This window comes from Pseudarthrobacter sp. RHLT3-21, assembly GCF_059383495.1.
The window spans coordinates 1-56,594 of the sequence record NZ_JBWZCI010000009.1; the positions used below are offsets into that span (position 1 = coordinate 1).

Below are 56,594 nucleotides of genomic sequence, written 5' to 3' on the forward strand. Positions count from 1 at the left end.
CAGGCGCCTGACCAGTGTTCAAAACTACTTGCCGCCACCGGTCAGTCCATTGCAGCCACCGGTCAACACAAACTGCAGCCACTGGTCAGTTCAAAGTTGCAGTTGACAACCGGGCGCCGGCGATCCTGACCAGCTCGGCCAGCACGTTTGGGGCCGTGGCAGATGTAGTAGGCCAGGTCTGTGGGGTCCTTCAGGGAGCGGCGGGCGAGCAGCCAGTGTTCTCCGGTTTCGGCGGGTCCGTTGATGCGGGTCCGTGCCCAGGAATAGCGGCGGTCGCCCTTGGTCCCGGCCCCGGCGGTCCGGGACCGCCAGGCAGCGCCGCGCAGCGAAGCGATGAGTTTATCCGCGCGCCATTGCTCGCCGATTCCGGCACCAGCCGACGGAAGTGGACGGGAGGGGTTTCGCCGCCATTGCACATACCTCCGCTTTACCCTGCCTGCCAACCATATCCAGAGTCGAGGCGCCTGTAATCGTTCGGGACGTTCGCCCCTACCCGCGTATGGAGGCCGGCTGCACACTGGATATTGACGTCGGACTCATGCGTCCAATGCACGTTCAGGAGGGTACAAATGTCGCTTTCCCGGCGCGAGCGTGGCCAGCTCAACGAGATTGGGCGCCAGTTGCTCGAGGATGACCCGCAGCTCGCCGCACGCTTGGGGCAGCCGCCGCGGCCAGCGTCCAATGGCTGGATCCTGGCCGGCGCGGTTCTGCTCACTTCAACCGGCTTTGTCATCTTGATGATCGGAGCTGTGCTGATGTCCACGGCACTTGGCGCCGCTGGCTTCATCGCCATGGCAGCCGGTGGATCAATCGCATCGCGCCGTATCGGCCCTCCGCGACTCCGGTGGGTGAAGCGGCCGCCCAATCCTGAGGTTCGACACAACACCTCGGTCGAATAGATGCTGGAGAAAAGTATTTCGCGGCCGGACTGGCTGAGCTTGGTCTTCTTCTCCTGCTGATGCTCGTTTCCCCGGGGCACGCCGGAAACTTGTGAGCCTGCTGAACCAGGGCCAGAAGACACATGCAAAGGGGCTACTAGTGCGCGATACTGAGGCATGCACGCTGCGGCGGGAAAGCCGGACCGGATCCTTATCGCCATCATTTCGGCTATTGCATTGTTGGTTGTGGTCGCGCTGGCAGTCGTTTTCACCCGCGGAGAACCAGAGGTGCTGGATGAGTCCACACCTGCGGGCGTTGTCCAGCGGTACAGCACGGCGGTCATCGACGGCGACACGGCCACTGCCAATTCCTACCTCACGGAGGCTGCCCGCTCCTCCTGCAGCGGGTTCCGCGAAAGCGGCCCGCTGCCCACCCGGATTGTCTTGATCGCAACCACCGAGCGGGACAGCACGGCCCTGGTGAAGGTCTCTATCGTCAGTTCAGGCTCGGGTGGCCCATTCGGACCCTCCGAATACGAGATGGAGGACCGCTTCTCCCTAGTGAAGACCGATGGCAAATGGCTGGTCGACCAGGCTCCGTACCAGCTTCTGTCCTGCACCGGATCGACCTTGAAGCAATGACTTCCCGAGTCTCCACAACAGCTTCAACGGCAGGGTCCGCCCAACTCACCCTCCGCCGCCTGATCCTCTACGCACTGCTGTTTGCCTTGGTGGTGATCGCGGCTGTCGGGCTCAGCGGCCTTTTGGAGCGCCTGTTCAGCACGGGCGCGCTGCTGGCCTCCAGTGATGTGGCCGGACTTGCCCGCTCCCTTGCCTTCACATTGATCGGCGGACCGCTCGCCGCGCTCCTGTGGTGGGTTGTCTGGAAAAGGCTCGACGACGGCGCGGAACGCATCTCAGCGGGGTGGGGTCTCTACTTGGCCGCCGCCTACGCGGTGTCGCTGATCGTGTCCGTGACGGCCCTCCTGGGGTTTGCGGCGTCCTTCATCGGCCAGCAAGAACCCCGGTGGTATTCGCCATTGTCCGTTGGCCTTGTCTGGGCCGGAATATGGATCTGGCACCGTTGGATGTGGCGGCACCCCGTCAAACATCCCGTCAATCTTGACGACGTCCCGGCCGTTATCGGCACGGCCTTCGGACTGCTCACGGGCGCGTTCGCCGCCATCACGGCCCTGGGCGGCTTGCTTGACGTCGCAATCCGGGGCTTCACCAGCCTCACGCCGGGGACGGAAGCGTGGTGGCAGTCTGTGCTGCGGGCGCTGGTTTGGGCCGCTGGCGGAAGTATCGTGTGGTGGTGGCACTGGTTCAAGGGTGGCGGCCGCAAACTGGAGACCACGCTGATGGACGTAGCACTGATTGCCGTCGGGATCTTCGCTGCGGGCATCACGGCGCTCGGCGGGGCCGGCGTCGTGGTTTTTGTGCTGCTGAGAACGGCATTCGACCCGGGTGACCCCATGAGCGAGCTGCTGGCTCCGCTGGGCTCGGCTATCGCCGCTGCCGCCGTCGGCGCCTTGGTGTGGCGTTATCACCGCGTCAGTGTGGCGCGTCGTTCCGTTGCCGCCACGCGGCGTGCAGGGCGGCTCGTGACATCGGGCGTTGCACTGGCGGCGGCTGCGTCCGGCATTGGCGTCGTTATCAATGCAACGCTGGCCATTACGGTTTCTCAACTTGCGGGGAGCGGCACGCGCACCCTGCTGCTGGGTGGCATCAGTTCCTTCCTAGTGGGCGGTCCAGCCTGGTGGCAGGCGTGGAAGCCGGGGAGCCAACGGCAAAGCGCGGACGCCATTCCTCCCGGCAGGCGCGTATACCTCATCGTGTTCTTCGGCATCAGTGCCGTGGTGGGGCTCATTGCCCTCCTGGTGATCGGGTACCGGACCTTCGAGTTCCTCCTTGGCGATGTGACCGGAGGCAGCTTCCTGGACCGCATCCGGGCGCCGTTCGGCCTCCTGGTGGCAGCGGGCCTCGTTGCCGCGTATCACTTTGCCCTGTGGCGGCGCGAGCGCGTGCTCCTGGCAGCCGCTTCCCTGACCAGCGCGCATACCATCGACCGGGTCACGTTGGTGACAGCGTTCGATCCGGCGGCATTGTCCAAGGCGATCACCGCCGCGAACGGCGCCAGGGTAATTGTGTGGAGACGGGCCGATGCCGGCGGCGAAACGCTGCCGGCGGGAGTCGTCCTTCCACCGGAGCCAGGGCTGGTCGACCGGGTGGTCACTGCACTTGCCGGCATCACCGCCCAGCACGTTCTACTGGTGATCGGTCCGGCGACCGGTCAGCTAGCCTCCATCGAGGTAATTCCCTTGGAAAACAGAAATATCGTCCCAATGATGGGCCGGTAAGCGGCGTTATCCCTTCTGGAAACTAGGTGACTGCAATGGGTGGACTAGGGCATTTTGAAGGAAACGTGATCGGACTCTGGCAGAACGCAGAGCCGGCTGCCCAACCTGAGGGATAGCGAGTCGTGCCTTTGGCCATGCCAACGCTTTTCAAGCTCAGGCAGTTCCTCCGGTTTCTAGGTGACTTTTGGCCCTACAAGTCCACTAGCTCACGTTTCAGGCTGGAGGGGAGCAATCGTGTAATGAAGGGAAGCGGTCATAGTGGAGTCAGCGTTGCAGGATGCCAGGTTCGTGGTGGGGGTGGACGGGTCGGAGGCCTCGGTGGAGGCGCTCCGGCAGGCCCAGCGACTGGCCGTCCCGGTAGGGGCCAAAGTGCTGGCCACCGCCTGCTGGGACGATCCACAGGTTTACGCCGGCTACGTCGCAATGGGCATAGACCGCTTCGAGGAACGTGTGGAGCTGATCCTCAACGAAGCGATGGAAAAGGCGTTCGGTCCGGAGACGCCCACGAACGTCATTCCTCGTGTCGTCAGGGGCCACCCCAGAGATGCGCTCATTGACGCCAGCCGCCACGCTGACATGATCGTCGTCGGCAGGCGCGGCCATGGCGGATTCGGTGGCCTGCTCCTGGGATCCGTCAGCTCGGCCTGCGTTGCCCACGCGCACTGCCCGGTCCTCGTCGTCCACAGTCCCGAACAAAAGTCACAGGAAGGCCAGCCGTGAGATCCTCCAACCCAATCGCCGTCGCCACCAATGATTCTGCCCAGAGCCAGGCGGCCGTACGGTGGGCTGCGCAGCGGGCCGCGCGCGCCCACGTAGCCCTGGTGATCCTCCACGTAGTGGACGATCGCTGGGTGGCGGAGCCCATGCCCTGGACTGGAATGCTGCTGGAGAAGGCCGACGAACTGTTGGAAACCGCCGCCGGGCGCGTTCGGGGAACCGTTCCGGTTGAGATCACCACCAAAGTCCTGGAAGGAGGCGTCGCCGGCTCGCTGGGTAAGTACTCGACCAAGGTGTCAATGCTTGTGGTAGGTTCCGGCGCCCCCCATTTGGGTGGTTCGCTGACCGACCGGGCCCTGCAGGTCGCCGCCGCAGCGAAGTGTCCAGTCGCAGTCATCGGAGACCACGAGATCGAAGGCCGGCAGGGCGTGGTCGTAGGCGTTGATGGGTCGGAAGAAGCCACCCAGGCCGTTGCGTTCGCTGCCGCGGAGGCAGACCGGGAAGGCCAGGAGTTGACAGTGGTCCACGCTTTCCGGGGGCCCGACCGATGGATCGACAGTGCCGCCCTCACCGAGCATCTGGCCCAACGGATTCAGGATGAGGAGCAGGTCGTGCTGTCCGAAACAATCTCCGGCCTCGGCGAGGATTATCCGGACCTTGTGGTGCACAAAGTCCTCGAAACCGAAATGGAACCGGCCGTGGCGCTGGTACAGGCCGCAGCGTCCGCCCGGATGCTCGTGGTGGGAAGCCGCGGCCGGGGCGGCTTCAAACGGCTGCTGCTCGGTTCCACAGCCCACGCGGTTCTTACTCATCCGCCATGCCCTACAGTGATCACCCCTATCCAACGCAGGAAGCACAAGAAGTAGGGGCCCGGCAGCATGCAAGGCAACGGCTCAGGACCGGAAACAGAAGTCCTCGACATTCATGACTGCTGGAAATACCTCCGTTCGGCTTCGGTCTGCCGGGTCGCCGTAACAACAGCTGGCGGGCCCGAAGTTTTCCCCGTGAACTACGTCCCCGACTATGGGACAGTCGTCTTCCGTACAGGCCCGGGTACCAAACTGGATGCGGTGCTTGCTGAAAGTCCGGTCGCACTGGAAGCCGACGGCCTGAATAGCTACGGCACCATCGCATGGAGCGTCATCATCAAGGGGACTGCCACGGTTGTGGGCACGCAGGAGGATTTCCGGGAAGCAGCCGACGCCGGGCTGTCACCCTGGGAGGCGGGTAGCAAGGACCACCTGGTGCGTGTAACGCCCACGGAGGTCAGCGGCCGTCGGTTTGTCATCAATCCCCCATCCGGCTGGTGGCCACCGCTGGACTCAGCGGGGAAATAAACGTCCCGGCGACAGGGGAAGTCACGCCAGGTTTAGGCACGACGTCGGCCGTTACCTCACTGCCGCAACGCTCACCGGCGGGCCGCCCACCGCCGTCGCGGTTGGATGGCGGCCATCGCGCAGGGCACGAAGCGCGTTCAGGATCGTGGCCAGATCGACAAGCTCCTGGAGGAGGGCGCCGGCCACAGCTGGAATGTATCCGAATACCGCTGCTACCATCAGGCCGATGCTCAGCAGGATGCCTATCCAAATGCTCGCCAGCGCTATCCGGACCGTGCGCTGCCCGATGTCGACTGCCAGCGCCGCCTTGGATAGGTCGTCAAGCATGATGACGACGTCGGCAGACTCGCTCGCCGCGGTTGACCCTTTGGCGCCCATGGCGACACCAACATCGGCGGCAGCCAGGACCGGAGCGTCGTTGACGCCGTCGCCCACCATCATGACCGGGCGTTCCCACAGTCCCGCGACGATGGAAACCTTGTCCCCGGGCAAACAACTTGCCTGGAACCGTGAAATCCCGGCCTTGGACGCAATTTGTTCGGCAGTGGCCCGCGCGTCGCCGGTGAGCAGCAGCGTTTCCCGAACGCCCAGCCGGCGCAGGTCAGCCAGCGTACTCACCGCATTGTCCCGGAGCGGGTCACTCATGATCAGCGCTCCCCCGAAACGGCCGTCAACGCCCACATAGACCGCCAGTTGTCCACCGGCCACCTCGGCCTCCTCGAACCCCGAGGTGACGGAACGGACAAAGTCAGGTTTACCCACCACCACCGTTTGGTCGCCGCAGGTGGCCGTGACCCCCTGGGTGGCGTGTTCAAACGCGTTGCTGCCCTCCAGCAGGTCAAGCCCGCGGTGCCGTGCGGCATCAATCACAGAGGAGGCCAGGACATGGGAAGAGTACTGCTCTGCCGAAGCGGCCAGTTGCAGCAGCCGGTCCTCGGTGAGCAGCCCCGATGCCGCCCGGGAGACCCTGATCCTGTGCAGGCTGGGCCGGCCGTGGGTGAGCGTGCCTGTCTTGTCGAACACAACCGTGCGCACCCGGGCCAGCTGTTCGAGGGTACCGCCGTTCTTGATGATGATTCCGGCGTGGGCCGCCCGGCTGGTGCCGGCGAGGAATGCCACGGGGGCTGCGATGAGCAGCGGGCAGGGTGTGGCGACAACGAGGACCTGTGCGAACCGGACCGGGTCCTGGCTGAAATACCAGCCGATCCCGGCCAAGGCGAAGGCGAGGATCGTGAACGGAATGGCGTACTTGTCAGCGAGCCGGACCACTGGGGGCCGGCTCGACGCCGCCTCCTGGACCAAGGCCACGATCTGGCTGTACTGAGAGTCTTTCGCCGTGGAGGTCGCCTTCATGTGGACGGCGTTGTCGCCGTTGACGGATCCGCTGAGCAGCGTATCGCCCTTTGCGTGTTCAACGGGCAAGCTCTCACCAGTCAAAGTGGATTCGTCGAAACTGCCGGCCGCCGTAAGAAGCAGCCCGTCCACGGGAACCACCTCCGATGGCTTGATCAGGAGGATGTCGCCTCGGCGGACGTCCCCGGCCGGGATGTCTTCCGGGGGCAAACCCGGCAATTCACGGTGGGCCGTTTGCGGGACTCGCTCGAGCAGGGACCTCAGTTCCCGGGTAGCACGCCCCTGGGCGATCTCTTCCAGGGCTTCACCCCCGGCCAGCATCAGCACGATGATCAGGGCTGCCACGTACTCCCCTACGGCCACGGTCGCAGCAATGGCAGTCACCGCCAGGAGGTCAATCCCCCATCGGCCGTTGCGCAGTGCCTTAACCATGGAGCCGGACCGAAAGATCGCAACCAGGAGGGCGTAGGCGCTTGCCATCCATTGGGCTGCCGATTCCTGCCCTGCGGCCAGGAGCACCGCAACGGCCGCCCCCGCCACGACCGTGCCGGCCACCAATGGAAAACGAATCATCGCGGTCCGCAAGGCAGTCAGAGTCATGATGTCGACCCTACGGCCGTCCGGCGGTCACATCCAGGGGCCTTCGGACCCATTGGGTCGGTGCCGGAAACTCAGTTCCAGGACCGATGAGGTACTGGAACTCATCGGCTTGGGCGGCCGCGCAGGCGGTGGAAGGATTGGCCACTGAAGGTATGGCGGAGTTGCTGGCACTGGGGGTGCCCTCCTGCTGCAACGGAGCCTCAACTGCGCGCTGTAGGACCAACCGGCGGGATAGGACCGTCCGGCGGCAGGGGTCCATCCGGCGGGGCTGCCGGGCGCACCGCATTGGCGTCGGCTGCTACTGGATAACGCTCGTGGACTTCCCGGGCGCCCTGGTCCAGGCGGAATGGCGGATATTCATCACGCATCAGGGCGACGTAGGTGATGACCCGGTAAATCCAGCGGTTGAAGCCCAAAAGCAGGTCGAACAGCGGGCGCTGGTAGCGGCCGCTGAACAGCAGGATCACCGCAGCGACAAGAACCAGGAAGCCGACCAGCGAAAACCCGGTACCGGTCTCGTACCTGATGCCGGAAGGCTGGGGGTCGCTCCAGCGAACGGTGCTGGTGCCGGTCAGCGCCGCAATGATTATCAGGTGGGGCAGCGCCAGGAGCCACCATTTAACCAGCACCAGCCCACGGGAAAGCCGCTCCGGGTAATCAACCTCGAAATCGGCCGGGTAGTCCGTCCTCGCCAGTGTAAATGGCGGGTACTTGTCCGTTCCCAGCGCGGAGTAGGCATAGAAAGCCACTCGCCAGTTCCAACGCAGCACGCCTACGTTGAAATCGAAAAGGGAACGGGGAAAGCGTCCTGTAAACAGGATGGCGAAACCCGCGATGACAGTCACTACGACAAAGGCGAACCAGAGGAAAGACAGCACAATGAAGTGCGGTATGGCGAGGAACCACTTCACCAGCCACAGCCACCTGGACAGGACCGGGTCGAGTTCTCCCCGAAGCCGCGCCGGGTACGGCGCCCACTCCGCAGCGGAATAGGTCGGGGGCGGCTGGACTGCGGGGCCGGCAAATGCCGCGGGCGCTGCGGTCCCTGCCATTGAAGCCCCTACGGGCGCTGGCACTGGGGCTCCAGGGTGGGCCGCCCCCGGCGCATGCCTGCCCAGTCCTTGGGCGCCAAAGATCAGCAGCGGAACCCCGATAACTAGCAGAATGGCTCCTGCTGCCAGTAGGCCGGCGGCTATCGGGCCAAAAAGCTCAGACCGGAACCCTGCCTTCAGGTCGGCGCGAATGTCAGGGCTGGCATCGGCATTCATTACCACCACTGACCAGTTCCCCGACTGGATATTCCAGTCCAGTTCCTGTTCACCGGCTCCCGAAGCGGATGCCACCCAAAAGTCTTGCCCGGACGGAAGAGGCGGTTGTTGTGTTCCCTGGGTTTCCCGATACTCAACATGGAAGGGCCGGAAACTGACGTCCAGCAGTTCGGAGTAGTTGGCCCCGGACAGGTAGCGCTCCACGTCAGACCGGGGGGCTATGCCGACAAAGATCTCCTTGCCGGGATTAGCGGATTCCGCCCAGATCCGGATGCTGCCCACATCAAAGGGCAAAGGCCCAGGGTAGGCGTCATCACGCATGTTGTCCGGCCGCGCGGAAATGATCGCTGAGGAATCAACGTCGAATCGCTCACTCGGTGAGGTGAGGTAGCCGCCGTCGTCCTGGAGTGCATTGACCCACGAGGCACCTATGCCGCCGAAGAGCAACCCGATACCCAGCATCGAGAACAAAATGCCGAGAATGAGCATGATGATTGAGCGAGCTTTCATGGGTGTACTCCGTCATCGAAACATCGTCTTTGGCCCAGCACACTAACGCTTGAGTCTCCTCCAGCGTTACGCGTCGGTGCGCCCGTCTGTAGGGCCAAAGGTCATGCCTGGCAACTGCAACTGCCGGCTGGAATCACGGGGCCGGTTGAGATGCAGACCGCGTGATGATGGTGGGACAAGGCAACCGCATCAGAACCTTCTCGGCGATGGAACCGACGGGTTTTCGAAGTCCGCCCCGTCCCCAGCAGCCAATCACCAATAGGCTGGCCTGTGCTGCAGAACGTACGAGCACATCGGCAGGTGAGTCATCGGATTCCAGTGCTCCGCGAACAGGAAGCCCCGGAAACATGTCCCGGATGCTGCCTACTGCTTCTGAGATGAGTGCGTGGGGATCAGGCGTACGGCTGGCCGGGGGCGGCGTCTTCGACACCGCATGCAGCACTGTCAGTCCCTCTCCGGTCCGGCTCGCCTCCTCCGCCGCCACCTTCAGGGCGATTTCGGAGTCTGCCGATCCGTCGATGCCAACCACTACCCCTGTTCGGTTGGCCACCCTGGGAGCCGGAATGACTGCGACGGGACTTCGACACAGGACCGCGGCCTGGAAGCTTACTGACCCGAATCCCTCGCCTCGCCTGTCTGCTGACCGGTCCGAACCCATAACTACAATCTCGGCGCCAACGGACAACCGGCTCAGCACCGGTGCCGGCTCACCCGGCTGCCAGCTGGTGATGATTTGCAGCGTCGGATTCCGAGCGGCCACCCTGCCACGCTCAAGGCCCAGCAGCGCCTGCGCCTCGGCCACCGCCTCCCCATATTGCACCGGCAGTCTGAAGTACGAGGGTTCGGGCACCGCCCGCACCAAATGCAGACGGAGGCCTAGCCGGCCCGCCCTCTGCGCAGCCCAGTCCGCCGCCATTTGGCCCGTGCTGGAGCCGTCAGCCCCGGCCAGGACTTCATGCGCCTTCAACTCCTGCCCCCTTCATCACACCAGTCTCTCGCTGAGGCACTGAACTGCCAGTGCCTTAAGCCCCCGCCACGGGTTCCGGGGCTTTCGTCCCTGTTGCCGGACCCGAGTGACAATGTCTACTGGATGGACACGCAGTCCGCGGCGTTTCCAGTAAAGGAAGATCATGACCAACATCAGCATTCTCGGCAGCGGGCACATGGCCCGCGCGCTCGCCACGGCGATGCTGCGAGGGAACAACCCCGTACAGATTCTTGGCCGTGACGGCTCCAAAACTCGGGCGCTGGTCGAGAGCCTCGGACCCGGCGCCACAGGAGGCGTGACGGGGGCAGCCATCACGGGAGCAATAATCTTCCTGGCCATCCCGCACAAGGAAGTGCATAACGCCATCCTGGAAATTGGTGACTCTCTTGACGGACGAGTCGTCGTAGATATCAGCAACACCGTGGACGTCTCGAATTTCGATCGGCTGACCACGGAGCCTGGCATGTCCGCGGCCGAAGAAACAGCCCGCCTGTTGAACGGACGTGCGGAGGTGGTTAAAGCGTTCAACACTACGTTCCCCAGCACCTTGGAGGCTGGAAAGGTCGGCGGGCAACATCTGGACGTTTTCATTGCCGGCGACTCGGAGCAAGCCAAGGAGAAAGTCAGCGCCGTGGCAGCGGCCGCGGGGCTCAGGCCCATCGACGTCGGTCCACTTCGGCGTTCGCGCGAACTTGAAGCCTTCATGCTGGTTGTCATGGGCCTGCAGGTCAGCCCTGAGCATGAACACTTAAACTGGGACACCGCGCTCAGGATTTTTCCATAGGGAAAGGGTGCCTGATGATCCCACCTTCAGGCACTCTAGCGCGGGTTTTTCAGCGATACGGCTTCAAGATGCTCAGGAACCCGGACATTCCAACCCAGTTCACGTCTGACGCGAACCCGCAAAGCGTCTGACGCGTCCGGCTCCCCGTGGGTGACATAGGTCATACGAGGAGCTTGTGGGGCTGCGCGCATCCACTCGAGGATTTCGTTGGAATCCGCATGCGCCGAAAGGCTGTCCAACATAACGACTTCGGCTTTGATGGGAATGTCCTGACCGAAGATCCGTAACTGCTTCGCACCGCCCGCCAGGGCGGCACCACGCGTCCCCGCGGCCTGGTATCCGCTGAGCACCACCACGTTTTTTGGGTCGGGTCCGTAGGCCTGCAGATGGTGCAGGATCCGGCCCCCCGTGAGCATGCCGCTCGCCGAGATGATCACCATGGGGCCGCCGCGCAGGTTCAGCAGTTTGGAATCATCCACGCTTCGGGTCATGGTGGCCACCCGATACATCTCTTTGTACTCGCGTTCATGCAGCCGGTGTTCTTCGGGGTGCCTCTGGTACATTCCCGACGCGTCGATGGCCATCGGGCTGTTGAGGTAAATGGGGATGTCCGGGATCGCCCCGCGCCGCCGGAGGCGCGAGAGATGCAGCATCAGGGTCTCTGCCCTTCCCACCGCAAAGGCGGCGACGAGGACAACCCCTCCCCGCTTGGCTGCCCTGTCTATGACTTCGCCAAGTTCGTCCTCCGGATTTGTCTCCGGGTGGGTCCGGTTGCCGTACGTGGACTCGGTCACCAGGACATCGGTGGCTTCGAGTGCCCGCGGGCGGTGCATCAGTGGATCATGGGGCCGGCCGAGGTCCCCGGTGAAGTGCACGTGCGTGCCCTGGACAGTCAGCCGTATCTGCGAGGCGCCCAGGATGTGCCCTGCCGGAACAAAAGTGGCCTGGATGCCTCCCCCAAGGTCGAGGGGTGAGTCAAAATTGTGCGGCTCGAAGCTGTTCAAGGACCGCACGGCATCGGCGGCTGTGTAAACCGGGACGGCGGGGTGATGGGATGAATATTCGTGCAGGTCCGCGTAGCGCGCTTCCTCCTCCTGGAGGTGTCCGCTGTCAGGCAGGAGGAGCGTGCACAGTTCCGTAGTGGCCGCAGTAGCGTGGACTCGCCCCCGGAATCCGTCCCTGACCAGTGCCGGGACGTAGCCTGTGTGGTCCAGGTGGGCGTGGGTCAGCAGGACTGCGTCAATGGATGCCGGGGGTACCGGAAAGGGTGCCCGGTTGCGGACACGGATGCTTTTGAATCCCTGGAACAACCCACAGTCGATAAGAATCCGCTGTCCACCCCAATCCACGAGGTACCGGGATCCCGTCACGGTGTCAGTTGCCCCCAGGAAGCGGAGAGTGGCCTCGTTCTTATCCTTCATTCCTGCTCTTTTCCGAGAAAAACGGGTGGGCCGCGGACCCGAAACGGCCGGTGGCATAATGTTCTCCCGGTTCCAGCGGCAGGGGTAGGGCCATTGGTCACAGCGTCCGGGCGCCAGCGGTTCGGGTCATTGGACCCTTGTGGCATCTTGGCTGTTCCTAAAGAATGAGTCAGGCGCAGGCGGGGCACCTTTGTTGCCCTTGGAACGGCGGCGCGGAAGGGCTAGGAATGAACGCCACTGCAGCATCGGAGCACGAGGTTGCCAACACCGGCATCGGCATTAGGGTGTTCATCCTGGACGATCATGAACTGGTCCGCCGGGGACTCCAGGACCTCCTGGAAAGCGAAGGATTCGTGGTCGTCGGCATGTCCGGCTCCGCCGCCGAAGCGGCACGCCGAATTCCAGCGCTGCAGCCGGACGTGGCAATCCTTGATGCGCGGTTGCCGGACGGGACAGGCATCGAGGTCTGCCGCGATGTCCATTCAGTTGACGAAACGATCAATTGCCTGATCCTTACAAGCTATGACGACGAGCAGGCGCTCCGCGGTGCGGTCCTGGCCGGGGCCTCAGGGTACGTTCTCAAGGAAATAGGTGGTTCGGACCTGATCGGTGCCCTGCGTCGCGCTGCCAGGGGTGAGTCTCTGTTTGATGCCGACCTGAAAGCCAGGATCATTCAGGGACTGGCAGAACCTAAGCGCGTGGACCCAAGGGTCGCGTCGTTGACCCGGCAGGAGCGCAGGGTGCTGGAACTGGTCGGGGAAGGCCTGACGAACCGCCAGATCGGCGAACGCATGCTGCTGGCGGAAAAGACAGTGAAGAACTACGTCTCGTCCCTGCTTGCGAAGCTGGGTTTCGAGCGGCGGACGCAGGCCGCGGTCCACATGGCGCAGCATTCCTCCCCGGACCAGTAGCAGTCAAAATACCGGAGCCCTCCAGGTCAGGGCTGTTCCGGTTTCCGGGGAGCTGGAGACCTCGAAAGAGCCACCCAACGTCAGGGCCCTGTGCTGCATGTTCGACAGTCCGTTGCCCGGCGAAGGCACCGTGAATCCTGCGCCATTGTCCTGAATTACGACGCAGACGAATCCGTCCTCCACGGAAACTGAAACGCGGATCATGTCCGCTCCCGAGTGGCGAACAGCGTTGCTCAGCCCTTCGGTGATGACAGCCAAAATGTTCAGGGCAGTTTCCTCGTCCCGGATCGCGTCGATTGGCCCCGTCAGCGTCAGGAGCGGAACGAAAGGCAGGGACTGCGTGCCGGTGCGGACGGCTTGAAGGACACGGCTGCTGAGAAGTTCCTTCCCGGTCTCGGAGTCGCTCAGTGAATAGATGGTGTTGCGAAGCTCCCGGATGGTCTCGTCCAGTTCCGCAGTCACAGTCCGGATGGTACTGGCTGCCGAGTCACCGGTCATGTAACGCCGGAGGCTTTGGATGCTGAGTCCCGCCGCGAAAAGGCGCTGGATGACGAGGTCGTGGAGGTCGCGGGCGATCCGGTCCCTGTCACTGAATACGGCAATCTGTTCGCGCATCCGGTGCGCCCGGGCCAGTTCGAGCGCCAGTGCCACGTGCGAGCCGAACACGGGACCCATTTCCATGTCCGTCCTGCTGAATGTCCCGGAAGCCCGTTCACGCTGAAGGACCAGGAGCCCGTGGTGGGTGCCGCGGGCGCTGAGATCGATGACCAGCAGCCGACCCGCAACCACCCCCTCGCCGTCGCCGTCGCCGTCGCCAAGAGCGGACGATGCGTCTTCAATCACAGCTGCCTTGCCCGTAGCGAGGACGCTGTCGATTTCGACAGAGTCAAACGACAAAAGCCGTCCAACCCACTGCGGAGCGAGGTTTCCCGCACCTCCCGCGATGCGGTACAAGTTGGAAGTTTCCTCCTGGACCAGGACGAGGGCAAGGGCGGAACTGGACTCCCGGAGTGCTCTGGCGGCGATCATGTCCAGTCCCCCGTTCTGGCCCTCCGGCGATTCCTCGTCGCCCATCATCTTGCCTGTCACATCCATGCACGCCTGCAGCCATGCGGTTCTGCGCCGGGCATCGTCATAGAGCCTGGCGTTTTCAATGGCGACGCCGGCGGCTGCAGCAAGTGCCTCGGCCAGCTCCTCGTCTTCGTCCGTGAAGTCGCCGCCGCCCCTTTTCTGGGTCAGGTAAAGGTTGCCGAACACAACGTCCCTCACGCGGACCGGCACGCCGAGGAATGATTTCATCGGCGGATGATTCTTGGGAAACCCATGGGCATCCGGATGCTGGCTAAGATCATGCAACCGCAGCGGCTTCGGATCGCGGATCAACAGGCCCAGAACCCCATGTCCTGTGGGGAGGGGACCAATCTTACGGGCGAGTTCCTCATCTATCCCCACAGTGATGAAATGGCTCAGGGCACTGTCGTGTCCAATCACTCCCAAGGCTCCATATTCAGCCTGGAGGAGGTGGCAGGCTGAACTAACCACCCGGTGCAGCATGGCCTCCAGACTCAGGTCCTCAGCCAGGGCAACAACGGCACTCAGAAGCCCCTGCATCCGCTGTTGGGCGCTTACCAGCTCCCCGGCACGGTCAACAAAGTCGGTAAGAAGTTCGTCGGTCCGCGAGCCCGCAACAGGTTGCCGGGAACCCGTCCCGGTCGGTTGGGTGGGCTGGTTCAATGAAACCGCCTTGTTCGATGGAGACATCCATGTGGCCCGATCTGCCGGTGCACACAGACTACTCCCCACAAGGAAGGATCATCTAGGCTCCGCGTGGGATTGATTAGGGGTCTTTGTGCCCTACATAGGGGGCCAACTGCTCCGTATGATCTTGGCCATGACCACAGATGCATCGATACCGGAGACCGCCGTGCTGCCAGCTGAGGAGTGCTGGCGGTTACTGAAAGGCGATTCGGTGGGCCGCCTTGCCGTGTGGGTGAACGACCACCCCGAGATCTTTCCCATCAACTACAAGGTCCACCATGACTCACTGGTCTTCCGGACGGGTGCGGGCACCAAGCTTGCATCCGCCCTGGGCAAGCAGGTTGCACTTGAAGCCGACGGTGCCGACATGGACGGCGGGGTGGCCTGGAGCGTCGTCGTGAAAGGTCCGGCTACAGCACTTGACCGGACCCCCGAGGTCCTGGACTCCATCGGACACTTACTGTTCCCCTGGGAAACAGGCCGTAAAGACCATTTCCTCCGTATTGTCCCGGAGAGTGTCAGCGGAAGGCGGTTCAGGATTTCCGCGCCGCTGACCTGGGGCGGTCCCCTGGATGAAGCCACCCGCGCCGGATTGGAATAACCGGTTCATGCGGGCATGGTGGGTTGAGGATCCCGGTCCCATCGGGTCAGGCCCATTGCGGATGGGCGAGCGCTCCGATCCGCCCCGGGGCTGGGCGAGGTCCTGCTCTCTGAACTCGCGAGTGGAGTCTGCCGCACAGATCTCCACCTGGCTGAAGGAGATCTGCCGCCCCATGGCGCCCGCCGGATCCCGGTCACGAAGTGGTCGCCGAGGTGGTGGGGCTGGGAGCAGGCAGCTCCAGGTTCCGGCCCGGCGAGCGTGTGGGAGCAGCCTGGCTGGCCCGCACCTGCGGCTCCTGCCGTTTCTGCTGTCGCGGGTCCGAGAACCTTTGCCTGGCACCGACATTTACAGGATGGGACACCGACGGCGGCTACGTGGAGCTGATGACCGTCCACGAGGAATACGCGTACCGGATACCCGAAGTATTTACCGATGAGCAAGCGGCGCCCTTGCTGTGCGCAGGAATCATCGGCTACCGGGCGCTTCGTTCGGCCTTCCGCAGGGAGGCAAACTCGGCATTTATGGCTTGGCGGGTCGGCCCACCTGACAGCGCAGAGGGCCACCTACGAGGGTGCAAGCGTCTATGTCATGAGACGGTCGGCGGCGGCGCAGAGGCTGGCCCTTGAACTGGGGGCAGAGTTCGCCGGGCCCGATTCTGCCGACCCGCCTGAGCTGTTGGACGCGGCCATCCTCTTCGCTCCTGCGGGCCGACTGGTACCGGTTGCGCTTCGCGCTCTGGACCGCGGAGGTACCCTCGCCGTCGCCGGCATCCACTTGAGCGACATCCCGGTCCTGGACCATCAAAACGACCTCTTTCAGGAGCGCCCTCTGCGCAGTGTTACGGCCAACACCAGAGCCGACGGGCGGGAATTCCTGGCGCTGGCAGAGCAAATGCCCCTCCACCCCACCACTGTCCCCTACCCGTGGACAGAGGCAGACCAGGCATTGCTGGACCTGTCCCGAAACCAGTTCACGGGAGCCGCGGTCTTGCTTCGGACTGCCTGACGCGCCCCAGGAAACCGCGTGCCCTTTGGTGACCTTCGGCCCTACGCCACCGCCGGATCCTGGGGGAAGGTACTGCCATGAGTGATAACGATCGCATCCTTGTCGGAATCGACGGTTCCGAATACTCCCCCGCGGCGCTGCGCCTCGCCGGGCGCCTGGCGTCCGCATTGGCCGCCCCGTTGCACGTCGTCACGTGCCTGGGCTTCTCCGACTTCTACCTGCCCGCGCACCTGCCTCCCGGGTACATCGATAGCACGGCCGAGCTCGAGGCGATCGCCAAACGCCTCATGGAACAGGCCATCGACAGGGCCTATGGCTCGGAGCGCCCGGAACATCTCACGACAGCTGTGAAAGTGGGATCGCCGGCGAAGGTTCTGGTGGAAGAAAGCCGGAGCGCACAACTGTTAGTTGTCGGGCGGCGCGGCCACGGCGGCCTGTTCGGCCAGCTCATGGGCTCCGTGAGCGCAGCGTGTGCAGCCCATGCGCATTGCCCTGTGCTGGTAGTCAGCCAGGATGCCGAGGAAGAGCATGGAACAAACCCCTGACCTGCCGGCAATAGTGGTGGGCGTGGACGGAAGCGCTCCGTCCATACTCGCCCTACGCTGGGCCCGAGCGCTGGCCCCGCTGCTCAAGGCCCATATCCGGGCCGTGTCCTCCTGGCAGTTCCAGATCGCTTTCGGCACTTTCACACCGGTTATCTGGAACCCCGAAGAGGACGCCCGGAAAATCTGTGCGGAGGCAGTGGACAAGGCCTTCGTCGGCGTTCCTCCTGCGGGGCTCGAAATGGTGGTGTCCCAGGGGCCGGCGGCCAAGGTCCTGGTGGAAGAAAGCAGGACCGCGCAAATCGTCATAGTGGGCAGCCGCGGCTACGGAAGATTCGAAGGACTGCTGCTGGGGGCGGTGAGCGCAACCGTGGCTGAACACGCAAAATGCCCTGTCCTTGTCGCGCACGGCACGGCCCTGCCGGCAGGGCTCGCAGATGTTCCCGGGCAGTCTTCCGCGGAAGTGGGCCGCCAGGCCGGGTCCAGCCATGCCCTCCCCTGACCGCGTGGTCGTTGGCTACGACGGGTCGGTTGAGGCAGCTCTGGCTGTGTGCTGGGCTGCACGGCACGCAGCGCTTTTGGATTGTGAACTGCAGGTGGTTCATTGCTCACTGTGGCCGCTGCTGACCAAAGACCTCGGACCCGTCAAGGGCATAGCCGGCAGCGGCCTGCAACATCAGGCACAGGCCGTCCTTGAAAAGGGCAACGCTGAGGCGTTGTCCGCGGCGCCGCGAGTCAGGATCCGGAGCAGCCTCCTGTACGGACTCCCTGCAGACCATCTCCGCCGGATCGCGGAAGATGCGCGGATGCTGGTTCTTGGCAGCCGCGGGATCGGCGGCTTTATGGGGCTCCTGGTGGGATCAGTAGGCCTGGAACTCGCGGCGACGGCGTCCTGTCCCGTTGCGGTCATCCGGTTCGATCAGAACCCGGAAGGGCGCATCGTGGTGGGAATTGACTCTTCCGGGTCGGCGGGCGCCCTGAATATTGCCTGTGCCCTGGCAAGCGCTACGGGAGCGGACCTGACGATCATCCACGTCATCCGGCCCCATGACGGCACATCCAACGAGGCCGGAGGCGGCCAAGGAGCGGCCCGTCGCCTCCTCCAGACGGCCGCTCACGACGCCAGCGGCCTGGCTCCGGACGTGGCTATCAGGCAGAACGTTGCCCAGGATACTTCGGTCCCGCGGGCGCTCCTCAATGCCTCCCGCGGCGCCGCCCTCATCGTTGTCGGCAGCAAGGGCCGGGGGCTCCTCAGAGGAACTATCGGGTCAAATGCCCATGCAGTCCTTCACCACGCCACGGGCCCCGTTTTAATCTCCCGGCAACTGGAGCCCGGCGGGACCGCGGACTAATCAATGACCTGAGCCGCCGCCGTCGAACTTCCGGGACCTTGGTCCCTTACCGCTAAGGCAACCGGGCGTCATCGTTGAGGTGGAGCAGCATTCCGCGCGCGCCCTGGACCCCATCATCAGCAACAGGCAGGAACGGTCATGAAAGCTATCGTTTACGGCGGCCCCGGGAAAAAGTCCTGGACAGAAGTGCCCGATCCGGCCATCCGGAATCCCACAGATGCCATTGTCAAGGTCGACACCACCACCATCTGCGGAACGGATCTGCACATCCTCAAAGGCGACGTTCCCGCCGTGACGGAAGGAAGAATCCTCGGCCACGAAGGAGTGGGCACCATCACCGAGGTCGGTTCATCCGTTACCAGCCTGAAACCGGGCGACCGCGTAATCATCTCCTGCATCAAGTCCTGTGGCCACTGCGCCAACTGCAAAAGCGGGCTCTATTCGCACTGCATGGGTGACGAGGGTGCCCCGGGCATCGGCTGGGTCTTCGGCCATCTGATCGACGGCACGCAGGCCGAATACGTGCGGGTCCCCTACGCCGAAAACTCCCTGCACCTGCTGCCCGCCGGGGTGAGCGACGAGCAGGCCGTCATGCTGTCGGACATCCTCCCCACGGGTTTCGAAATCGGCGTGCAGTACGGCCGGGTGAAGCCCGGCGACACGGTGGCGGTGGTCGGAGCTGGTCCGGTCGGGCTGGCAGCAATCGCCACCGCCGGACTCTATGGAGCGGCGACCATCATCGCCATCGACATTGACGGGAACCGTCTGGAGAAGTCCCGCGAGTTTGGCGCCACCGATGTCGTCCTTTCAGGCGACGCCGACTGGAAGGAACAGGTGCTGGGCCTGACCGATGGCCAGGGCGTGGACGTGGCCATCGAGGCAGTGGGCATTCCCGCGACCTTCAGCATGTGCACGGAGATCGTCCGGCCGGGCGGGAACGTCGCCAACGTCGGGGTACACGGCAAGTCCGTGGAACTCCATGTGGAAAGCCTCTGGATCCAGAACATCAACATCAGCATGGGACTCGTGAACGCCAACACCACTCCGATGCTGCTGAAACTCGTCGCCCAGAAAAAGCTCCCGGCGGAAAAGTTCGCAACGCACCACTTCGGCTTTGACCAGTTCATGGACGCCTACGACACCTTCGCCCGGGCCGCGCAGACAAACGCCCTGAAAGTAGTGATCACCGCATGAAAGGCTACGTTGTTTACGACTCCGCATACGGGAACACCAAGGCCGTTGCAGAGGCCATCGCACAAGGCCTCAAACCTATCGGCGCTGCAGCGGTTTCCGTGACGGACTTCAACCCCGGGAACCTGTCAGGCGGCGATCTCCTCATCGTCGGCTCCCCCATCAACGGCTGGCGGCCCACCCCCAAAATCACAGAACTGCTGGCGCAGGTGGGCAACGGCAAGCTCAAGGGCATCAAGGCAGCAGCATTCGACACCCGCGTCCGCTTCTTCATCCATGGCGACGCCGCCAAGAAGATGACCAAACTGCTCACGGAAGGCGGCGCCCACATCATCGCCCGCCCCGCCCCGTTCTTCGTCCGGGGCACCGAAGGGCCCCTGCGCGGCGGAGAACTGGAAAAAGCCGCGAGCTGGGCCAAGAGCCTGGCCTCGACACTCGAGCAGAAGGCAACACCATGAAAGCAGCCATCGTTTACGAATCCCTGTACGGCAACACACACGCGATCGCCGACGCGATAGCGCAAGGGCTGGAAGGAGTGGCCGAACCCCGCGTGATGTCCGTCGAAGAGGCAGGCCAGACCAGGCCCGCCGCCACCGATCTCTTGGTCGTGGGAGGACCGACCCACATCCACGGCATGAGCAGGAAGCCGATGTGGGAACTGGCAGTCAAAGACGCCCTCGAACACCCGGAGAAGGGAATCGTCCCGGACGCCGCGGCGGGAGGACCGGGCTTACGGGCATGGTTCGCTTCCCTGGACAAGGCAACCGGGAAGGCGGCCGCCTTCGATACCCGGCTGGAGGGCAACAAGCTACTGACCGGGCACGCGTCCAAAGGCATCGCGAAGCGACTCAAGCAACATGGCCTTGAGCTCCTAGCCGAGCCTGCAAGCTTCCTCGTCGATGACACCAACCAGCTCTTGCCAGGCGAACTCGAACGGGCACGGGAGTGGGGAAAGACGCTCGGCACAGCCCTCTCTCCAGCACATTGAGGGCTCCGTATGAGCAAGGCAGCGGTGCCCTGCCCGTCCGGAGCTGACGCGCCGGCAGGATCCGGCCTCTCCGCCGCGGAAGTGAGGGAACGAACGCTGGCGGGCCTGGCCAACGGAGTACCTGACAATTCGAGCCGAAGCCCGTGGCAGATTATCCGGGCAAACGTGCTGACACTGCTCAACGGCATTGTTGGCGGCTGCTTCCTGCTGCTGCTGTTGCTGGGGCAGTGGAGGGACGCGCTCTTCGGCCTCGCCGCAATCAGCAACGCCGTCATCGGCGTGGTCCAGGAGTACAGGGCCAAACGGCTGCTTGACCGGCTGGCCGTCCTTGACGCCCCACAGGCCCGGGTGCTCCGTGAAGGCCAGGTCCAGGAAATTGCCGTTGCGGACGTGGTCCTGGACGACATCACCGTGCTGCAGGCCGGCGACCAGGTCGTGGCGGACGCCGTCATCATCGGCGGAAACGGTCTGGAAATTGACGAGTCCCTCCTTACCGGTGAATCAAAACCGGTGGTCAAGGGCAGGGGCTCGACCGTGTGGTCGGGTTCCACCATTACGGCGGGGCAGGGCGAAGCGCGGGTGGTCGGCGTAGGGGCCCGCTCGTACGCCAGCCGGCTCGCGGCTGAAGCCAAACGATTTTCACTGGTCAATTCGGAGATCCGCAACGGGATCGACCGCGTCCTTCGGTGGATCAGTTGGGCCCTCTTCCCCGTCGTCGTGATCGTCACCAACGGCCAGATGCAGGCGAAGGGCGGCTGGGATGTGGCTTTCACCACCGGGGCCTGGGTGGAGGCGCTTGTCGGAGCAGTGGCGGGCGCCATCGCCATGATTCCCTTGGGCCTCGTGCTCATGACCAGTGTTGCGTTCGCCGTCGGGGGTGTGCGGCTGGCCCGCCAAAATGTGCTGGTGCAGGAACTGGCGGCTGTGGAGGGTCTGGCCCGTGTAGACGTTCTCTGCATCGATAAGACCGGCACCCTGACGGAGGGCAGTGTGGTCTTCGACGGTGTGCACGCTAACGGCAGGTCCTCTCCGCCAGGCTGGAGGGAGGCGCTGGGATGGTTCGGTGCCGACCCTCACGCCAACGCCACCGCCCGCAGCTTGGCGGGCACCTTCGCCTTTGATGGCAACCGGGGCCCTTCCGCCGTCGTTCCTTTCTCTTCCGCCAGGAAGTGGAGCGCAGCGAGTTTCGATCCGCCACATGCTGCTGCGGGAACGTGGGTGCTTGGTGCACCCGAAATGGTGTTGCAGGGGAACAGCGCATCCACCCGTGAAGTCCTGATCCAGGCCCGCCGCCTCGCGTCGGCGGGTTTGCGCACCCTGGTACTGGCTTACACTCAGGACATCGTGCCCGAAGGGGATCCCGACGATGTGCAACTGCCCAAAGGGCTTACAGCCGCCACAGTGGTGACATTCCGGGAAAAGATCCGCCCGGATGCAGCGCAGACCCTGTCCTATTTCCGCCAGCAGGGCGTTGCCGTCAAAATCCTCTCCGGCGATGACCACCGGACGGTCACGGCGGTGGCGCGTGAGGTGGGGCTCGACGTCGGCGACAGCTACGATGCACGGCAACTGCCCTCAGACCCGCATCTGCTGGAGGAAACGCTGGACGGCTTTTCCGTGTTCGGCCGCGTCACGCCCGCCCAGAAGAAGGACATGGTCCTGGCGCTGCAGAGAATGGGGCATACCGTCGCCATGACGGGCGACGGCGTCAATGACGCTTTGGCCTTGAAGGAGGCGGATATCGGCATCGCCATGGACACTGCGGCACCCGCCACCAAAGCCGTGGCCCGATTAGTGCTTTTGGACGGGCGCTTTGACAGGCTTCCTGCAGTCGTGGCCGAAGGCCGCCAGGTCATCGCCAACATTGAGCGGGTCTCGGTGCTGTTCCTAAGCAAAACAACCTACGCGGTGGTCCTCTCGATAGTGTTCGGAGCGCTGATGTGGAGCTTTCCGTTCCTGCCCCGGCAGCTCTCCGCCACTGACGGTCTCACCATCGGCATCCCCGCGTTCTTTTTGGCCCTGATGAGCAACAGCCGCCGCTACAAGCCCGGATTTTTGAAACGGTCACTGGCCATGGCGGTCCCGGCCGGAATCATCGTCGCGACGGCGGTACTGGCTGTGCAGGTGTATTCCGTGGCTGCGGGCGGCTTCAGTGCCGGAGCGAACCGCACGGCCTCGGTGGTTACCCTGTCACTGGTTGCCTTGAGCGTGCTGGCGGCTGTCAGCCGCCCCGTCAGCACCCTGCGCTTAGCCATCATCGCTGCCATGTGCCTGGGTCTGGTCCTGCTGATGACCGTCCCCATCCTGCAGGAATTCTTTATGCTCGAATGGCCTCCGCCTGAACTCTCAGCTGCCTCCTTCGCCGCCGCCGCTGTCGCCATCCTTGCGGTCCTGGCACTGACCCAGGTCCACGCACGGCGGTACCCGGTAGATCGGCCGGCGAAGGTGACGCGACCCTCAGTGACGCGGCCCTAGAGCCAGTCCGCCGAGAAATCCTGCGGCGGCCACCAGCGCGTGCGCGGCGAAACCGCAAACCTTCGCCCGGAGACCTCCGTAGGGGTGATCTGCACCAGATGCTCTTTGAGTCCGGGCTGCCAAGGTTCGCGGTCAGGACCGGCTTCCTGGAGGCTTGCCGGGTCCCCGTCAAACGGCCGCGGCATTCCCTTGACCACAACGCTCCACACTTCGGTGGCGTATGCATTCAGTCCGTCTGCCTCAAAGGCCACGGCGGCGCCGCTGAGGAGGGCACGAAGTTTCGTGCCGGGCGCCGTGCGGAAAACCACCGTTTCGCCGACAGTCATGAAGTTCAGGGGAAAGATCTCGGGGACCGCACCGTTGATCACGGCCAGCCGCCCGATATAGGAAGACTGGAGATACTTCCAGCAGTCAGCCGGGGCGAGAACTTCCGTGTGAGACTCTGAGGGGGAGCTGCTCATGCAACTGATCCTAGCCCTCCAATCCCGGCTCTCATTGAACCGCACCATCAGCGCAACCTTCCCGGCAGTCAGGACCAAAGCCTCTGGGTCCTCCCGGCCCTTTGCCCGACCCTTAAGGAGTCGGGCACGTCATGCCCCGACGGTCATCCAAGCAAGGAGGCAGGCATGGCTGATTTGATGAAATGGTTTGATACCCGGCGCTCCCCCGTCGAGATGATTGAAAGACTTTTCGAAGGTGATACAGCGGCGTCGGGGATCCGCGTCGAAGAATCGGTTGAAAGCAACACACTTGTGGTCCGGGCCGAACTGCCAGGGATCGATCCGGATAAGGACGTCAGCGTCACCATCGTTGACGGCGCCCTTGAGATCAAGGCCGAGCGCAGGGAGAAGTCCGAGCAGAAGGAAAAGGACAGTTACCGCTCGGAGTTCCGCTATGGTTCATTCGTCCGGAGGCTCGCTCTTCCCGACGGCGTTCAACAGGAGGACATCACGGCCTCCTACAAGGATGGGGTGCTGGAGGTCCGGACACCGGTGCCAACGGCCGCACAGCAGCCCCCGGCGAGGAAGATCGAGATAACACGCGGTTAGAACGCGGTTAGCAGCAGGGTCCGGCCCGGGATCAGCCGAACAGGACCGCCGCCTCCCGGTAACGGTCCTCGGGAACGGTCTTGAGCCGGCCCAGCGCAGCGGCAAATCCGACGTTCACGATGCTGGTACCGCGCAGGGAGACCATGGTACCCCAACGGCCGGTGGCGGTGGATTCAACGGCTGCCATGCCCAGCCGGGTAGCCAGCACCCTGTCAAAGGCGGTGGGGGCGCCGCCGCGCTGGATATGGCCCAAAACTGTGGCCCGGGTTTCGATTCCGGTCTGCCCCTGCAGCTCGTGCTCCAGGAGTGCGCTGATGCCGCCCAGCCGAGGCCTGCCGAAGGTGTCCAGGCCCCTGGGCGAGTACGGCGCGTCCTGGCCCTCAAGGGTGAAAGCCTCGGCGACAACCACCAACGGTGCCCTTCCGCGTTCGCGCGCCGACTGCACCCACTCGGCAACCTGCCCCAACGAAACTCTGTGCTCCGGAATGAGGATGGCGTGGGCGCCCGAAGCCATCCCCGCATGAAGGGCTATCCAGCCGGCGTTACGGCCCATGACTTCGGCGATCATGCAGCGGTGATGCGACTCTCCCGTGGTGCGAAGCCGGTCGATGGCCTCTGTCGCCGTCTGGACCGCGGTGTCGAATCCGAAGGTGAAATCGGTGGCGTCCAGGTCGTTGTCGATGGTCTTGGGGACTCCAACAACCCTAATTCCCTGGCTTGACAGCTCCTGCGCAGCCGCCAAGGTGCCCTCTCCGCCGATGGCGAGCAGTCCGTCGATGCCGAGACGGCGAAGGCTTTCGCGGACCGCCCCCACTCCGCCTGACTTAAGGGGATTGGTCCGCGATGTGCCAAGGATGGTCCCGCCGAGACGGGCAATTCCCCGCACGGCATGCCTTGGCAAGGGAACCAAGTCCCCTTCAAGCACCCCTCTCCACCCGTCGCGGAAACCGACAAAGTCATACCCGTGGGAAATGACGCCACTCAGCACTGCACCGCGGATCACGGCATTCAGTCCGGGGCAGTCCCCGCCGCTGGTCAGGATGCCAAGCCTGGTCATCATTCCTGGTTCTCGGACGCAGCGATCACCGGAACCGTCTTGAGGTACGTGTCGGGGTTGAGCGAAATTGAATCGATGCCCTCCTTCACCAGGAATTCCGCGAAGTCCGGGTGGTTGCTCGGGCCCTGGCCGCAGATACCGATCTTGATCCCGGCTGCATGCGCCTTGCCGATAACCTCTGCGATCATCGACGTGACCGCTTCGTCCCTCTCGTCAAAAAGCCCGGCCAGCTGTTCAGAATCGCGGTCAACCCCCAGGACAAGCTGTGTCAGGTCATTCGACCCTATGGAGAATCCGTCGAAGCGCCGGGCGAATTCCGACGCGAGGATGACGTTCGAAGGGATCTCGCACATCATGTAGATCTGCAGTCCCTCCTCACCACGGACCAGGCCGTTTTTTGCCATCACCTTGATCACCCGGTCTGCCTCGTGGAGGGTGCGGCAGAACGGCACCATGACAATGACGTTGGAGAATCCGAGTTTCTCGCGTACCCGTTTCAGCGCCCGGCATTCCAGGGCGAATCCTTCCCGGTAACGCTTGTCGTAGTAACGCGAGGCCCCGCGGAATCCCAGCATGGGATTCTCTTCGGCAACTTCGAAGGAGCCGCCTCCGATCAGGTGTGCGTATTCGTTGCTTTTGAAGTCGCTGAGCCTGACGATCACGGGGTGCGGGTGATAGGGCGCCGCGATCTTGGCGATGCCCGTGGCGAGGACGTCAACGAAGTATTCCTGCAGGTCGGTGTAGCCGTACGTGAGCTCCCTGATGCGTGCAGCCTCGCCGGCGTCTGTGACGCGTTCGGGATGGACCAGCGCCATGGGATGGATCCGGATGAGGTTGCTGATGATGAATTCCATCCGTGCCAGGCCCACGCCGGCCGCGGGCAGGCGCCACCACTGGAAGGCGGCTGACGGGCTGGCGATGTTGACCATGACGGCGGTCCGGGTCGCAGGCAGGGCCCCGAGGTCAACCTCTTCGACATCGAAAGCGAGGGTGCCCTCGTAGACCTCCCCGTCCTCACCGCCCGCGCAGGAAAGCGTGATGGGCGTTCCTTCCTCAAGGACCGAGGTGCCGTTTCCTGTCCCCACCACGGCGGGCACGCCCAGCTCCCTGCTCACAATCGCGGCATGGCTTGTCGGGCCGCCGTGGTCGGTAACGATGCCGGCGGCGCGCTGCATGATGGGAACCCAGTCAGGGTCGGTCATTTGGGTCACCAGGATGGCGCCGTCCCGGAATCTGTCGATGTCCCGGGCGTCCCGGACCACACAGGCGGAGCCGTGCGCGATCGATTCACCGATCGCCGCACCGGAGACAAGCATGGGGCCCGATTCGCGAAGGTGGTAGACGCTGAAAACGGACCCGCTGCGCCGCGCCTGGACAGTCTCCGGCCGTGCCTGGACCATGAAGAGTTCGCCGGTGGACCCGTCTTTGGCCCACTCCATGTCCATGGGACACCCGTAGTGGTCCTCCACCGCCACAGCCCAGCGCGCTAGGGTCAAAATCTCGGACTCGGTGAGTACAAAGGAGCGCCGCTCCTGGTCTGTCGTGTCAACTGTCCTGGTTCGCGCGTGCCCGCCCCGGCTGTAAACCATCTTCCGTTCTTTCGAGCCCATTGTTTTCTCGATGATCGGTGCAAATTGTGTGGTGGACAGCAGTGGCTTGAATACCTGGTACTTATCGGGGTTGATGGTGCCCTGGACCACCGTTTCGCCCAGACCCCACGCGGCGCTGATCAGCACGCTGCGCGGGAATCCTGATTCTGTGTCGATGGAAAACATCACTCCGGATGCCCCAAGGTCTGAACGCACCATCCTCTGCACGCCGATGGACAAGGCCACATCCAGATGGTCGAACCCCTTGATTTCCCGGTAGCTGATGGCCCGGTCGGTGAACAGTGAGGCATAACACCGCCTGCAGGCCTCCATCAGCTCCCGCTCGCCGGCAACGTTAAGGAAGGTTTCCTGCTGGCCGGCGAAACTCGCGTCCGGAAGGTCCTCTGCCGTGGCGCTGCTGCGCACGGCAACCGAGGCCCGGGCCTGTCCTGTCCGTTGGGACAAGGCTCTGTAGTGTTCCCTGATGTCGGCGGCGATGTCCGGCGGAAACTTCCCTTCAAGGATGAGTTCCCGGATGGATTCGCCGGCTTCCCGCAGGCTTGTCCGGCCCGCCCGGTATTCATCGATCGAGGCACGCATCGCCGGTTCGATGCCGTTGGCTGCGACGAACGCCCGGTAGGCGGAGGCCGTGGTGGCAAAGCCCTCCGGTACCCGGACGCCCGAACTTATCAGGGAGCGTGTCAGCTCACCCAGCGATGCGTTCTTGCCGCCCACGGAGGGCACATCGCCCATCCCTACGTCTTCCAGCCACACCACGTGAACGTCGGTCATCGTCGTCCTTGCATTCATGGCTCGATCCTCCCGGGTCAGCCGCGGCAGCAGCAGAGGCTTTGGTCCTGCGGACTCCGGCGTGAGAAGGGTGCTATCCGGCTTTTGTTCCGTGCCGTCTTAGCCTCTTGTAAGCCCAGTCGGCTGCCAGCACCGCGGGAACAGCCAAAGCCGCAACGGCGAACCCGAGGAGCGGCGGCGGGAGGTGTCCAAGTACGGCGGAAACAGGCACTGCGTAAAGGCACACTGCCAAAGCGCCGATTTCTGCCGGCACCGCCCAGAGCAGCAGGCGATTAGTGAGCCAGCCCTGCTTCCAGGGCGGCAGGGTGGCGCTGCGGCAGGCGAAAGCATTGGCCAGCTGGCCAAGCACGACGGCGGTGAAGGCGGCTCCGGACGCCGCCATCACCAGATCGGCATCCTGCGGGTCTCCGCGCGTCCACCCGCCGCCGAACAGCACCACGGAAAACGCCGTCATTTCCATGGCCGCTTCCACGGGACCCAGCACGCAGAACACCCGGAACATCAGCCGGCGGTCCATGAGGTGCCGCTTTTCCGGTGGCCGCTTCAGCACTCCCTTTCCTGGCGGTTCGCCGCCCAGGGCGAGGGCGGGAAGGAGGTCGGTGCCGATGTCGAGGGCGAGGATCTGCAGTACACCGAGGGCGAGCGGGAACTGGCCGCCGGACAGTGCCCAGATGACGAAGGGCGTCAGTTCGGCAACGTTGTCTGTCAGGTGGTAGGTCAGGAAGCGGTGAATGTTGGAGTACGTGGTCCGGCCCTGTTCGATGGCTGAGACGATCGTGGCGAAGTGGTCATCCAGGAGCACCAGATCGGCAGCTTCACGGGCAACGTCAGTTCCGCTGAGTCCCATGGCCACCCCGATATCAGCCTCCTGCAGCGCGGGACCGTCGTTGACGCCGTCGCCTGTCATGGCCACGACGTGGCCGCGGCTCTGCAGCGCCTTGGCCACCCGCAGCTTCTGTTCCGGCGAGACCCGGCTCACCACAATGCCATCCCGGTCCAGCAAGGCGCCAAGAACCTGTTCGTCCTCAGGAAACTGCGATCCTTCCAGAACCAGTTCCGGGGAACCCATCAGACCGATTTCCCGGGCAATCGCCGCAGCCGTGGCGGGATGGTCGCCTGTGATCATCCCGACCCTGATCCCGGCTTCGCGGGCAGTCTGGATCACCTCCCCCACGTCCGGCCGGGGCGGGTCGTGGAGGGCGATCAGCCCCAGCAGGGTGAGCTCCACTTCAGCCTCCTCGGGAGGGCGCCCCAGCCAATCCTGCACCGGACCGGGCAGCTCACGCATCGCGACCGCCATGACCCGCAGCCCCCGCGAAGCCATCGCTTCAACTTCTTCCGCCGCAGCGCCTACGGACCCTCCGCAGAGCGCCAGGACCGATTCGGGCGCCCCTTTAACAAAGAGGGTGGCGCCGACAATGACCGATTCACGCCGACGGCGGGGATCAAACGCGAACCGCCGCGCAGGCATCGCATCTACGGGAGCGGACCCGGAAAGACGGCGCGCCAGAACGTCAATGGCAGCCTCCATCGGATCCCCCGCCGTCCTCCACTCAACTCCGTGGAGGACAGCCCTGCCCTGGGAGGCGGCCCGTGCCGCGAGCGCGGTTCTGGTGGCCGCGGAGATCCCGGTTCCCTCTATGTCGGCCTCCGGCTGGTAACCCTCCCCCGTCACCTTCGCACGGCCGTCGGCTGTAAAGACTTCGACGGCGTTCATCCTGTTCTGCGTCAGGGTTCCCGTCTTGTCGGAACAGATGAAAGTGGTGGATCCCAGAGTTTCCACGGCCTCCAGATTGCGGACCAAGGCGTTCCGCGCCGCCATCCGTTGGGCCCCCATCGCCAGCGAGAGAGTGACGGTCGGCAGGAGCCCCTCGGGGACCAAGGCAACGGCGACGCCGATGGCGAAGAGGAAGGCGCCCTGCCAAGGGATGCCTACCAACAAGGACACAAGGAAGAAGAACCCGGCGACGGCCAGTGCGACCGTCGCGATGATGTGGACGATCCGGCGCAGCTCACGGGCCAGCGGTGTCGGCGGAGATACTGTTCCACTGGTCAGCGCGGAGATTCCGGCAAGCCGCGTGTGTCCACCTGTGTGGGACACTACCGCGTCTGCGTCTCCGTTGACGAGGAACGTCCCGCCCCAGGCGCTGTCGCCACTGGCCTTAGCTACCGCTTCACTTTCGCCCGTCAGCATTGACTCGTCCACGGCACAGCCGGAGGCAACAGTCAGGACGACGTCGGCGGGCACCCTGTCACCCGCTGTCAGGACCACGGCGTCACCCGGGACCAGCTCACTGGTGTGAACCCTCAGGATGTGTCCGTCCCGGCGGACGGAGACGTCAGCGGGCAGCAGCGCGCGCAGTTTTGCGGCCGCGTGCTGGGCACGTTCCTGCTGGATGTGGGCGAAAATCCCGTTGACGACGACCACTACGATGATGGCGACGCCAAGCTCCGGGAGGCCTCCGACGAAGGCAAGTGCAGCGGCGCACCACAGCATCAGTGCAAAAAAATGCGTCAACTCGCCCAGGAGCTTCCGCCACTGCCGTACCGGCTTCGCGGTGGGAAGAACGTTTGGCCCCGACTCCCTGAGCAATGCTGCGGCGCGTTCAGAACTCAGACCGGTTGCATCCAGTCCGAATCGGGGCGGACCCCCTCGTTGCGTCACTGCTACTCCAAATTCGCCGAAGCCTGGTTCGTTGACAGGCTTCACCAGGTGGGCCGTAGCGTCTAGGGCCAAAGGTCATGGTGGGGTCCGGGACGTTGATGCGGACGCTGTGCCGGCGTCGTGACCTTGGACCCTGTTCGTCCTTAACCGCCGGGTACATGCTTTGAGGAAGCCTGTGCACGTAGGGTCCGCGAGGAGAAGTTATGGCCAAGGCCGCTGAGGAGAAGGTCATCGTCGGCGTGGACGGTTCTGACGCATCCATCGAAGCACTGCGCCAGGGGTCTCGCTTGGCGCTGGCCCTTGGGACCCGCCTGGAAGCATGGGGGTGCTGGGAGTATCCGGCGGGTTATGAAGGTTACCTGGCCATGGGAGTGGAAGGTTTCGCCCGCGAAGCGGAGGAGAACGTGGAGCATGCACTCGGGGAAGCCTTTGGCCCCGAACGTCCCCACCATGTCAGTGCCAGGCTCGTCCACGGATCGGCACGGACGTCGTTGGTTGATGGAAGCAGGCGCGCCTCTCTGCTTGTGGTCGGACGCCGCGGGCATGGCGGTTTTGCCGGCCTGCTGCTCGGGTCGGTCAGCGCCGCCTGCGTCGCCCACGCGCACTGTCCTGTCCTGGTGGTGCACTCCCCCCGGGCGGAAGAACCCGCTTCGTAGGTGATTCCCGCCGTCGTCCTGACTTTTTCTTAGCCTGCATCAAGCGGGAATTGCCGTGTTTCGCCGGCGCCCAGAAGGACCTGTTCGGAGCCGACCTGCAGGCGGATGGCGGGAGCGTCCCCGGGAGCTGCTGAGACAGTCAATTTACCGTGCTCGAGGTTGATTGCGAGCAAATGGTCCCGGTAGCGGACATGGAATGACACCTTTCTTATCCCTTTGGGCATCTTCGGAGAGAATAGGAGCGCGTCACTGGTCATCCTGAGGCCGGCAAAGCTTCGCTGCACAACGTCGATGGTTCCTGCCATCGCGCCAAGGTGGATACCTGTCCGTGTGGTGCCTCCCTGAGTGTCGTCAAGATCAGCTGCGAGGGCTTCACGGAAGGTACTCCAGGCCCGGTCCGGGTCCCTTGACGCCAACACTGAGGCGTGGGCCACCCGGCTGGTGGTGGAGCCGTGCGCCGTGCGTGCCAGATAATAATCGATCGTCTCTTCGAGCTGCGCGGCGGACACTTCATAACCCAGCCCGGCCAGGAAGAGCGTCAATTCCTTCTCGCCAAGGACGTAGAGCAGCATGAGGACGTCAGCCTGTTTGGCCAGCCTGTACCGGTTCGTGCTGTCTCCCTCGGCGTCGAGGATCAGGTCCAGGCGTTCGATGTTTGTGTAGGCGTTCCGGTAGTGCTCCCAGTCCAGTTCCTGGAGTTCTTCGTATCCGGCGAACTGGCTGATGATGCCTTCGTGGAACGGTACGAACATCCGTTTGCTGACGTGCCGCCAACTTGCGATTTCCGAGGGCTCTATCGTGAGGCGTGCCTGGAGGTCCTCAAGGTCGTGACCGTGGAGCAGTGTCATGATCCCACAGGCTTGGGCGCATACCCATGCGGCCATGACGTTCGTGTACGCGTTATCGTCAAGCCCTGCGCCGAGGTTGTCCGGGTAGCCGGTGTGATATTCATCCGGACCCATGATGCCCCGAAGATGGAACCTGTCCGCTGCCTGGTCGTATTCGGCCATGGAGGTCACGAGCCGTGCCACCTCCAGGATCAGTAACGGTCAGGGTGTCGGGGACCTCCTGCACAACGCGGGGACGAAAGCCAGCATCAACGCACGCTTCGATCGCTTCGTCCCGCAACTGCAGCCCGGACTCCCGATCCGTGAGAATGAACGGCGCGTCGGAAAATCCGCCCAGCCGCGCTGATGCCCTCTTGGCCAGGGGATGGTCAGAAGCAACCACAACGCCGAGCCGCTGCGAGCTGATCAGCCGGGTGGCGATTCCCGGCACGCTTCGCCGCATCCCGGTGAAGCCGACATCCAGGCTGTCGGCCTGCAGGAGCTCCATGATGCCGGAGCTTGAGTGTGATGCGGTGATCCGCAGCTCGATCCCGGGGTGGAGATCCCGCACCGCTCTGGCAAGGGTGGCCACCGACGCCGTCGAGCGGGCCCCAGCAAATCCGATGCGCACCGCACCCCGGTCAGCGCTTCCTGAATTCAGCGCCGCGCGGACGGCGTTGTCCGCCGTCGTCTCAGTCTCAATGCAGAGCGGCAGGAAGCCCTCCCCGGACGGGGTCAGTCTGACCGCGCGGCCGGACCGGTCCACGAGCTCAACCCAACGTCCTTCTCCAACTGAAAGATCTGCTGGCTCACTGCCGACTGGGTCAGGTGCAGCCGTTGGGCGGCCCGGCCGTAGTTGAGTTCAGTTGCCACCGCAACAAAGGTACGCATCCATCGAAGTTCCACCGGCACAGCCTAATCCCGCGATACCTTGGCACGGGTACCAAGACGCCCTCGCTCAGCCGTTGGGGACCGTGAGCTCTACCGGCGACGCTTCCGACGGCCCGCCGCATTGGGCTGAGCCGCCCACCCGTTTCCAGTCCAGATCGGTTTCCTTCACGGCAAGGACCTCGCCTGTGGCAGACAGCGCTTTGGCCGTCACGTGGTCAGGGGAGCTCATATTGACCGTGAACCGCCACGTATCGGCGTCGACCCTTTCAGCGTAAAACGGGGCCATCGTCGGCTGGGGTTCAGGGGTGAACGGAGCCGACGCATCCAGCGGCGTTGTCACGACAATACGCGGCGCTGCTGTCCCGGGCTCCGGGCGCAGTTCCGAACATGCGCCCTCGGCGCACAGCTGCACGGTATCCACACGCGAGACATCGCCAGCCAATTCAACGGTGACCGAATTGACCCAACCGATAGCGGGACAGGCGGTCGAGCAGCCGGCAACTGGAATACAGACAGCCAACATCAGCACCGCTGGACGGACAATGAGCCCCCACACTCTTCTCATGCGGCCAGTCTAGGCTGTAAGGCTTCACTGCCACGCCCAGCCTATCCCCCTATGATGGCGTGCATGGATGACAAGGCACTGGCGGCTATCGCGGTCGAGCTGTATGCCCTGCCTTTCGAGGAATTTGTGGCTGCCCGGACGGCCGCAGCCAAGGCCGCCGCCGCCGGTTCCGGGAAAGAGCTCCCGGCCGCCGTCAATGCCTTACAGAAGCCGTCAGTGGCGGCCTGGGCCGTCAACATGATGGCCATCCATGAGCCGGGAATGCTCGCGCAGCTTGCCGGGCTTGGCCAACGGATGCGGCGGGCCCAGGCATCCCTCGACGCCGCCGCGCTAAGGGAACTGGCGCGGGAGCGCCGCACCCTGCTGGGGGCCGCCGTCGGCACCGCCCGCTCCGTAGCCGAACGCCAGGGGCGGAGCATCAGCGCAACGATCGCCGCCGACGTCGAGCGGACCCTGCAGGCGATGACAGCCGACGAAGGTGCCACCGCCGCCGTCCAAAGCGGGCTGCTGGTCCAGGCATTGTCCGCCGACGGCGTGGACACCGTGGATCTCGAGGGGGCTGTGGCTGTTCCGGGCGCTGTACCCGCGCCGCGGGCCGCACACCAGCTCACTCCCAAAGAGCCACCTGCCGCCGCACCAGGGCAGGAAGAACGGACGACGGCGGAACAACACGCCCGCAAGCCTGCGGACCAGCCGCGCCTCAAGGCCGTCCGGGAGACTCCGCGGCCGGCGTCCCCCACGGCCCGGGAGAAAGCCAGCGCCGCCGTGGGCGAGGCCAAGGCAGCCGAGGAGGAATCCGCCCGGCTGGCTGCGGACCGGCAAAGGCAGCTGGCGGACACGGAGGCTGAAGTCGCGGACCTGACCCGCGAAACACGTGAGCTCCGCGACCGGCTCAAAGCCGCGGAGGAGCAGCTGGAAAGCGCCAGGAAAAGCCTGGGAACGGCGGCCGCCGAGGCCAAGCAGGCGGCGCGGGCAGCTGATAAGGCCAAGCGCTCAGCGATGCTCGCGCAGGAGCGGGTGCTCCGCCTGGGCAACACGCGGGACTGATGAACGGTTATTGTCAGACCCCGGTTGCAGACTGGATTTATGGAAAACCAACTTGCACAGGAATTTCACGTCACGTACTTCGACGCCGATTGCGGCCGGATCTTCAGTGAAAGCTTCGACTCCCTGAAGGAAGCCGAACGTTTCGCCAGCCGGAACTGCGGCAGCGAGGAATCGTGGGCCGTCATCGACGCTGTTGCCGTGGGGCAGGCCCGGATCGCCGCCTGACGTTTAGCCGGAAAGGCTTTCGGGCTGGCCGCCGGCGGCGGCATCCTCGGCGAGCCGGCGTTCGGCGTCGGCCACCTGCTCAAACACCGATTCCGCGCGGCGGCGCACTGAGGCCGCGCCCACCGGGATGGGACCGACGGCGAGCCGCAGCATGGCGGCAGCCTCGGCAGTGGTGGCCAGCGAATTGCCCGCCTTCGACAGCGAGCGGTGCACACCTGCCAAGTCCCCGGGAATGTCCAGACCCTCGCTGGGCGACCGCCGCTGGGCCTCGACGCAAACAACTCGGACGCGCTCCATGAGCCCCGCCAGCTCGTTGGCTACTTCCACCAGTTCGGCATAAAGCTGCTCGTCTTCAACACCTTCGAGGACCTGGTGATAGCGGTCCAGGCCCCGGTGGAAACGACCGTGGGCGCGGCGCCAAAGGCCCTTCCCCAGCTCAGCATCGTCCTTGCGCCCTTGGCGGGCGGCAGTAAAGAATCCCACGCAGGAACCTAGAGGTACTGGCCGGGGCCGTGGTCCGGGTCCTCCGGCTGGCCGGACGGCACCGGACCGGAACGCTGCCCGGCGGTTGCCCTCTGCGGCTCGCCGTTCTCCCCGATAACCACACCAGGGGCGATCATGGTGCCCGGCGGAAGCTGCCTCAGGTGCATCTGCGCGGCGGCCTGCTCCCGTGCCGCGTGCTGGGCGGCGATAGCCGTCTGAATGCCGTGGAAGAGGCCTTCCAGCCACCCCACCAGCTGCGCCTGGGCGATCCGAAGCTCGGCGTCGGACGGCGTGGCGTTCTCCGGGAAGGGCAGGCTGATCCGTTCCAGCTCTTCAACGAGCTCCGGGGCCAGCCCGTCCTCCAGCTCCTTGATGGAACGCTCGTGGATCTCGGCGAGGCGTTCGCGCGCGGCGTCGTCCAGCGGAGCTGACTTAACCTCCGCCAGGAGCTGCCGGATCATGGTGCCGATCCGCATGACTTTCGCAGGCTCGTCCACAAGGTCCTGCAGGTTGCTGCCTTTCGTCTTGCCCCCGGGTGACGTGCTTGTAGCCGCCGGGCCGGTACTGACCGGGCCAGCAGCTCCGGCGACGGTGCCAGCCGGGCTGGCCGCAGCCGGCATGGCCGGTTCGCCGTTGTCGAGGGTCCTGCCCTCAACGGGGACATCATCAGGCTGAGTGTCTGTCGGATCGCTCATGCGTTCATACTCTCACGAGCGGAGGACGCACAGCCCAATGGATGACGCCGCCAGTAGAGGACGCACAGCGCAGCCGATGAAGGCTGGCCGGCCGGTGAAGGCTCGCCGGCCGTCAGCATCAGCAGCACCGGCCCTGCGGGTTGGAGTCCTGGCGGTCCGTCCGGTCCCGCCAGAACTCGCGTTCCGTCAGCGGGGGCTCCCCGTGTCCGGCCGCTAGGTGGTGCGCCAGGTACTTGGCGTACGCATCAGCACCGAGCACGCCGCCGAGGTACCGGGCGAAACCCCGGAACCCTGTTGCGACAGCGGCCAGGCCGGAGCTCATTTGTGGTGACCTGCCCTTTCGAACCGCAGGTCGGCGGGCAGCTTGTTCCACTCGGCCAGCAGCTCACGTTCCGCGGCTGTGGGGATCAGACCTGCGGGCGCGAAGACCTTTGACGGCCGGGCCTCGTCCTCGTTGTCGATGTTCGGGATCCCCGCGGAATGGTTGCGGAAGGCCTTGATGGTGGACACGATCGCCATGGCGATGACGATGATGCTCAGCACCACAAAGATGACGGACAGCCAGCCCTGGATCGCGGTGTTGCGCACCACGGCTTCCATGGCGGCCACGCTCTTGGCTGAGCCGAATTCCGTCTTGCCGTCCGCGAGTGCCTTGCTGAAGGCTGCGTTGTTGGCGAAGTAGCCGACGGCGGGTGTCGAGGAGAAGATCTTCTGGTAACTGGCGGTGATGGTCACTACCGCCGCGAAGGCCAGCGGCACGGCCACGATCCAGAGGTACTTGAAGCTCCCCCGCTTGGCGACGATGGCCAGGCACACGGACAGCGCGATCGCGGCCAGCAGCTGGTTGGCGATGCCGAAGAGCGGGAACAGGGTGTTGATGCCGCCCAGCGGATCAGTCACGCCCATAAGCAGCACCGCACCCCAGGCACCCACCATCACGGCCGTGCACAGCCATGCTCCCGGCCGCCAGGAGGCTTCCTTGAACTTCGGGACGAAGTTGCCGATGGAGTCCTGCAGCATAAAGCGCGCAACGCGGGTACCGGCGTCGACTGCGGTGAGGATAAACAGCGCCTCGAACATGATGGCGAAGTGGTACCAGAACGCCATCAGCGCCGTGCCGCCGATGAACTGCTGCATGATGTGCGCGAGGCCGACGGCGAGCGTGGGCGCGCCGCCGGTCCGGGAGACAATGCTGTGCTCGCCCACGTTGGCTGCCGTCTCCGCGAGCAGGGCCGGGCTGATGTTGACCCCGGACAGGCCCAAGCCATTAACCCAGGCCGCCGCGGTTTCCACCGTGCCGCCGGTCAGGGCCGCCGGCGCGTTCATGGCGAAGTAGAGCCCGCGGTCAATGGAGATGGCCGCGACCAGCGCCATGATGGCCACAAACGATTCCATCAGCATGCCGCCGTAGCCGATGAAGCGGGTCTGGCGTTCCTTCTCGATCAGCTTCGGGGTTGTGCCCGAGGAGATCAGGGCGTGGAAGCCGGATAGCGCCCCGCAGGCAATGGTGACAAACAGGAACGGGAACAGGGCACCCGGGAAAACCGGTCCGTTGTCCCGGCTGGCGAACTCGCTGAAGGCCGGGACAGTGATCTCAGGGCGGACCACGATGATGGCGAGCGCGAGCATCACGATCACGCCGATCTTCATAAACGTGGAGAGGTAGTCGCGGGGAGCCAGGAGCAGCCAGACCGGAAGGATGGCCGCGATGAAGCCGTAGACAATGAGGCCCCAGGCAATGGTCACCTTGTCCAGGGTGAAGAACGCGGAGCCCCATTCGGTGTCCGCTACCAGGCCGCCGCCGATGATGGCGGCCATCAGGAGCACAAAGCCGATCAGGGAGACTTCCATGATCTTGCCCGGCCGGATGTAGCGCAGGTAGACGCCCATAAACAGCGCAATCGGGATGGTCATGCCCACCGAGAACACGCCCCACGGACTTTCGCCCAGTGCATTGACGACGACGAGCGCGAGGATCGCCACAATGATCACCATGATGAGCAGCGTGGCGATCAGTGCAGCCGTGCCGCCGATGACGCCCAGTTCTTCGCGGGCCATCTGGCCGAGGGAACGGCCGCCACGGCGCATGGAGAAGAACATCACCAGGTAGTCCTGGACCGCGCCGGCGAGCACAACGCCGATGATGATCCAGATCGTGCCGGGCAGGTAGCCCATCTGGGCCGCGATGATCGGCCCGACCAGCGGGCCGGCGCCGGCGATGGCGGCGAAATGGTGGCCGAACAGCACGTTGCGGTCCGTGCGGACATAGTCCTTGCCGTCAGCCTTGTATTCCGCCGGCGTGGCGCGGCGGTCATCCGGCTTGGTGATGAGGCGTTCGATCACCTTGGAGTAGAAGCGGTAACCGATCAGGTACGTACAGACCGAGGCAAAAACGAACCAGATCGCGTTGACGGTTTCGCCACGGACGATCGCCAGCATGAACCAGGCGACGCCGCCGAGCAGTGCGATGGCTGCCCAGAGGGCGATCTTGGCCGGGGTCCATTTCTTGTCTTCGGCCTCGCGGACGGCCGCATCCACGGCCGTTGGCGGAAGCTTCGGATCGGCGGTCAATGGGCCGCTTCCTTTCGCTGCACTTACCGGTTCGTCAGGCCTGCTGGCCATGTCTCCTCCTTGAGAATTGGTGCTTCTGTGAGTTGCTCAAAGGCACCCTACCAATGCCGCGCCAACGAGGAAGCGGCATTGTCCCCGCGCCGCGTGTCATTGCGGTGAACGGCAGGCGGGAGTCGCCGAGCGCACAAAAGCCCCCGTCCACGGTTTCCCGGACGGAGGCCGTCGTGTTTGATCCACAGTGGGAGACGTAGCTACCCGTGCCGTGATTACGCGTGTGCGTAAGTGAGGCAGTCCGCGTTGTCAGCGCCGGGGCCCACATGGACTTCACTGGCATTGCACATGAGGTGGTCGTTGTGCACGCACTCGGCGCGCTGGCATGCTCCGACATCTGCCAGGACCTTGGGCAGCCCGCCATGCATGCCGGTGTCGATGAACGTGGTGCAGCTGGCGTGGTCTTCACTCCCACCCACAGTGATGGCATGGGCTGTGCAGCCTTCATGGTCGTTGAAGGAGCAACGGGTAACACTGCAGTCGGCAACATGTGTTGTCATGAGAGGTTCCTCCGCACTTCGGCTGTCCGGGACGGACAGCGCCCTGAATCCCACGGTAGGCCTGTTCGGCCCAATCAAAAAGACCCAACTGTGTGACCTAATTCCCGGCCCTGCCCACCTCCCTTGCCCAACTCCCAAGCCAACTCAGCCGCCGCGGAAGACAGCTCAGGTCCCCACCTCCCGGCGGGACACCGGAAGCCTCGCCCGGGTAAACAGCCAGGCCAGGGCAGCACCCGTCAGCGGCACGGCGATCAGCAGCGCCACGAGTTGGAGCCAGGGCACGACCGCGGTCCGCGCCATCCCGGTTGCCGTCACCAGCAGCACGGCGGGCACTATCCCGGCAACACTTCCCAACACCGTTCCGAGCCCCGCCGTCATCAGCGCCTGCGAACCCGCGAGCGCCTTCCGCAAGCCTGGGGCCGCACCCACCCCGGCAAGGGTCACGTGGTCTTTCCGCGAGTCCGCCATGGACAGTCCCGTGGTGATGCCTGCCGCGCTGAGCGTGATCAGCGCTCCCAGCCCCACGATGGACCAGAGGATCAGCGATGCGTCCCGCTCGGCTCCGCGCTCGACATACATCGACCCGAACCTGTCCGCATAGATGCCGGCGAGGGCGGCGGACACCTTGTCCGCCTGGGCGGCATCAGGGTAGGCGCTGAGCTGGACCAGCAGGGCGCCGTTATCCACCCGCATACCGGCCGCCGCTGCAGCTTCCGGGGACACTACTCCGTAGTAGGGCACATTGACCTCCGGCTCCAGCACCGCCGCAGCCACTTCCGTCCGCCCCGTCTCCTGGTACCCCTGGAATTCGGACGAGCCGGGGACCAAAGGCGCGGGCTTGCGCACATCGTGCGCCACCAAGGACGCATGCCCGTCGCGGACAAACACGGGGTTGGCCACCACCATTCCACCGGCTGCCAGCACGTCGCGTGCTTCGGCCGTGGGCGCCTTGCCAAACAGCCTTTCGACGTCCTCCGCCGTTCCGACGACGATCGAGTCGGTACGTCCCCAGGACTCGTACGGACGCATCGCTCCCTGGCAGCGCCAGTCCTCCGGGTCGAGGACACGCTGGCCGGCGGTCACGGGGCACGCGTTGCCTTCCGGCGTGGCCAGCGAATACTGCAGGCAGCTCGACGTCGGCGTCTGCGCGGGCGACGCGTCAACCAGTTCGGGCCGCATTTCACAGTTCCGGGTGGCGGCCGTGTGCAGCACCCCGGTCCATTCGACGGTGTCCACAGCTCCATTCAGGGCGGACACCACCGCAGCGGGGTCAAGCCGCACCGGATCAGGAACTGTTCCGTCAGCCAGTAGGGGTTGCCCCACGGACAGCGGCAGGACCGCCTGGTTCTTCAACCCGGACCAGTGGTGGTTTTGCTGTTCATTCGCCTGCTGGCTGGCGGCCAGGACCATGCCGGCACTGGCCAGGGTGGCAGCCGCGAGTACGGCGGCAACCGCCGGAACCGTCCGGCTGCGGTTGCGGGAAGAGTCCCGCGCGGCCATTCGTGCGGCCAGCGGAAGGCGTCCGGCCCGCTTGGCAAGGAGAGCCACTACCTTGCCGGTCAGCAGAACCAGGGATGTAACACCAAGTACCGCGCCTCCCAGCAGGAGCCAGGCAATGACCGGCGTCCTGGAGGTGAACACATCGGGGTCTTCGCTGCTGACGGCAAGCCACGTGCCGGCCGCCAGTGCCGCGGCGGCCACGCCCAGCAGGACAGCACCCACCGCCGTGGACTTCTTGCCGGCCGGCGTCGGTGCCCGCCCTGATTTGAGCGCGCCCAGAACGGCCTGGCGCGCCACCTGCCGCGCCGGGGCCAAGGCAGCCAGCAGACACGCAACATAGCCCATGACCATGACCAGGACCGTCAGCAGCGCGTCCGGATGGAAGCCCGGGAAACGGACTGACCCGTTCAGGCGCGCAACGATCACCACCCCGGCGGCCGCGGCCAGCCCCACAGCAGCGCCGACCGCTACGCCAATGCCGCCGAGCCACAGGCCCGCCGCCATGACCACCGAGCGGATGGTGGGGCTTTCGGCCCCCGTCGCGGCGAGCAGAGCCAGCTCCCGGACCTGCCCCTTGGCGCCCACGGCAAACGCGGCTCCCGCCAGCAGCCCCACCTCCAGCAGTGCCAATGCGCCCAGCAGCGCCCCGGCCGCGTAGGCGGCGAACGGCAGCGACGTGCTGGACGAGGTACCTGCGCCTTCCGGCTCGCGCTGGTCTTGCGGCGGCGGATTCAGCACCACGGACCTGGACAGCACTGTGACACCCACGGCGTTGGCCTCCAGGACCTGGCTCCAGGTCACCGGTTCGGAACCCACCAGGTAATACATGGTGGCCTTGATGGCCTGCGCGGTTGGCGCCGGACCGGCGGAGGCCGGCAGCGACGGGGCGCCCACGCTGCCCTGGCCGGGCTTGAGGTAGACGATGGAGTTGCTGTCCGAATAGCCCGCATCGCGGAGCGTTCCGACCGCAACAAACGTCCCGGCCGACGTCGCCAGTTCCTCCCCCAGTCCGAGCCCAAAGCGTTTCAGCAGCCCGGGTGACACCAGCATCTCGGCATCAGTCCCGGGGGCCCTGCCGTCCAGCAGGGTGTATTTTCCGGCAAATGCCGGGGCCATGGCGTCCACCGCGCGGCCCACCACACGCACGTCCGCCGCACCCGACTCGGCGGTGAGGTCGAGGGTGGATTCTGTGAGCACGTCGTAGCCGGCCGGAATCGCATCCTGCGGATCAGTCGGCGTGAAGTCAGGGTTGGTGTCCCAGTTATTCGTGGTGATGCGAAGCTCTTCGACGGGGTCCTGGACCATAACCCCGTTGGCCATGGGCATGGGCCGGAACCGTGCCTGCGTGGTGCCGAGCTGGTACTGCACGCGCTCGGCTGCCGTCTCCTGGGTGCTCTGGACCAGGGCGGCCGCCCCTGCCATTCCGGCCACGGGGAGCATGATCAGCAGGATGATCAGGAGGGAACGCCCTTTGTGGCGGCGGATATCGCGCCGCGCCATCCGCACGGCAACGCGGAAAGCCTGCCGGCGCCCGCCGGGCGCCGGGTCGAGAGTGAGTGCCACGTCAGTTGCCGGTCTGGGAGAGGAGCATGGCGGGATCGTGCATGGCAGCCGCCTGGTCCACGATCCGCCCGTCCCGGAGGAAAACCACCCGGTCAGCCCACGCGGCATGCCTGGCCTCATGGGTCACCAGCATCACGGCCGCGCCGGCATCCGCACGCCCGCGGAGCACTTCCATCACGCCGTGGCCGGTAGTGGAATCCAGGGCTCCCGTAGGTTCGTCGGCCAGGATCAGCCGGCGGTCGCCCACGATGGCCCGCGCGATGGCCACCCGCTGCTGCTGTCCGCCGGACATCTGGTCCATAAAGCGGTCCGCGAGTTCCGGGATTCCCACCTGCCGCAGCGCATCCAGCGCCTGGCGTTGCGCCTTCCGGGTGGGCGTCCCGTCCAGCTCCAGCGGCAGCGCCACGTTTTCGGCCGCGGTCAGGGTGGGGACAAGGTTGAAGTCCTGGAAGACGTAGCCGACGGCGCGGCGGCGCAACCGGGCGAGTTCGTTCAGTCCCAGCCCGCGCAGGGGTGTCGATTCCACAAAGACACCGCCCGACGTCGGCCGGTCAAGTCCCCCGGCCAGCGCCAGCAGGGAGGATTTCCCGGAACCTGACGGACCCATCACGGCGACGAACTCGCCGGCGCTGATACTGAGGTCAACCCCGCGCAACGCGGCGACCGCCGTCGCGCCTTCACCGAACGTCCTGCTGACCTTGGCGAGTTCCAGGACCTGCTGCGGCTCTTGGACGCTCATCGGCGGTTGTCCGCGATGAGCGGGGCAGCCTCTTCCACAGTGACCCCGTTGGACGATTTACGTGGTGATGCCTGGCCTGCGGTCTGCGCCTGCTGCAGCATCCGGGCCTCGCAAAGGTCCAGCCAGCGGACCTCCGCTTCCGTTTGGAAGATCAGCGAATCCAGCACCAGCAGCCAGGCGGTATCCGCCGCCCGCTGGTTGGCGGCCGTGTCGCGGCGGGCCTTGGTGTAATCCTGCAGCGCCCGGATGGACGCCACCCGCTGGGCCTGGATGATGGCCTGCACATCCACGCCGGGCAGCGTGACCGCGAGCGCCAGTTTGATGGCCAGCTCGTTCCGGGGCGGGTTGTTGCGCTCCACGGGGGCGGCAAACCAGTTCTGCACCTCCGCCTTGCCCGCGTGGGTGATGCTGTAGACCACGTGGCCTTCGCCGTCACTGCCGTCATTGCTGACCAGGCCGTCGCGTTCCAGCCTGTCCAGGGTGGTGTACACCTGCCCGATATTCAGGGGCCAGGTGGACCCGGTGCGGTTTTCGAACTCAACCCTGAGCTGGTAGCCGTAACGCGGCTGGTCCTGCAGCAGGGCGAGGAGGCTGTGGCGGATGGACATGATGCTCCTAGCGGGGGCGTGAGAGTCGGTATGCACGGGACCCCCAAGACCCGTGCATACCGCGTATAGAGTGAGGCTAGCCCAGTCCACCGCGCAAAGCAATACTCAGTATCTACCCGGTCTACATAACCAGCAGGATCTTGCCCACATGGTCGCCGCTGTCGAAGTACCGGTGCGCGGCCGCAGCCTGGTCCAGCGGGAAGGTCTTCGCCACCAGCGGGCGGATCCGGCCGTCCGTAATGAGGGGCCACACGGATTCGCGCACCGCGTTCATGATGGCGCCCTTCTCCGCCACCGGGCGTGGCCTCAGTGCCGTGGCAACCACTGCCGCACGCTTCCGCAGGAGCTGGCCAAGATCCAGTTCCCCCTTGGCCCCGCCCTGCAGGCCGATGACAATGAGCCGGCCGTAGTCAGCGAGCGCATCAACGTTCTGCGCCAGGTACTTGGCACCGACGACGTCGAGGATCACGTCGGCACCTTTGCCGCCGTTCTGCCGCCGCAGGCTGTCCGGAAAGTCCTCTTCGGTGTAGTTGATGGCGATGTCTGCGCCCAGGAACGCCTTCGCCGTCCCCACCTTTTCCGCTGTGCCGGCGGTGGTGGCCACCCTGGCGCCGAATGCCTTGGCCATCTGGATGGCCATGGTGCCGATCCCGCCGGTGGCGCCATGGATCAGGACGGTCTCTCCCGCCTGCAACTGCGCCGTCATGATCAGGTTGGAGTAGACCGTGGCTGCGACTTCCGGCAGCGACGCAGCGGTGACCACATCAACGCCGTCGGGAATCCGCAGGACCTGCTCCGCCGGCACCGCAACCTGCTCCGCGTAGCCTCCGCCGGACAGCAGAGCCACCACTTTGTCACCCACGGAGAACGCTTTGGTGACACCGGGACCGAAGCCGGCGATCCGCCCGGAGACTTCCAGCCCGGGGATCTCGGAGGCGCCGGGCGGAGGCGGGTAGAAGCCCCTGCGCTGCTGCACGTCTGCGCGGTTCAGGCCGGCGGCGACGACGTCGATCAACACCTCGCCCTGCCCGGGCACCGGCGCGTCCACCTCGCGGACTTCCAACACTTCCGGACCGCCGGGTTCGGCAATGTAGACGGCTTTCATGGAGAACTCCCGTTTTCTAGCTGATTCGTGCCCCAGAACCAGTGTGCACCGGACGCACGGCAGACTCTGTTTTGTTGCAGCCAACTGCCTATGAAACACTACTCGTTAGGGAAGGTTGTCCGAGCGGCCGAAGGAGCTAGTCTTGAAAACTAGTGTGCGGTAACCCCGTACCAAGAGTTCGAATCTCTTACCTTCCGCGAATGGAACCCCGGTACGCCACATGATGGCGGGCCGGGGCTTCTTCGTTTAACCGGCCCGCGGGCCGCCACACCGGACCCATTGAAACTGTCGGAGCCTGGACATAGGGTCGTTCCTGTTGCCACCCATCGACAGAAAGGGCCCCACCATGCCTTCACCCGAGATCACCCCCGGCGCACCCTGCTGGATCGACCTCATGACGTCAGACATCGCCACAGCACGCCAGTTCTACGGCGAACTCTTCGGCTGGGAATACGAGACCGGAGACGAGGAGAAGTACGGCGGTTACACCACCGCGCGGAAGAACGGCAAGACCGTGGCCGGGCTGATGCAGAAGGACGAGGACCAGGCAGGCATGCCCGACGTTTGGTCCACGTACCTCCGCTCGGACGACGCCGAGGCCACCGCGTCCGCCGTCGCGGCCAACGGCGGCCAGGTTTACATGCCGCCCATGGATGTTCCGGAACAGGGCCACATGGCCATCTTCGGCGACGCTGCCGGTGCGGCAATCGGCGTGTGGCAGCCGCGCGAGATGAAGGGGTATGAGCTCGTTGCCGAGCCTGGCGCTGCCGCATGGCACGAGCTCCACACCAAGGACTACGACGCCGCCGTGAAGTTCTACCAGAACGTCTTCAACTGGGACACGGATGTCATGAGCGATACACCGGACTTCCGGTACACCACCCTGGGCGCCGGGGACTCCGCCAAGGCGGGCATCATGGACGCCTCGGGGTATCTGCCGGCTGACGTTCCGTCCAATTGGCAGATCTACTTCAACGTCGAAGATGCGGACGCTTCGATTGAGAAGGCAGTTTCGCTCGGAGCCACCGTCATTGACGGGCCGGAGGACTCTCCGTTCGGCCGCCTCGCATCGCTGGCCGACCCCACCGGAGCGATGTTCAAGATCATCGCATAAGTAAATTCCCTTGAAGAAATACCGGCCGGCAGCTTCCATTGAAGCTACCGGCCGGTATTGTTTTGCCCCACGGACGTTTCGCCAAGTGCACTCACCATCAACCCTGCGTTCATGCGGCGCTGCTTTGCTGTGCCGGACACCACCTGATCAAACGTGGAGTCCGGCCACTGTCCGTCGGTACAACCCGGACACACTCCATCGGGTCCCCTACCGGGTCACCCCTATGAAAGTAGAGCGGATGCACCATTCACCTTGGAAATTAGCGTTGGGAACAGCGTTATCTGCGGGGCTCATCGCCGCTCCGTTGGCAGCGGTCCCCGCGGCCGCAGAGGTCTCGGCTGCGGAGGTCTCAGCCGCAGCCGGCACCTCACCCGTGGTCATCAACGAGGCCTACCTAAGCGGCGGCAGTGCCGGCGCAGCGTACAAGAGCAAGTTCGTTGAGCTCTACAACACCTCCGATGCCCCGGTCTCCCTGGCCGGATGGTCAGTCCAGTACCGTTCAGGCACGGGAACTGCGGCGCCCACCAGCGTGGCTGCCCTCACCGGTTCCATCCCGGCCAAGGGCCACTACCTCATCCAGGGCGGCAGCAACAACGGTGGGGCTGAAGGTGCAGACTTGCCGGCTCCGGATTTTGTGGCAACCTCACTGAACTTCAGCGGCTCCGCCGGAACCATAGTCCTGGCGAAGCAGGCCACCGCCGCCACGCTCACCACCGGCTCAGTTATTGAACCCGCCGGCGTGGCAGACCTCCTCGGATACGGTTCCTCCAACACCTTTGAAACCCAGGCCGCCGTAGCGCCCGCCGGCAACACCGACGTCAAGAGCCTGAACCGCAGCGCCGGGACGGACAGCAACAGCAACCGGGCAGACTTCACGCTGAACGCCGCCATCACGCCGACGGCGGCGGGCGGCACCGTGGATCCGGATCCCGATCCCGATCCAACGCCGGACCCCGATCCGACGCCGGACCCGGTCCCCGGCACCAAAACCATTGCCGAAATCCAGGGCACCGGCAACGCGAGTCCGCTGGCCGGTGCTGCCGTGACAACGCGCGGCAAAGTCACCGCGGCCTTCCCCACCGGCGGTTTCGCCGGCTACTACGTCCAGACCCCCGGAACCGGCGGCGACCTCACCCCGGCCGGCCACACGGCGTCGGACGCTGTTTTTGTCTACTCCCCTGCCACCGCAGGCTCCGTGCAGATCGGCGACTTCGTGGAAGTCACCGGCACGGTTTCCGAGTACTTCGGCATGACCCAGGTCAACGTGGCGGACGCTTCCGGCCTGACCAAGCTCACCGACGCCGCCGCCGAAGTGAAGGCCACCGCCTTCACGCTCCCGGCAGCCGAATCCTTCCGCGAGGCACTCGAGGGCATGCTGCTGGCACCGCAAGGGCCGGTCACCGTCACCGACAACTACTCGCTGAACCAGTACGGCGAAATCGGCCTCTCGGGCGGGACCACCACGCTGGTGCAGCCCACCGCCGTCGCGCGTTACGGCTCGGCCGAATACCAGGCCGCCGTGGCGGACAACGCTGCCCGCGGCATCAAGCTCGACGACGGGTCCAGCACCAATTTCCTCAAGGACGCCAGCACCAAAGCCCAGGTACTGCCTTACCTGACCGCGACGGACCCTGTCCGGGTGGGCTCACCGGTGACGTTCGCAACCAACGTGGTACTCAGCTACACCAACAATGCCTGGAAATTCCAGCCGCTGACCCACCTCACCGAGGCCAACAAGGGCACGGTCCAGCCGGCCAGCTTCGGCGCCACCCGGACCGAGGCTCCCGCCAGCGTGGGCGGCAACCTGAAGATCGCCTCCTTCAACGTGCTGAACTACTTCCCCACCACGGGCGACACCCTCACCGGCTGTTCCTTCTACAAGGACCGCGACGGCAACCCCATCACGGTCCAGGGCGGCTGCGACGCCCGCGGCGCCGCAAACGCGGAGAACTTCCTCCGCCAGCAGGACAAGATCGTCGCCGCGATCACCAAGTCCGGCGCCGACGTGGTGTCCCTCATGGAAATTGAAAACTCCGCCCAGTTCGGCAAGGACCGCGACGACGCCCTGGCCAAACTGGTGGACGCCCTCAACATCGCGACTCCCGGCATCTGGGACTACGTGCGGACACCCGCCAACGCTCCCCCGCTGGCTGAGGAGGACATGATCCGCACCGCGTTCATTTTCAAGAAGGCCGTGGCCGAGCCTGTGGGCGAGTCCATCATCCACAACGACACCGTCGCCTTCGCCAACGCCCGGAAACCGCTGGCGCAGGTTTTCAAACCGGTGGGCGCCGGGGACGACAAGAAGTTCATCGCCGTCGCCAACCACTTCAAGTCCAAGGGTTCGGCAGCAACGCCGGATGACACGGACAAGGGCCAAGGCGCCTCCAACCTGGCGCGCACGGCCCAGGCCAAATCGTTGCTGGACTTCGCCACCGGTCTGCAGGCGGCAAAGGGCACGGACAAGGTTTTCCTGATCGGCGACTTCAACTCCTACGCCCAGGAAGACCCGATGAACGTCTTCACGGACGCCGGCTACGTCAACCAGGACGGCAAGGCGAAGAACGCCGACGGCTCCGCGAAGCACTCCTACCTTTTCGGCGGCCTGGTGGGTTCGCTGGACCACATCCTGGCCTCCCCGGGCGCTGATGCAGTGGTCACCGGCGCGGACATCTGGAACATCAACTCCGTAGAGTCCGTGGCGCTGGAGTACAGCAGGTATAACAACAATCTGACCAGCTACTATGCGCCGGACCAGTACCGTGCCAGCGACCACGATCCTGTGGTGGTGGGGCTGGACCTGCCTGCCGGCCCGGTCACGCCGGCCAGCGTTGAGCTGAACTTCCTGGGCATCAACGATTTCCACGGCCGCATCGACACCAACACGGTGCTGTTCGCCGGCACCATCGAGAAGCTGCGCGCCGCCGCCCCCGGGGCCACGGCCTTCCTGTCCGCCGGCGACAACATCGGCGCATCCCTCTTCGCCTCGGCAGTTGCCAAGGACCAGCCCACCATCGATGTGCTGAACGCGCTGGAGCTGGACGCCTCCGCCGTGGGCAACCACGAGTTCGACGGCGGCTGGGCGGACCTGCGCGACCGCGTCATCGCGGGCGGCACCAACGCCACGTTCCCGCTGCTCGGGGCGAACGTCTACAAGAAGGGAACAACCGAACCGGTCCTGCCCGAATTCACGGTGCTGGACATGGACGGCGTGAAGGTTGCCGTCATCGGCACGGTCACCGAGGAAGTCCCGTCCCTGGTGACGCCAGCCGGCATCGCCGATCTTGAATTCGGCGATCCCGTGGACGCCATCAACCGCGCGGCTGCCAAGATCACGGCGGAGAAGCTCGCCGACGTGATCATCGCGGAAACCCACGACGGCGCCGGGTCAGGGACACCGGACGGCGCCACTCTCGAGCAGGAAGTGGCAGCGGGCGGCCCGTTCGCGAAGCTGGTCACCGAAACCTCCCAAGAGGTGGACGCCATCTTCACCGGCCACACGCACAAGGAATACGCCTGGGACGCACCCATCCCCGGGGCCGACGGCAAGACCCGTCCGATTGTCCAGACCGGCAACTACGGCGAGAACATCGGCCAGATCCAGCTCACGGTGGATTCGGCTACCAAAGAAGTAACCGCTTCCAAGGCCGGGAACGTCAAACGGACCACGGATGCCGCCGCCGGCCTGGTGGCCGCCTACCCGCGGGTAGCGGCGGTTGACGCCATTGTGCAGAAAGCCCTCGCCGACGCAGCCGCGATCGGCAACCAGCCGGTCGGCGCGCTGACCGCAGATATCACCACGGCGTTCACCCCGGACCCCGTGGGCGGGCCGGCCAAGCGGGATGACCGTGCCAGCGAGTCGACGCTGGGCAACCTGGTGGCCGACTCACTGCTGGAGTCGCTCCAGCCTGCCGAGCTGGGTGCCGCGGAAATCGGCGTCGTCAATCCCGGCGGCCTCCGCAACGAGCTGTACTACGCCCCGGACGGCGCCATCACCTACGCGGAAGCCAACTCGGTCCTGCCGTTTGTGAACAACCTGTGGACCACGTCACTGACCGGCGCGCAGTTCAAGGCGCTCCTGGAGCAGCAGTGGCAGACCAACGCCGACGGCACGGTCCCCAGCCGCGCCTACCAGCAGCTTGGTCTGTCCAGGAACGTCAACTACACCTACGACGCCGCCCGCGCCGCGGGTGACCGCATCACCTCCATCCGCGTGGCCGGTGCCCTGATCGATCCGGCGAAGTCCTACCGGATCGGGACGTTCAGCTTCCTGGCCACCGGTGGCGACAACTTCCGGGTCTTCAAGGACGGAACGGGAACCAAGGATTCGGGGCTGGTGGACCGGGACGCCTGGATCACGTACCTGCAGGCGCACAACCCTGTGTCGCCGGACTTCGCCCGGCGGACGGTGGCCGCAGTGAACACCACGGCAGCGGAGGTCAAGGGCGGGGATGCCATCACGCTGGCGGTTTCAAAACTGGACCTCACCTCGTTGGGCAGCCCGGTGAATACCTCCCTGACTGCGGAGTTCACCGACAGCGCCGGGACCGTGACGGGCCTTGGCACAGTGCCGGTTTCGGCCGGCGCCGCCGCTGTGAAACTGGCCGTTCCTACCGGCGCTGCAGCCGGGACCGGAACTTTGGTGCTCACGGCCGCCGAGTCCGGCACCGTGGTGAAGGCTGCTGTCCAGGTCGCTGCCAGCGGACCCGTTCCGCCGGTCTGCACGGCACCGGTGCCGCCCACCAAGTGGTACGACATCCTGGGGTGGATCCGCTACGGCATTGCGTGGATCCAGTACCAGCAGTGCCTGCGCGGCTAGTACTGCCCCGGAGCCCCTGACGGCCCGCCAGCAATAAACGGAGGTGCCCCTCCCCTGCTGAACCAGCTGGGGAGGGGCACCTCTCTTCCTCTCGCGTTTTTGTCCAGATAATCCGGTTTTCCGGGCGGGCTGAGGCCACTATCTGGACAAAAACTCTGGGGTGGGGTGTCAGGCGGGCTGCGGCACCCGTTCAAAGGAGTTGGCCGGGATGGCCAGTCCAAAGTGCTCGCGCAGCGTACGCCCGGTGTACTCACGCCGGAACAGCCCGCGGTCCTGGAGGATGGGAACCACCTGGTCGACAAAGATGTCCAGGCCGGAGGGCAGCACGGGCGGCATGATGTTGAAACCGTCGGCGGCGCCGGACTGGAACCAGTGCTGGATGGCGTCGGCCACCTGCTCCGGCGTTCCCGCGAAGGTACGGTGCCCGCGGCCCCCTCCAAGCCGCCCGATGAGCTGCCGGACAGTCAGGTGTTCGCTGCGGGCGAGGTTCACGATCAGGGTGTAGCGGCTCTTGGCCCCCTCGATCTCATCCTCCGACGGGAGGTCGGCCGGCAGCTGGCCGTCCAGTTTCAGGGATTCCGGCGAGACGCGCAGCAGGTTGGCCAACTGCCGCACCGCGTGCTCCGGCAGGATCAGCTCATCCAGCTCACGTTCCAGCTTGAGGGCCTCGGCCTCCGTGGCACCGATGACCGGAACGATCCCCGGCAGGATCTTGATGGATTGCGGGTCCCGGCCCGCCGCCGTCGTCCGCCGTTTCAGGTCGGCGTAGAAGTCCTGGGCATCCGCCAGGGTCTGGTGCGCCGTGAAGACCGCCTCCGCGTACCGCGCCGCAAAGTCCTTGCCGTTCTCGGACGAGCCGGCCTGGACAATCACCGGGTGACCCTGGACGGATCTGGGCACGTCCAGCGCGCCCTCCACCTGGAAATGTGCGCCCTGGTGGTTGACCGGATGGACTCGCGAGCTGTCCGCCCAGACGCCGGCGTCCTTGTCCGCCACCACGGCGTCGTCCTCCCAGCTGTCCCAGAGCTTCTTGGCCACATCCAGGAATTCCGCTGCCCGCTCGTACCTCTGCGAGTGGGCGGGCTGGCCGGCGAGGGAGAAGTTCCTGGCGGCCGCGTCTCCCGCCGTGGTCACCACGTTCCAGCCCGCCCTGCCGCCGCTGATGTGGTCCACGGAGGCGAAGCGCCGCGCCAGGTTGTACGGCTCGTTGTAGGTTGTGGAAGCGGTGGCGATCAGCCCGATCCGTTCCGTGACGGCTGCGATGGCGGCGAGCAACACGGTGGGTTCGAGGCTGCCGTAGGGCCGCTGGGCCACGTTTCCGTGCAGCACCGGAGAATCGGCGAAGAAGATCGAATCCAGCTTGCCGCGCTCTGCCGTCTGGGCCAGCCGCTGGAAGTGGGCAACGTCCGTGCCGGCGAAGCTGTTGCTCTCCGGCAGGCGCCATGACGCCTCGTGGTGGCCGGTGCTCATCAGGAAGGCGTTCAGGTGCAGCTGCCTGGAGCCGCCAAGCCCGGCGCTCACGGCCGGACTCCTGCTGCTTCAAGGCGGCCGGCTGCTTCGAGGTCTGCAGCTTCCGAGACAACGACGGTCTCAGAATAGGCGGATGAATCACCCTTGATGGACGTGCTGCTGCGTCCGTCCACACCCCGGGGAAGGTCGCCGGCGATGGTGACGCGGTTGAGCTGGCGGGGCTGGCCGTCATAGTTGTCCGGTGCGTAGTGCTGCGTAATGCGGTTGTCGAAGAGCACCAGCTGGTCCGGCTCCCAGTTCACGCGCACCACGTTCTCCGGGCGGGTGATGTAGGCCTGCAGGAGGCGCAGGATGTCCTTGGACTCGGTGTTGGACAGGCCAACGATCCGCAGCCGCTGCGCGAAGCCCCCAATGAACAATCCGCGCTCGCCGGTCAGCGGGTGGACCCGGACCACGGGGTGGGCGGATTCGAAGTGGATCCTGGTGAACTCCTTGCGCCGCTCGTCGGCGTTGGCGTGTTCCAGGTTCTTGGGCACGGAGTAGTCGTAATCGTTGGTGTGGATGGCCCAGAGGGTGTCGGCGAAGTTCCGCAGTTCCTCTGGCAGGTCCGCGTAGGCGCCGGCCGAGGACGCGATCAGGGTTTCCCCGCCATAGCCCGGCAGGGTGATGCTGCGCAAGGTGGAGGCTTGCGGCGGGTTCACCACAAACGTGACGTCGGTGTGCCAGTTGTTGGCGCTGCCGTTTTCGCTGTCCACCGGCAGGACCGAAGGCTTTCCGTCCACGGAGGCCACCGTGGGGTGGGCCTTGGTGAGCGGACCGAAGCGGCTGGCGAAACGCACCTGGTCCTCGTCAGTGCGGATGTTCGCTTCCCGGAAGACCAGGGCCTTGTGCGTGTTCAGGGCGTTCCGGAGCTGCGCCACGGTGTCCGGAGACAGGTCTGCGCTGAGGTCCAGGCCGCGGATTTCGGCGCCGATGCGGGAGCTGAGCTTGGTGAACTGGAGCTTGGTTTCGGTGATGACGGTCATGGTGTTTCCTTTGCAGTTCAGAAGGTATGTGTTTAGAAGGTATGTGTTTAGGAGGTTCGGGCGTGCCGGCTGAGCGGTCAGCTGTCGGACCCGACGGCGGTGCGCCAGCGGGAGAAGTGCCGTTCCAGTGCCACGAGTACGGTGTTGACCAGCAGACCGACGACGGAGACTGTGAGGATGCCGGCGTACATGTCCGGGATCAGGAAGCTGCTCTGCGCGTTCACGATCAGGTAGCCGAGCCCGGCTTTGGCGCCCACCATCTCGGCCGCGATGAGCACCAGGATGGATGATGTTCCGGCCATCCTGATGCCGGTGAAGATCGTGGGCACCGCCGACGGCAGGATCACCTTCTGGAAGAGCCGGAAGCTGTTCAGTCCCAGGGATTTCGCGGCCCGGATCAGCAACGGGTCCACGGTCCGGACGCCGGCGATGGTGTTCAGCAGGACCGGGAAGAACGCGGCGTAGGCCACGATGGTGATCTTCGATTCCTCCCCGATGCCCAGCAGCAGCGTGAACACCGGCAGCAGGGCCAGGGTTGCCGTGTTGCGAAAGAGCTCCAGCAGGGGGTTGAGGAACGAATTCAGCCAGCCGTACCAGGCGATCAGGAGCCCCAGGACAACGGCGGACACCACGGCAATACCGAAACCGGACACCGAGCGGGTCAGACTGGCTTGCAGATGGCTCTGCAGCTGTCCGTTCTCCAGGAGCTTGGCTCCGGCTGCCAGCACCTCATGCAGCGGCGGCAGGAACACCCGCGTGGCCGGGCTGGCAAGGCAGAGCGGACCCACTTCCCACAGTGCCAGGAACAGGACAACGGCGAGTGATTTCCAGCCAACCCGCCCCGCGTGGCGGGCTGCGGCACTCAACCTGGCTGCCGGCGTCGGGCGTTGTCCGCGTTCAGAACCGGACGGTCCGGAGGGTCCGGGCTGCAGTGCTCCAGGCTGCAGTGAAGGGTCGACGGCGGCAGCCGCCTCTTGCGGTCGGGTCAACACGGTGCTCATCAGGCCGCACTCCTTTCGAGGGGTTGTTCATCCGGGGCGGTGCCGTCCGGGAGGATCTTCCGGTGGCCGGAGTTCTGGGCCAGGCGGACTTCGTCATGCAGCAGGGACCAGACCTGGTGCCGGTGTTCCACAAAGGCCGGATGCGAGCGGATGTCCGCGTCGCCGTCGCGGTCGGGGATGTTGATGTCCACGATTTCCTTGAGCCTGCCGGGGCGGGCGCTGAGCACCGCCACGCGCTGGCCGAGGTAGACCGCTTCGTCGATCCCGTGGGTGATGAACACGATGGTTTTGCCCGTGGCCTTCCAGATCCGCAGGAGCTCGTCCTGGAGCTGTTCGCGGGTCTGGGCGTCCAGGGCGGCGAAGGGCTCGTCCATCAGCAGAACGTCCGGCTCATAGGCGAGGCTTCTGGCGATGGCCACGCGCTGCTTCATACCGCCGGACAGTTCATGCGGGTAGCGGTCCTCGAACCCGGCAAGGCCCACCAGGTCGAGGAACGCGCTGGCCTTCGCCGCCCGTTCCTTCCTGGACAGGCCTGTGTTCTCGAGGCCGATGGAGACGTTGGCCGACGCCGTGCGCCAGGGGAACAGCGCGTACTGCTGGAAGACGACGGCCCTGTCCTGGCCGGGCCCGGTCACTTCCATCCCGGAGGTGGGGCGGGAAAGGCCGGCCAGCAGATCCAGGAGCGTGGTCTTGCCGGAGCCGCTGGGGCCTACGAGGGTGAGGAATTCACCGGCGGCCACATCCAGGCTGAGGTCATCCAAAGCGGTGAGGACGGAAGCTTCCGTTCTGGTGTTTTTGCCCGCCCCTTTGCCCGGCCGGACAGTGAATTCCTTGGTGACGTTTCTGAGACTGATCTTGGGTGTCATCTTCTATCCTTTCGAGGTTGCTGCCGGTGCCGGGGTTTCCGGCAGGTTGAACTCATTGGTGTAGAGCTTCTTGGTGTCCAGGTCGCCGGTGATGATGCCCGCGGACGTCAGGTAATCGGCCCAGCGGGTGAAGTCCCGGTCCTGGATCCGGCCGCCCGGCGAGGCCACTCCCACGCTCTTCCAGTACTTCAGCGTTTCCGTGCTCTCGTTGCGGCCGCGCTTGGCGATGATTTCCTCGAACTTGGCGATCACCTGCTCCCGCGGCGTGGTGCGTTCCCACTCGATGGCCTTGGCGATTCCGGTGACCACCGTGCGGCTGGTTTCCGGGTTCTTGGCCAGGAAGTCCTTCCGGAGGACGTACTGGCCGGCGTCGAACGGGCCGCCGATCACCCCAACATCGGTGAACAGGGCCCGTACGCCGCCCTCGGCGAGCGCCCGGTCCTGGAGCACCCCGCCGAGCGTGCCGACGTCGACCTGTTTCTTGCGGAGGGCCACTTCGGTTTCGTTCGGCGGCACCACCACCAGCTGGACCTGGTTGATCTCCTCCGGAGTCAGTCCGCTGTTCTTCAGGTGGGTGTTGATGATTGCTTCGTGGTGGGCGCCCAGGGTATTTACGGCGACCTTCTTGCCGATCAGGTCCCGGGCTGTCTTGATGGGGCTGCCCTCTTCCACGTAGTAGCCGGTGAACGTCTCCTTGTCCTCGCCGTAGTAGTTGATGACGGCCTGGACAGGAGCGCCCGCCTCGATGAGCTTGATGACGGCACCGGTGAACGCTCCCCCGATGTCTGTCTGGTCGGTGGCCACGGACTGGATGCCCTGCGGCCCGCTGGTGGTGTTGCTGACCCACTCGAGCTTGACGTCGCCCAGGTACCCGAGATCCTCCGCCACTTCCACCAAAGCCACGGTGTTGGGCGAACCCTGGTAGCGGACGGTTTTCACTTCGGCGCCGCTGCCTCCGGACTGGGCTGTCGCTGCGCCGCCACAACCCGCCAGCACCAGCGAGAGCGCCAGGGCTGCGGCGACGGCGGCCGCAGTGCCTGCGGCCTTCCCGGCAGCCCTACCTGCAGCGGGGGCGGTTCGTGCGGATGGCTTTCGGAATTTCATGGCTGAATCTTTCTGCGCTGGAGGTGTGGAACCGGCGATGCGGGTCCGGGCCGGCTGGCTTGTGGCAACCACTAGAACAGAGAAGAAGGGGCGGCAAAAGGGCAGGGTTCATATGGGGAAACTGCAGGTCACAGCGGTCTATGGTGCGTAGCACGGAGCAATCCGGACTCAGGAGGTAACGCCGCGTCATCCACCACAATGGGGCGCAACAATGCGTCAGGGACGGAGGCTTCGGGAAGTCATCAACCGCAACGCCAGGACGCGGCCGCTAAACATTTCCGAGTTTTTGTCGAGATAAAAGGCTTTTCCGGGTGATTTGAGGCGATTATCCGGACAAAAACTCAGGGGGTGGGCGATCGATTATTTCGCGTCAGCGTCCGAGGATCGCCTGCGCGATTTCGTCGGCGTCGCGAAGGGTCCGCTGCCCGCTGGCGTACGTGGGGCCGCCGGGCTGGAGCGCTTCCGCGGCGATGGCCGTGCCCCACTGGGTGGCCGAGAGCTGCAGGCCCAGCACATACAGACCGTCCGTGACCGAGCCGTTGGCCGCCACCGGCCGGTACGGGTGCGGCGCAACGTCCAGCCCGGTGGCCTGCACCGGCGCACCTTCCGCCGTCATCATCAGCCGGGGCCGCACTATCCCGTCCGCGAGGAGCTGTTCCAGCAGCGGTGAGTGGTTCGCGGACACGCGGTTGGCCGGCGCGAGGGCCTCCACCATGGTCTTCGCCGCCACTGGCGGACCGTTCACCCAGGGTGAGACGGCCGTAAAGCGGCCTGCCCGTCGGTCCACACCGAACCGGGGGTCTGGCCCCACAAAACTGACTACGCCGGCGCGCGCCAGGGCAGCCAGCTGTTCAGCGCGCAGCGCCGGCGGCCCGCTGGCCAGGCCTTCGACAAACGACTCAAACCAGCCACGCAGGCCGGCAGCCCAGGACTCATCGGTGATGCCGCCGTCGGCAACTG

The 56,594-nt window shown here is 65.0% G+C and carries 52 protein-coding genes, 1 tRNA gene and 1 pseudogene (1 of these 54 running past the window's edge); 25 read left to right on the forward strand and 29 right to left on the reverse strand.

All coding sequences use genetic code 11. The features are described from left to right. Positions 1-109 precede the first annotated feature (109 nt). Positions 110-362, reverse strand: a pseudogene (locus tag AC50YA_RS11565) (IS701 family transposase); the annotation flags it as partial. 207 nt (positions 363-569) lie between these two features. Here AC50YA_RS11565 and AC50YA_RS11570 point away from each other — a divergent pair. From AC50YA_RS11570 to AC50YA_RS11595, 6 genes are all read left to right on the forward strand, one after another. Next, complete coding sequence (locus tag AC50YA_RS11570) at positions 570-899, forward strand: DUF3040 domain-containing protein (RefSeq protein ID WP_494982424.1); 330 nt, start codon at positions 570-572, stop codon at positions 897-899. 156 nt (positions 900-1,055) lie between these two features. Beyond that, positions 1,056-1,520 carry an LpqB family beta-propeller domain-containing protein gene (locus AC50YA_RS11575; RefSeq protein ID WP_494982425.1) on the forward strand — a complete coding sequence of 155 codons (465 nt, stop codon included), beginning with the start codon at positions 1,056-1,058 and terminating at the stop codon, positions 1,518-1,520. After that, complete coding sequence (locus AC50YA_RS11580; protein ID WP_494982426.1) at positions 1,517-3,238, forward strand: DUF5671 domain-containing protein; 1,722 nt, start codon at positions 1,517-1,519, stop codon at positions 3,236-3,238. Before AC50YA_RS11575 ends, AC50YA_RS11580 begins: the two co-directional genes overlap by 4 nt. A 258-nt stretch (positions 3,239-3,496) precedes the next feature. Continuing rightward, positions 3,497-3,958, forward strand: a complete 462-nt coding sequence (locus AC50YA_RS11585) for a universal stress protein (protein WP_309233391.1) — start codon at positions 3,497-3,499, stop codon at positions 3,956-3,958. Beyond that, the gene (locus AC50YA_RS11590) at positions 3,955-4,821 is read left to right on the forward strand and encodes a universal stress protein (RefSeq protein ID WP_494982427.1); all 867 of its coding nucleotides are present in this window, start codon (positions 3,955-3,957) and stop codon (positions 4,819-4,821) included. Before AC50YA_RS11585 ends, AC50YA_RS11590 begins: the two co-directional genes overlap by 4 nt. Before the next feature lie 12 nt (positions 4,822-4,833). Beyond that, on the forward strand, positions 4,834-5,292 hold the full coding sequence (locus tag AC50YA_RS11595) for a pyridoxamine 5'-phosphate oxidase family protein (RefSeq protein WP_494982428.1): 459 nt from the start codon (positions 4,834-4,836) through the stop codon (positions 5,290-5,292). A 51-nt stretch (positions 5,293-5,343) separates the two neighbouring features. Here the strand turns inward: AC50YA_RS11595 and AC50YA_RS11600 are convergent, their stop codons facing one another. From AC50YA_RS11600 to AC50YA_RS11610, 3 genes are all read right to left on the reverse strand, one after another. Further along, on the reverse strand, positions 5,344-7,245 hold the full coding sequence (locus tag AC50YA_RS11600; protein ID WP_494982429.1) for a heavy metal translocating P-type ATPase: 1,902 nt from the start codon (positions 7,243-7,245) through the stop codon (positions 5,344-5,346). Between the two features lie 200 nt (positions 7,246-7,445). Beyond that, complete coding sequence (locus tag AC50YA_RS11605) at positions 7,446-9,023, reverse strand: DUF4389 domain-containing protein (RefSeq protein ID WP_494982430.1); 1,578 nt, start codon at positions 9,021-9,023, stop codon at positions 7,446-7,448. Positions 9,024-9,156: 133 nt separating this feature from the next. Next, positions 9,157-9,990, reverse strand: coding sequence for a universal stress protein (locus tag AC50YA_RS11610; protein ID WP_256475886.1), 834 nt, complete (start codon positions 9,988-9,990; stop codon positions 9,157-9,159). 163 nt (positions 9,991-10,153) lie between these two features. On the opposite strand from AC50YA_RS11610, the gene AC50YA_RS11615 reads away from it, so the two are divergent. Continuing rightward, a complete protein-coding gene (locus AC50YA_RS11615) occupies positions 10,154-10,795 on the forward strand; it encodes an NADPH-dependent F420 reductase (RefSeq protein WP_494982431.1) in 642 nt (213 codons plus the stop codon). A gap of 35 nt (positions 10,796-10,830) precedes the next feature. Here the strand turns inward: AC50YA_RS11615 and AC50YA_RS11620 are convergent, their stop codons facing one another. Next, positions 10,831-12,216, reverse strand: coding sequence for an MBL fold metallo-hydrolase RNA specificity domain-containing protein (locus AC50YA_RS11620; RefSeq protein WP_494982432.1), 1,386 nt, complete (start codon positions 12,214-12,216; stop codon positions 10,831-10,833). A 227-nt stretch (positions 12,217-12,443) separates the two neighbouring features. Between AC50YA_RS11620 and AC50YA_RS11625 the strand changes: the two genes are divergently transcribed. Further along, the gene (locus AC50YA_RS11625; protein ID WP_494982433.1) at positions 12,444-13,127 is read left to right on the forward strand and encodes a response regulator; all 684 of its coding nucleotides are present in this window, start codon (positions 12,444-12,446) and stop codon (positions 13,125-13,127) included. 3 nt (positions 13,128-13,130) lie between these two features. Here AC50YA_RS11625 and AC50YA_RS11630 read toward each other — a convergent pair whose 3' ends face one another. Beyond that, positions 13,131-14,861: a GAF domain-containing sensor histidine kinase gene (locus AC50YA_RS11630; RefSeq protein WP_494982434.1), complete on the reverse strand. Its 1,731-nt coding sequence runs from the start codon at positions 14,859-14,861 to the stop codon at positions 13,131-13,133. A gap of 157 nt (positions 14,862-15,018) precedes the next feature. Between AC50YA_RS11630 and AC50YA_RS11635 the strand changes: the two genes are divergently transcribed. The 10 genes from AC50YA_RS11635 (at position 15,019) to AC50YA_RS11680 (ending at position 23,039) form a co-directional block, all read left to right on the forward strand. Continuing rightward, positions 15,019-15,486, forward strand: coding sequence for a pyridoxamine 5'-phosphate oxidase family protein (locus AC50YA_RS11635; protein WP_494982435.1), 468 nt, complete (start codon positions 15,019-15,021; stop codon positions 15,484-15,486). Between the two features lie 215 nt (positions 15,487-15,701). After that, positions 15,702-16,112: an alcohol dehydrogenase catalytic domain-containing protein gene (locus tag AC50YA_RS11640; RefSeq protein WP_494982585.1), complete on the forward strand. Its 411-nt coding sequence runs from the start codon at positions 15,702-15,704 to the stop codon at positions 16,110-16,112. After that, positions 16,075-16,491: an MDR/zinc-dependent alcohol dehydrogenase-like family protein gene (locus AC50YA_RS11645; protein ID WP_494982436.1), complete on the forward strand. Its 417-nt coding sequence runs from the start codon at positions 16,075-16,077 to the stop codon at positions 16,489-16,491. Before AC50YA_RS11640 ends, AC50YA_RS11645 begins: the two co-directional genes overlap by 38 nt. 77 nt (positions 16,492-16,568) lie before the next feature. Next, positions 16,569-17,036 carry a universal stress protein gene (locus tag AC50YA_RS11650; protein ID WP_494982437.1) on the forward strand — a complete coding sequence of 156 codons (468 nt, stop codon included), beginning with the start codon at positions 16,569-16,571 and terminating at the stop codon, positions 17,034-17,036. Then, positions 17,020-17,535, forward strand: coding sequence for a universal stress protein (locus tag AC50YA_RS11655; protein WP_494982438.1), 516 nt, complete (start codon positions 17,020-17,022; stop codon positions 17,533-17,535). Before AC50YA_RS11650 ends, AC50YA_RS11655 begins: the two co-directional genes overlap by 17 nt. Continuing rightward, positions 17,522-18,385: a universal stress protein gene (locus AC50YA_RS11660; RefSeq protein ID WP_494982439.1), complete on the forward strand. Its 864-nt coding sequence runs from the start codon at positions 17,522-17,524 to the stop codon at positions 18,383-18,385. Before AC50YA_RS11655 ends, AC50YA_RS11660 begins: the two co-directional genes overlap by 14 nt. A 138-nt stretch (positions 18,386-18,523) precedes the next feature. After that, a complete protein-coding gene (locus AC50YA_RS11665; protein WP_494982440.1) occupies positions 18,524-19,579 on the forward strand; it encodes a zinc-dependent alcohol dehydrogenase family protein in 1,056 nt (351 codons plus the stop codon). After that, positions 19,576-20,034: a flavodoxin family protein gene (locus AC50YA_RS11670; protein WP_494982441.1), complete on the forward strand. Its 459-nt coding sequence runs from the start codon at positions 19,576-19,578 to the stop codon at positions 20,032-20,034. Before AC50YA_RS11665 ends, AC50YA_RS11670 begins: the two co-directional genes overlap by 4 nt. Further along, complete coding sequence (locus AC50YA_RS11675; protein ID WP_494982442.1) at positions 20,031-20,564, forward strand: flavodoxin family protein; 534 nt, start codon at positions 20,031-20,033, stop codon at positions 20,562-20,564. The genes AC50YA_RS11670 and AC50YA_RS11675 overlap by 4 nt, the downstream gene beginning before the upstream one ends. A gap of 9 nt (positions 20,565-20,573) precedes the next feature. Then, the gene (locus tag AC50YA_RS11680) at positions 20,574-23,039 is read left to right on the forward strand and encodes an HAD-IC family P-type ATPase (protein ID WP_494982443.1); all 2,466 of its coding nucleotides are present in this window, start codon (positions 20,574-20,576) and stop codon (positions 23,037-23,039) included. Here the strand turns inward: AC50YA_RS11680 and AC50YA_RS11685 are convergent. Further along, positions 23,036-23,500 (reverse strand): pyridoxamine 5'-phosphate oxidase family protein, encoded by a 465-nt coding sequence (locus AC50YA_RS11685; protein WP_494982444.1) that lies wholly within the window; start codon positions 23,498-23,500, stop codon positions 23,036-23,038. The two genes, AC50YA_RS11680 and AC50YA_RS11685, sit on opposite strands and share 4 nt — an antisense overlap. Before the next feature lie 165 nt (positions 23,501-23,665). On the opposite strand from AC50YA_RS11685, the gene AC50YA_RS11690 reads away from it, so the two are divergent. Continuing rightward, the gene (locus AC50YA_RS11690; protein ID WP_494982445.1) at positions 23,666-24,088 is read left to right on the forward strand and encodes an Hsp20/alpha crystallin family protein; all 423 of its coding nucleotides are present in this window, start codon (positions 23,666-23,668) and stop codon (positions 24,086-24,088) included. Positions 24,089-24,119: 31 nt separating this feature from the next. Here the strand turns inward: AC50YA_RS11690 and AC50YA_RS11695 are convergent, their stop codons facing one another. The 3 genes from AC50YA_RS11695 to AC50YA_RS11705 all read right to left on the reverse strand — a co-directional run bounded on the left by AC50YA_RS11695 (position 24,120) and on the right by AC50YA_RS11705 (position 30,176). After that, positions 24,120-25,145 (reverse strand): 6-phosphofructokinase, encoded by a 1,026-nt coding sequence (locus AC50YA_RS11695; RefSeq protein ID WP_494982586.1) that lies wholly within the window; start codon positions 25,143-25,145, stop codon positions 24,120-24,122. Beyond that, positions 25,145-27,526, reverse strand: coding sequence for a phosphoenolpyruvate synthase (ppsA, locus tag AC50YA_RS11700; RefSeq protein WP_494982446.1), 2,382 nt, complete (start codon positions 27,524-27,526; stop codon positions 25,145-25,147). The genes AC50YA_RS11695 and ppsA overlap by 1 nt, the downstream gene beginning before the upstream one ends. Before the next feature lie 91 nt (positions 27,527-27,617). Next, positions 27,618-30,176, reverse strand: a complete 2,559-nt coding sequence (locus AC50YA_RS11705) for a cation-translocating P-type ATPase (protein ID WP_494982587.1) — start codon at positions 30,174-30,176, stop codon at positions 27,618-27,620. A 236-nt stretch (positions 30,177-30,412) separates the two neighbouring features. Between AC50YA_RS11705 and AC50YA_RS11710 the strand changes: the two genes are divergently transcribed. Then, entirely contained in the window at positions 30,413-30,865 is a 453-nt protein-coding gene (locus AC50YA_RS11710; protein ID WP_494982447.1) for a universal stress protein, read from the forward strand. Between the two features lie 29 nt (positions 30,866-30,894). Here the strand turns inward: AC50YA_RS11710 and AC50YA_RS11715 are convergent, their stop codons facing one another. The 4 genes from AC50YA_RS11715 to AC50YA_RS11730 are packed head-to-tail and all read right to left on the reverse strand — an operon-like array spanning position 30,895 to position 33,148. Next, a complete protein-coding gene (locus tag AC50YA_RS11715; RefSeq protein WP_494982588.1) occupies positions 30,895-31,875 on the reverse strand; it encodes a glycosyl hydrolase family 65 domain-containing protein in 981 nt (326 codons plus the stop codon). Beyond that, complete coding sequence (locus tag AC50YA_RS11720; protein WP_494982448.1) at positions 31,814-32,458, reverse strand: LysR family substrate-binding domain-containing protein; 645 nt, start codon at positions 32,456-32,458, stop codon at positions 31,814-31,816. Before AC50YA_RS11720 ends, AC50YA_RS11715 begins: the two co-directional genes overlap by 62 nt. After that, positions 32,428-32,598 carry a LysR family transcriptional regulator gene (locus AC50YA_RS11725; RefSeq protein ID WP_494982449.1) on the reverse strand — a complete coding sequence of 57 codons (171 nt, stop codon included), beginning with the start codon at positions 32,596-32,598 and terminating at the stop codon, positions 32,428-32,430. The genes AC50YA_RS11720 and AC50YA_RS11725 overlap by 31 nt, the downstream gene beginning before the upstream one ends. A gap of 52 nt (positions 32,599-32,650) precedes the next feature. After that, entirely contained in the window at positions 32,651-33,148 is a 498-nt protein-coding gene (locus AC50YA_RS11730) for a hypothetical protein (protein ID WP_494982450.1), read from the reverse strand. Positions 33,149-33,211: 63 nt separating this feature from the next. On the opposite strand from AC50YA_RS11730, the gene AC50YA_RS11735 reads away from it, so the two are divergent. Together AC50YA_RS11735 and AC50YA_RS11740 are read left to right on the forward strand one after the other, a co-directional pair. Next, positions 33,212-34,195, forward strand: coding sequence for a hypothetical protein (locus AC50YA_RS11735; protein WP_494982451.1), 984 nt, complete (start codon positions 33,212-33,214; stop codon positions 34,193-34,195). 39 nt (positions 34,196-34,234) lie between these two features. Beyond that, the gene (locus AC50YA_RS11740; RefSeq protein WP_494982452.1) at positions 34,235-34,420 is read left to right on the forward strand and encodes a hypothetical protein; all 186 of its coding nucleotides are present in this window, start codon (positions 34,235-34,237) and stop codon (positions 34,418-34,420) included. Positions 34,421-34,423: 3 nt separating this feature from the next. Here the strand turns inward: AC50YA_RS11740 and AC50YA_RS11745 are convergent, their stop codons facing one another. From AC50YA_RS11745 to AC50YA_RS11785, 9 genes are all read right to left on the reverse strand, one after another. Continuing rightward, complete coding sequence (locus tag AC50YA_RS11745) at positions 34,424-34,903, reverse strand: hypothetical protein (RefSeq protein WP_494982453.1); 480 nt, start codon at positions 34,901-34,903, stop codon at positions 34,424-34,426. An 8-nt stretch (positions 34,904-34,911) separates the two neighbouring features. Then, positions 34,912-35,598, reverse strand: coding sequence for a bacterial proteasome activator family protein (locus AC50YA_RS11750; RefSeq protein WP_494982454.1), 687 nt, complete (start codon positions 35,596-35,598; stop codon positions 34,912-34,914). A gap of 118 nt (positions 35,599-35,716) precedes the next feature. Beyond that, positions 35,717-35,920 (reverse strand): YbdD/YjiX family protein, encoded by a 204-nt coding sequence (locus tag AC50YA_RS11755; protein ID WP_494982455.1) that lies wholly within the window; start codon positions 35,918-35,920, stop codon positions 35,717-35,719. Further along, positions 35,917-38,220, reverse strand: a complete 2,304-nt coding sequence (locus AC50YA_RS11760; protein ID WP_494982456.1) for a carbon starvation CstA family protein — start codon at positions 38,218-38,220, stop codon at positions 35,917-35,919. The genes AC50YA_RS11755 and AC50YA_RS11760 overlap by 4 nt, the downstream gene beginning before the upstream one ends. A 215-nt stretch (positions 38,221-38,435) precedes the next feature. After that, positions 38,436-38,720 (reverse strand): DUF1540 domain-containing protein, encoded by a 285-nt coding sequence (locus AC50YA_RS11765; RefSeq protein WP_494982457.1) that lies wholly within the window; start codon positions 38,718-38,720, stop codon positions 38,436-38,438. Positions 38,721-38,885: 165 nt separating this feature from the next. Further along, a complete protein-coding gene (locus AC50YA_RS11770; RefSeq protein WP_494982458.1) occupies positions 38,886-41,783 on the reverse strand; it encodes an ABC transporter permease family protein in 2,898 nt (965 codons plus the stop codon). Position 41,784: 1 nt separating this feature from the next. Beyond that, entirely contained in the window at positions 41,785-42,522 is a 738-nt protein-coding gene (locus tag AC50YA_RS11775; RefSeq protein WP_494982459.1) for an ABC transporter ATP-binding protein, read from the reverse strand. Then, on the reverse strand, positions 42,519-43,130 hold the full coding sequence (locus AC50YA_RS11780) for a PadR family transcriptional regulator (RefSeq protein WP_494982460.1): 612 nt from the start codon (positions 43,128-43,130) through the stop codon (positions 42,519-42,521). Before AC50YA_RS11780 ends, AC50YA_RS11775 begins: the two co-directional genes overlap by 4 nt. A 121-nt stretch (positions 43,131-43,251) precedes the next feature. Next, a complete protein-coding gene (locus tag AC50YA_RS11785; RefSeq protein ID WP_494982461.1) occupies positions 43,252-44,235 on the reverse strand; it encodes an NAD(P)H-quinone oxidoreductase in 984 nt (327 codons plus the stop codon). Positions 44,236-44,344: 109 nt separating this feature from the next. On the opposite strand from AC50YA_RS11785, the gene AC50YA_RS11790 reads away from it, so the two are divergent. The 3 genes from AC50YA_RS11790 (at position 44,345) to AC50YA_RS11800 (ending at position 50,168) form a co-directional block, all read left to right on the forward strand. Next, a tRNA-Ser gene (locus AC50YA_RS11790) sits at positions 44,345-44,432 on the forward strand. Positions 44,433-44,581: 149 nt separating this feature from the next. After that, a complete protein-coding gene (locus AC50YA_RS11795; RefSeq protein WP_494982462.1) occupies positions 44,582-45,349 on the forward strand; it encodes a VOC family protein in 768 nt (255 codons plus the stop codon). A gap of 238 nt (positions 45,350-45,587) precedes the next feature. Beyond that, complete coding sequence (locus AC50YA_RS11800; protein WP_494982463.1) at positions 45,588-50,168, forward strand: ExeM/NucH family extracellular endonuclease; 4,581 nt, start codon at positions 45,588-45,590, stop codon at positions 50,166-50,168. Between the two features lie 168 nt (positions 50,169-50,336). Here the strand turns inward: AC50YA_RS11800 and AC50YA_RS11805 are convergent, their stop codons facing one another. The 6 genes from AC50YA_RS11805 to AC50YA_RS11830 form a co-directional block, all read right to left on the reverse strand. Further along, complete coding sequence (locus tag AC50YA_RS11805; RefSeq protein WP_494982464.1) at positions 50,337-51,689, reverse strand: LLM class flavin-dependent oxidoreductase; 1,353 nt, start codon at positions 51,687-51,689, stop codon at positions 50,337-50,339. Then, positions 51,686-52,663 (reverse strand): TauD/TfdA dioxygenase family protein, encoded by a 978-nt coding sequence (locus AC50YA_RS11810; RefSeq protein WP_494982465.1) that lies wholly within the window; start codon positions 52,661-52,663, stop codon positions 51,686-51,688. Before AC50YA_RS11810 ends, AC50YA_RS11805 begins: the two co-directional genes overlap by 4 nt. A 77-nt stretch (positions 52,664-52,740) precedes the next feature. Next, complete coding sequence (locus AC50YA_RS11815) at positions 52,741-53,664, reverse strand: ABC transporter permease (protein WP_494982466.1); 924 nt, start codon at positions 53,662-53,664, stop codon at positions 52,741-52,743. Further along, positions 53,664-54,530: an ABC transporter ATP-binding protein gene (locus AC50YA_RS11820; RefSeq protein WP_494982467.1), complete on the reverse strand. Its 867-nt coding sequence runs from the start codon at positions 54,528-54,530 to the stop codon at positions 53,664-53,666. Before AC50YA_RS11820 ends, AC50YA_RS11815 begins: the two co-directional genes overlap by 1 nt. A gap of 3 nt (positions 54,531-54,533) precedes the next feature. Then, positions 54,534-55,634 (reverse strand): ABC transporter substrate-binding protein, encoded by a 1,101-nt coding sequence (locus AC50YA_RS11825; protein ID WP_494982468.1) that lies wholly within the window; start codon positions 55,632-55,634, stop codon positions 54,534-54,536. Between the two features lie 370 nt (positions 55,635-56,004). Beyond that, positions 56,005-56,594 carry the final stretch of an FAD/NAD(P)-binding protein gene (locus AC50YA_RS11830; protein ID WP_494982469.1) on the reverse strand. It continues 1,405 nt past the right edge of the window, so only the last 590 of its 1,995 coding nucleotides appear in the window; its start codon lies off the right edge, out of view; the stop codon is at positions 56,005-56,007.

What these genes read in the sequence shown, in the direction of transcription:
- AC50YA_RS11570 (WP_494982424.1), top strand. Translation starts at nt 570, where the DNA reads ATGTCGCTTTCCCGGCGCGAGCGTGGCCAGCTCAACGAGATTGGGCGC.
- AC50YA_RS11575 (WP_494982425.1), top strand. Translation starts at nt 1,056, where the DNA reads ATGCACGCTGCGGCGGGAAAGCCGGACCGGATCCTTATCGCCATCATT.
- AC50YA_RS11580 (WP_494982426.1), top strand. Translation starts at nt 1,517, where the DNA reads ATGACTTCCCGAGTCTCCACAACAGCTTCAACGGCAGGGTCCGCCCAA.
- AC50YA_RS11595 (WP_494982428.1), top strand. Translation starts at nt 4,834, where the DNA reads ATGCAAGGCAACGGCTCAGGACCGGAAACAGAAGTCCTCGACATTCAT.
- AC50YA_RS11600 (WP_494982429.1), bottom strand. Translation starts at nt 7,245, where the DNA reads ATGACTCTGACTGCCTTGCGGACCGCGATGATTCGTTTTCCATTGGTG.
- AC50YA_RS11605 (WP_494982430.1), bottom strand. Translation starts at nt 9,023, where the DNA reads ATGAAAGCTCGCTCAATCATCATGCTCATTCTCGGCATTTTGTTCTCG.
- AC50YA_RS11615 (WP_494982431.1), top strand. Translation starts at nt 10,154, where the DNA reads ATGACCAACATCAGCATTCTCGGCAGCGGGCACATGGCCCGCGCGCTC.
- AC50YA_RS11620 (WP_494982432.1), bottom strand. Translation starts at nt 12,216, where the DNA reads ATGAAGGATAAGAACGAGGCCACTCTCCGCTTCCTGGGGGCAACTGAC.
- AC50YA_RS11625 (WP_494982433.1), top strand. Translation starts at nt 12,444, where the DNA reads ATGAACGCCACTGCAGCATCGGAGCACGAGGTTGCCAACACCGGCATC.
- AC50YA_RS11635 (WP_494982435.1), top strand. Translation starts at nt 15,019, where the DNA reads ATGACCACAGATGCATCGATACCGGAGACCGCCGTGCTGCCAGCTGAG.
- AC50YA_RS11645 (WP_494982436.1), top strand. Translation starts at nt 16,075, where the DNA reads ATGAGACGGTCGGCGGCGGCGCAGAGGCTGGCCCTTGAACTGGGGGCA.
- AC50YA_RS11650 (WP_494982437.1), top strand. Translation starts at nt 16,569, where the DNA reads ATGAGTGATAACGATCGCATCCTTGTCGGAATCGACGGTTCCGAATAC.
- AC50YA_RS11655 (WP_494982438.1), top strand. Translation starts at nt 17,020, where the DNA reads ATGGAACAAACCCCTGACCTGCCGGCAATAGTGGTGGGCGTGGACGGA.
- AC50YA_RS11660 (WP_494982439.1), top strand. Translation starts at nt 17,522, where the DNA reads ATGCCCTCCCCTGACCGCGTGGTCGTTGGCTACGACGGGTCGGTTGAG.
- AC50YA_RS11665 (WP_494982440.1), top strand. Translation starts at nt 18,524, where the DNA reads ATGAAAGCTATCGTTTACGGCGGCCCCGGGAAAAAGTCCTGGACAGAA.
- AC50YA_RS11670 (WP_494982441.1), top strand. Translation starts at nt 19,576, where the DNA reads ATGAAAGGCTACGTTGTTTACGACTCCGCATACGGGAACACCAAGGCC.
- AC50YA_RS11675 (WP_494982442.1), top strand. Translation starts at nt 20,031, where the DNA reads ATGAAAGCAGCCATCGTTTACGAATCCCTGTACGGCAACACACACGCG.
- AC50YA_RS11680 (WP_494982443.1), top strand. Translation starts at nt 20,574, where the DNA reads ATGAGCAAGGCAGCGGTGCCCTGCCCGTCCGGAGCTGACGCGCCGGCA.
- AC50YA_RS11685 (WP_494982444.1), bottom strand. Translation starts at nt 23,500, where the DNA reads ATGAGCAGCTCCCCCTCAGAGTCTCACACGGAAGTTCTCGCCCCGGCT.
- AC50YA_RS11690 (WP_494982445.1), top strand. Translation starts at nt 23,666, where the DNA reads ATGGCTGATTTGATGAAATGGTTTGATACCCGGCGCTCCCCCGTCGAG.
- AC50YA_RS11695 (WP_494982586.1), bottom strand. Translation starts at nt 25,145, where the DNA reads ATGACCAGGCTTGGCATCCTGACCAGCGGCGGGGACTGCCCCGGACTG.
- ppsA (WP_494982446.1), bottom strand. Translation starts at nt 27,526, where the DNA reads ATGACCGACGTTCACGTGGTGTGGCTGGAAGACGTAGGGATGGGCGAT.
- AC50YA_RS11710 (WP_494982447.1), top strand. Translation starts at nt 30,413, where the DNA reads ATGGCCAAGGCCGCTGAGGAGAAGGTCATCGTCGGCGTGGACGGTTCT.
- AC50YA_RS11715 (WP_494982588.1), bottom strand. Translation starts at nt 31,875, where the DNA reads ATGGCCGAATACGACCAGGCAGCGGACAGGTTCCATCTTCGGGGCATC.
- AC50YA_RS11730 (WP_494982450.1), bottom strand. Translation starts at nt 33,148, where the DNA reads ATGAGAAGAGTGTGGGGGCTCATTGTCCGTCCAGCGGTGCTGATGTTG.
- AC50YA_RS11735 (WP_494982451.1), top strand. Translation starts at nt 33,212, where the DNA reads ATGGATGACAAGGCACTGGCGGCTATCGCGGTCGAGCTGTATGCCCTG.
- AC50YA_RS11740 (WP_494982452.1), top strand. Translation starts at nt 34,235, where the DNA reads ATGGAAAACCAACTTGCACAGGAATTTCACGTCACGTACTTCGACGCC.
- AC50YA_RS11750 (WP_494982454.1), bottom strand. Translation starts at nt 35,598, where the DNA reads ATGAGCGATCCGACAGACACTCAGCCTGATGATGTCCCCGTTGAGGGC.
- AC50YA_RS11755 (WP_494982455.1), bottom strand. Translation starts at nt 35,920, where the DNA reads ATGAGCTCCGGCCTGGCCGCTGTCGCAACAGGGTTCCGGGGTTTCGCC.
- AC50YA_RS11760 (WP_494982456.1), bottom strand. Translation starts at nt 38,220, where the DNA reads ATGGCCAGCAGGCCTGACGAACCGGTAAGTGCAGCGAAAGGAAGCGGC.
- AC50YA_RS11765 (WP_494982457.1), bottom strand. Translation starts at nt 38,720, where the DNA reads ATGACAACACATGTTGCCGACTGCAGTGTTACCCGTTGCTCCTTCAAC.
- AC50YA_RS11775 (WP_494982459.1), bottom strand. Translation starts at nt 42,522, where the DNA reads ATGAGCGTCCAAGAGCCGCAGCAGGTCCTGGAACTCGCCAAGGTCAGC.
- AC50YA_RS11780 (WP_494982460.1), bottom strand. Translation starts at nt 43,130, where the DNA reads ATGTCCATCCGCCACAGCCTCCTCGCCCTGCTGCAGGACCAGCCGCGT.
- AC50YA_RS11785 (WP_494982461.1), bottom strand. Translation starts at nt 44,235, where the DNA reads ATGAAAGCCGTCTACATTGCCGAACCCGGCGGTCCGGAAGTGTTGGAA.
- AC50YA_RS11795 (WP_494982462.1), top strand. Translation starts at nt 44,582, where the DNA reads ATGCCTTCACCCGAGATCACCCCCGGCGCACCCTGCTGGATCGACCTC.
- AC50YA_RS11800 (WP_494982463.1), top strand. Translation starts at nt 45,588, where the DNA reads ATGCACCATTCACCTTGGAAATTAGCGTTGGGAACAGCGTTATCTGCG.
- AC50YA_RS11810 (WP_494982465.1), bottom strand. Translation starts at nt 52,663, where the DNA reads ATGACCGTCATCACCGAAACCAAGCTCCAGTTCACCAAGCTCAGCTCC.
- AC50YA_RS11815 (WP_494982466.1), bottom strand. Translation starts at nt 53,664, where the DNA reads ATGAGCACCGTGTTGACCCGACCGCAAGAGGCGGCTGCCGCCGTCGAC.
- AC50YA_RS11820 (WP_494982467.1), bottom strand. Translation starts at nt 54,530, where the DNA reads ATGACACCCAAGATCAGTCTCAGAAACGTCACCAAGGAATTCACTGTC.
- AC50YA_RS11825 (WP_494982468.1), bottom strand. Translation starts at nt 55,634, where the DNA reads ATGAAATTCCGAAAGCCATCCGCACGAACCGCCCCCGCTGCAGGTAGG.